Genomic DNA, 57,671 nt, shown 5'->3' on the forward strand with positions numbered 1-57,671 from the left:
TGCCCATCCGACGGTGGAAGGGCTCGCTTCCGTTATCCGTGAAGGAACGGACAGTCCCTATGAAGCAATGAAGCCGGTGGAACAGCGTGAGACCTATCCGGTTTCCTCCGCCCAAAAGCGGATTTATGTCCTTCAACAGCTGGAGGACGGGGGGACAGGCTACAATATGCCGGCTGTGTTAGAGCTGGAAGGGAAGCTGGACCCGGAAAGGCTGGACAGGGCTTTCCAAGAGCTGATCAAGCGCCACGAGTCGCTTCGGACATCCTTCGAACAGGACGAAGGCGGCGAGCCGGTGCAGCGCATCCATGACGAGGTGCCGTTTACATTACAGACCGCAGTCCTCGGCGAACAAACCGAACAGGAAGCCGCAGCCGCGTTTATCCAGCCGTTTGACCTCACCCAAGCGCCGCTGTTCCGTGCCCAAATCGTACAGGTATCAGATGAGCGGCACCTGTTGCTGGTTGATATGCATCACATTATATCAGACGGCGTTTCCGTCAACATTCTGATTCGGGAATTCGGGGCGCTTTACAACAACCGAACCCTTCCGATGCTTCACATTCAATATAAGGACTACGCCGTATGGCAGGAAGGATATAAAAAAGGAGACGCGTACCAGACGCAGGAGGCGTACTGGCTGAAGCAGTTCGAGGGCGAGCTGCCGGTGCTGGATCTCCCGGCTGATCATACCCGCCCGCCGGTGCGGAGCTTCGCCGGTGACAAGGTCTCATTTACGCTTGATCAAGAGGCCGCATCAGGCCTTCATAAGCTGGCACGGGAGAATGGAAGCACACTGTACATGGTGCTTCTGGCGGCTTACACAGCGTTATTATCACGCTTAAGCGGACAAGAAGAGATCATCGTCGGATCGCCAATTGCCGGCCGGCCGCACAAGGACCTTGAGCCGATACTCGGCATGTTTGTGAACACGCTGGCGCTTCGGACACGCCCGGAGGGCGGGAAGCCGTTTGTGCAGTATTTGCAGGAAGTGCGTGACACAGCATTGGAAGCCTATGAACATCAGGATTATCCGTTTGAAGAGCTCGTCGATAAGCTTGGAGTGACGCGGGATATGAGCCGGAATCCGCTGTTTGACGTGATGTTTGTTCTTCAAAATATGGATCAGGAATCGATTCATTTGGATGAACTGCATCTAAAACCTGCAGCAAACAATGGGCATCAAACATCAAAATTTGATTTAACCCTGTATGCTCACGAACAGCCCCGAGGTTTGCTGACGTTCCAAATGGAATTTAGTACGGACTTATATAAGAAAAAAACGATAGAAAAGTGGCTTCATTATTTCATCAATATGTTACTCTCCATCATCCAAGACAACAAAGCCGCTCTCGGATCAATAAATATACTGAATGAGGATGAGACCCATTACCTTATCCATGAGCTGAATCGTACAAAAATAGAATATCCAAGAAATGAAACCATCAGCAGACTCTTTGAAATGCAGGCGGAACAAACGCCTAATGCCATAGCAATTGTCAGCGATACACAAGAGTTAACTTACGCGGATCTGAACAGCTGGGCAAATCAAATTGCTTCACTTCTACAGAGAAAGGGAGTCGGGCCTGATCGAGTCGTAGCCTTGTTGGCAGGACGAACGCCAGAACTCATAGCCGGAATGCTGGGTATTCTGAAAGCGGGGGGAGCCTATTTGCCTATCGCTTATGATCTGCCTGTGGAGCGAATAGCTTACATCCTGTCAGACAGCGGAGCGACATTCCTTCTTCAATCTGAAAAAGTCGACAAACGGCTATTAGACATTGAATGTGAACAAATCATAATCGAAGACATTCAAAAGCAAGGAGAAACGATAAATATTGAATCGTCTGCAGGGCCGCATTCGCTCGCTTATATCATTTATACCTCTGGATCAACCGGTAAACCAAAGGGTGTCATGATTGAGCAGCGAAGTGTCATTCGCCTTGTTAAAAACAGCAATTATATTGCATTTACACCTACAGACCGTCTTCTCATGACATCATCTATCGGTTTTGATGGTGTGACATTTGAAATATTTGGACCGCTGCTAAATGGGGCAGCTTTGCACCTGTCCGAGAAACAGGCATTTCTCGATCCCCATCAGCTTAAGAGATACATAGAACATCACGGGATCACAACGATGTGGCTGACATCTTCTCTATTCAATCATTTGACAGAGCAAAATGAGACAACATTTTCACAGCTGAACCATCTGATTATAGGCGGAGAAGCTTTGTCGGTGAGCCACATCAATCGAATTAAAAATGTCTGCCCGGAAGTATCGATATGGAACGGATATGGGCCAACTGAAAATACAACTTTTTCGACGTGCTTTCACATTCAAAAAACATATGAACTTTCCATTCCGATCGGGCGGCCGATTGGTAATTCCACCGCTTATATCTTAAATAAATGGGGAATGCTGCAGCCGATCGGAGCTGTTGGCGAACTTTGTGTCGGCGGAGATGGCGTCGCCAGAGGATATTTGGGCCGTCCTGATTTAACGAGAGAGAAATTTATCCCAAATCCATTTGCGTCTGGCGATCGACTGTACCGCACAGGTGATCTGGCGCGCTGGCTTCCCGATGGCACAATTGAGTACGTTGGCCGTATTGATGATCAAGTAAAAGTCAGAGGCTACCGGGTGGAGCTGGGTGAGATCGAATCAGCACTTCGCCAAATAGAGGGGGTCAAAGAAGCAGCTGTATTGGCACGTACAGGACAGACAGGGAGCAAAGAGCTGTTTAGCTACATCAGTGTGAAAGCAGACACGAATGCTGAACAAGTGCGTTCTCTTCTCGCGCGTTCACTGCCAAATTATATGATTCCGGCGTACATCATTGAAATGGATACACTTCCGCTCACATCAAACGGCAAATTGAACCGGAAAGCACTGCCTGAACCAGATTTTGCATCTAAACAAACGTACGTCCCGCCACGCAACGAACTTGAAGAGCAGCTGGCATTGATCTGGCAGGAGGTTCTAGGCATCCAGAGGATCGGAATACAGGATTCGTTCTTTGAATTGGGCGGAGATTCAATCAAGGCACTTCAAGTTTCTGCACGCCTCGGACGCCACGGGTTAAGCCTGCAGGTAAGTGATTTATTCCGTCATCCAAAGATAGAAGACGTATCATCATTTATCCGTAAGACAGAAAGAATCATAGAGCAAGGACCCGTTGAAGGAGATGTTCCATGGACGCCTGTTCAGCAATGGTTTCTTTCACAAGATATTGAAGAACGACACCATTTCAATCAGTCTGTCATGCTTTTCCATTCTGACCGTTTGTCTGAAGACGCTCTTAGAGCATCCTTAAAAAAACTGGCGGAGCATCATGATGCGCTTCGGATGGTTTATCGCAACGATGACGGGCGGTGGTCTCAAATCAACCAAAGCATACATGAATCACAGCTATATAGTTTAAGAATATCTGATCTTTCACAGACAGAAGGCGGTTGGGAAACACAAATCAAACAAGAAGTTGCAGATCTTCAGCAAAGCATCAATTTGCAGGAAGGACCATTGTTACATGCCGTGTGGTTTAAAACATTGACCGGAGATTACTTGTTCCTTGCAATCCATCATCTTGTTGTTGATGGTGTGGCATGGCGGATTTTGCTGGAGGATTTGTCAGCAGGATACCAACAAGCGGCTGCAGGCGAGGCGATTCAGCTTCCGCCTAAAACTGATTCCTATCAAGAATACGCCAGACGGATTCAGGAATATGCCCAAAGCAGCAAGCTGATTCGCGAAGAGGCGTATTGGCGAAGTGCAGAAGAACAGCAAGCTGCGGAACTGCCATATGAAATGTCGCATCATGAGAACACCGACTGCAGCAAAAGGGACTCGGTGAGCTTTTCACTCACTGAAGCAGATACCTCCGTCTTGCTGCAAAACGTCAATCACGCCTATGGTACAGATACACAAGATATACTGCTAACTGCGGCATCTTTGGCAATTCGTGAATGGACAGGCGGAAGCAAGCTCCGGATTGCAATGGAAGGACACGGGAGAGAACACATTCTGCCGGAGTTGGATATCAGCCGAACGGTCGGCTGGTTTACATCTATTTACCCCGCCCTCATAGACTTTGAAAATCATGGGGATGAACTCGGAACCGCAGTAAAAACCGTTAAAGATACACTGGGCCGGATACCAAACAAGGGGATGGGATACGGTATGCTGAAATACCTCACACACCCTAAAAACAAAAGTATTGAGTTTTCAAAAATACCGGAAATCAGCTTTAACTATTTGGGACAGTTCAATGACATAGAAAGACAGGATAACTTCCGCCCATCGAGCCTTGGAAGCGGAAAGGACATCACTCATACATGGAGGCGTAAACAGATCATCGAGATGAGTGCAATGGCAGCAGACAAAAAGCTTCATTTCAATCTCAGTTATCCGCCAGCCCGCTTTCATCGAAACACAATGGAGCAGCTTATCAACAGGATCGAACACTTTTTGCTGGACATTATGAAACACTGCGTCGGTAAACAGAAAGCAGAAAAGACACTGAGCGATTTTAGCAGTCAATCATTAACGACAGAGGATTTGGACAGTATATCCAGCTTGGTGGAAGAATTGTAGAAAATTATGACAGGGAGACATGAACATGACAAAAGCGAATTCAATTCAGGATATTTATCCGCTGTCTTACATGCAGGAAGGGATGCTTTTCCATTCCCTCCTGCAAAAAGATTCACAAGCATATGTCGAGCAAGCTTCTTTTACAATAGAAGGGACAGTCAACCCGCAGTGTTTTCAAAACAGCATCAACGCTCTTGTAGCAAGACACGATATTTTCAGAACGATTTTTATCAGTCAAAATGTTTCATCTCCCCAGCAGGTTGTCCTGAGAGAACGGAATGTCATCGTACAGGAAAAAGACATCACGCATTTAAACGAAGAGAAGCAGTCACAGTTTATCGAGCAATTGAAAGAAGAGGACCGGGCTCAAGGGTTTCAGTTGCAAAAAGATATGCTCATGCGCATCACTCTGATTCAAACAGGAGAGGGCAAATACACTTGTATTTGGACCTTTCATCACATCATGATGGACGGCTGGTGCCTCAGCATTGTGTTAAAGGAGTTTCTCCACATTTACGCATCTTATGTACACGGCTCCCCTATATCATTGGAGCCGGTCCAGCCATACGGAACGTATATCAAATGGCTGATGGAGCAAGACAAAGAGCAGGCAATTTCTTATTGGGAACATTATCTATCTGGCCATGACCAGCAAACCATACTCCCGAAGCAGAAAAAAACAAAGGGGAGAAGCAGGCAGGAACACGTTACGTTTTCATTCTCTAAGGAAGAAAGCATCAGGCTTTCAGAGCTTGCCGCAAGAGAAGAAGTAACACTCAGTACGATTTTTCATACCATTTGGGGCATTCTGCTTCAAAAATATAATAATAAAGATGATGCCGTATTCGGTTCTGTCATGTCAGGAAGGCCCGCCGAAATCGAAGGTATTGAACAGATGGTAGGCCTTTTCATTAACACGATACCGGTTCGGGTTCAGGGAGAAAAAACGCCATTTCTACAGCTCATAAAAGATATGCAAAAAGACCGTCTTGCCGCTGAAGCATACAGCTACCACCCTTTATATGAAATTCAAGCCCGTTCAGCGGTTAAGCAAGGGTTAATTGATCATATTCTCGTATTTGAAAACTACCCGGTTCAGCAAGAGATTCAGATGCTGAATAAACAGGAACATGCTTCTGATCTTTTTCAGATTCATAACTTCACTGTGGCAGATGAAACCAACTACAGCTTTTATCTTATGGTGGCGCCAGGGGAAAAAATCCATATCAAAATGAGCTATGATGCGGAGCAGCATGATCGGCCTTTTGTGCTTTCTGTCAAAGAGCATCTTTTGAATGCTGTATCGCAAATCTTAACTAATCCGAATCTTCCGCCTGAAGAAATCGATATCACGACTGACACTGAAAAGCAGCAGCTGATTGGTGAAATGGCAGATCTATCACCTGTTTACGAAACCATCCACGGTATGTTTGAAGAACAAGCGGAAAAGACACCGGATGCTCGCGCTGTAATCGATCAAGCCTGCTCGTTAACGTACAGAGAATTGGACAAATCGGCTAACAGATTGGCGCGGCATTTGCGAATGAAAGGTGTTGTGAGGCAGGAGCCTGTTGCGCTCATGATGGAACGCTCTGCGGCGTTTATCACCGGTGTTCTTGGTATCTTGAAGGCAGGCGGCGCCATTGTTCCGATTGATCCGCATTATCCGGCTGACAGAATCCGTTATATTCTAAATGACTGCGGCTGTTCGCATATTGTTTCACAAACGCATCTTTCTGCATCGCTTGAAGACAATTACCTGATCACTCATACAGAAGATATCAAAAGCAATGAAGATGGCAGTAACATGAAGTCAGTCAACACTGCGGATGATCTGCTGTATTTGATTTATACATCAGGCACAACAGGTAAACCAAAGGGTGTTCAATTTGAACATCGAAACATGGCTAACTTGCTGAAGTTCGAATATACTCACTCCGGCATTGACTTTGAAGCAGATGTTCTGCAATTTGCGACACCAGCCTTTGACGTCTGTTATCAAGAAATTTTTTCAGCGCTTCTTAAAGGCGGCACACTGCACATCGTGCCAGAAGCCATAAAAAGAGATGTGCCTCAGCTGTTTGCATTTATAAACAAGCATCAGACGAATATTGTGTTCCTCCCAACGGCTTTTATCAAAATGATTTTCAGCGAGCAACAATTTGCGAACTCGTTTCCTTACGGCGTCAAACACCTGATTGCAGCTGGAGAACAATTAATCATTTCAAGCCTTTTTCAAGATGCATTACGCAAACGCGGCATGCACCTGCACAATCATTACGGACCTGCAGAAACTCATGTGGTATCTACGTATACCATACATCCGGGAGACCCTATTCCTGAGTTTCCTCCAATCGGTAAACCGATAGGCTGTACTGATCTATATATTTTGAATCATCAAAAACAGCTGCAGCCCTGCGGCGTATCAGGTGAACTCTATATTACCGGCGCAAGTGTTGCCAGAGGATATGTCAATCACGATAGCCTGACACGTGACAAATTTTCACCTGACCCTTTCAGGCCCGGAGCGATCATGTACCGTACGGGTGACTTGGCCAGACGACTTGAAGACGGCAGCATCGAATATATCGGACGGGCAGACAATCAAGTGAAAATCAGAGGTTATCGAATTGAACCGCAAGAAATCGAAATTACGTTAATGAATCATCCGGATATTAAAGCAGCTGCCATTCTCATCAGGCAAGACCAAAACGGTGAACATGAATTGTACGCTTACTATGGCAGTGTACAAAGGCTGAATACAGCAGATTTACGCAGCTATATGGCTAGTGAGCTCCCAGAATACATGATCCCGGTGAAATGGGTATGGGTTGACAACATACCTCTTACCCCAAACGGAAAAGTAGATCAATCAGCACTTCCTGAATCAGATGATTCAATTAGCGGGATTCCATATACTGCCCCTCGTAATCTGTTAGAGGCAAAGCTTTCGCAAATATTTGAAGATGTGCTGAAAAATGGTCATATAGGCATCCAAGACAACTTTTTTGACCATGGCGGCCACTCGTTAAAAGCAACAGTGCTTATGTCACGGATCGCAAAGGAATTTCATGTGCAAGTTCCGCTTAAGGACATCTTTGGCCACCCTACGGTAGAAGGATTGGCTTCAATCATTCGAGAAGCTGAGCAAAATCCGTATGCGGCAATTGAACCAGCAGAAGAAAGGAAGACATATCCTGTATCTTCGGCACAAAAACGGACATATATGCTTCAGCAGCTTGATGAGGGTGTCGCCTACAACATGCCAGCGGTCTTAGAACTGGAAGGGGCACTGGATGTCGCTAAACTGTCTGCTGTATTTAAAGAATTGATCAGTCGGCATGAGCCGCTTCGAACTTCCTTTGTATCTGGGGCTGATGGCGAGCCGGTTCAGCGTATCCATACTGAAGTGCCGTTCACATTAAGTAAAGAGGCCGCTATTGAGGGTTTTGTCCGTCCCTTTGATCTGAGCCAGGCGCCGTTATTTAGAGCGGGTCTTATTAAAGTGGCGAACGAGAAGCATGTATTGCTGGTGGACATGCATCATATCATTTCAGATGGCGTATCCGTTCAGCTCTTAATCCGAGAATTCACCGATCTTTATGCAAACCGGCAGCTTAAGCCATTGCGGATCCAGTATAAAGATTACGCCGTTTGGCAGCAGCAATTTAAAAAGGGGGACTCGTACCAAAAGCAGGAGATTTACTGGCAGCAGCAGTTTAGACGGGATCTTCCTGTACTAGAGCTTCCGACCGATAAACGCCGGCCGGCAGAACGACAATTCACAGGCGGAAAAGTAACCTTTCAAATGGATAAAGAGATTACGGCCAGCATAAAACGGCTCGCCCGTCAAAACAGAAGCACGCTTTACATGACACTGCTCGCTTTGTATTCAGCTTTTTTATCACGGTTAAGCGGTCAGGATGATATCGTGATTGGTTCACCTATCGCCGGACGGCCCCACGCCGACCTTGAAGCAGTTCTCGGGATGTTCGTCAATACATTGGCTCTCCGGACACGACCGGCAGGCAATAAGACATTTGAAGAATTTCTGAAGGAAGTCAGGCAGACGGCACTAGAAGCGTATGAACATCAGGATTATCCGTTTGAAGAGCTTGTGGATAAACTCGGTGTGCAGCGGGAAATGAGCCGGAATCCATTGTTTGACACAACGCTTGTCCTGCAGAATATGGAACAGCATAAGCTGAAAATGAAAGAGGTACAGCTTCAATGGCACGATTTGGAGCATCCAATATCGAAATTTGATATTTCCCTGTATGTGACAGAACACGATTCCGAGCTATTCTGTCAGTTTGAATACAGTACAGCTTTGTTTGAGAAAGAAACCATCCAAAGGTGGGCCGGTCTTTTCACCACGCTTGTGGAACATACAGCTGTCAGCCCTGAAACAGAATTGGACAACATTCCACTCTTAACAAAAGAAGAAGAGAGGGCTTTCATTGAATCATGCCATCCGTTTCAGGAGACAGGCTATCCGATGAATCAAACGCTCCACTATGCACTCGAAGAGCAGGCAGCAAAAACGCCTGATCAGCCGGCCGTTATCTTTGAACATGGAGCGATAACCTATAAAGAATTGAACGAACAGGCTAACCGTATCGCCTGGGAACTGATCGGACGAGGAGTAAAACCTGAAACGACTGTTGCCATTATAGGAAAGCGTTCACCTGAAATGCTGATTGGCATTTATGGCATTCTTAAAGCTGGCTGTGCTTATCTGCCTATCGACCCGGATTATCCGGAAGAACGAATCAGCTTTCTGCTGGAAGACAGCGGTACAAATATTCTCCTGCTTCAGTCTGCTGACCTGCCTGTTCCGGCATTTGCAGGAGAGCTTGTTTATCTCAATCAGACAAATAACGGGCTGGAACATCGTTTGTCCAATCCGAATGTGGACGTTCTCCCGCAATCTTTAGCATATGTCATCTATACATCCGGTTCTACCGGCAGGCCTAAGGGTGTTGAAGTTGAACATCGATCTGCGGTGAATTTTTTGAATTCCCTTCAGTCCCGCTATCGGCTGAAGCACTCAGATGTGATTATGCATAAAACATCTTATTCATTTGACGCTTCAATATGGGAGCTGTTTTGGTGGCCTTATGCCGGTGCTTCTGTTTATCTGCTTCCTCAGGGAGGCGAAAAAGAACCTGAAGTGATCGCGAAGGCTATAGAGAAACAGAAGATCACAGCTATGCATTTTGTGCCTTCAATGCTTCATGCATTTTTAGAACATATAAAATATCGCCCTGTACCGATTAAGACAAACGGACTCAATCGGGTGTTTTCCGGGGGAGAGCAGCTGGGAACCCATCTCGTCTCCCGATTTTGCGAGTTGCTTCCAAATGTTGCATTAACCAATTCCTACGGACCAACGGAGGCAACCGTAGAAGCTGCTTTCTTTGATTGTCCGCTGCATGAAAAGCTTGAACGGATTCCAATTGGAAAACCTGTTCATTATGTCAGATTGTATATCCTCAATCAAAAGCAGCGGATGCTGCCTGCCGGATGTATCGGCGAACTGTACATTGCAGGAGCCGGTGTTGCCAGGGGCTATTTGAATCGGCCGGCATTAACGGAAGAGCGTTTTCTTGAGGATCCGTTTTACCCGGGTGAACGCATGTACAAAACAGGGGATGTGGCGCGCTGGCTCACTGATGGACATGTTGAATTCCTCGGCCGGTTGGATGATCAAGTCAAAATCCGCGGCTACCGGATTGAGCCCGGAGAAATTGAAGCGGCGCTTAGAAGCATAGAAGGCATAAGGGAGGCAGCCGTGACCGTACGGACAGACAGCGGCGAGCCGGAATTATGCGCTTATATAGAAGGGCTTCGGAGAAACGAAGTGAGGGCGCAGCTTGAGAGACTGCTGCCGGGCTACATGATCCCAGCTCATATGATAGAGATGGAACAATGGCCGGTTACGCCAAGCGGAAAGCTTGACCGAAACGCCCTGCCAGCTCCTGACGGAGCGGCAGATGAAGAGACATACACGGCGCCGAGAAATGTGACAGAGATGAAGCTTGCCCATCTGTGGGAGGACGTGCTGAAAAACGGACCTGTCGGGATTCACGACAACTTTTTTGACCGTGGAGGACATTCCTTAAAAGCCACCGCGCTTGTGTCCCGGATCGCCAAAGAATTCGATGTGCAGGTGCCGCTGAAAGATGTATTTGCCCATCCGACGGTGGAAGGGCTCGCTTCCGTTATCCGTGAAGGAACGGACAGTCCCTATGAAGCGATGAAGCCGGCGGAACAGCGGGAGACCTATCCGGTTTCCTCCGCCCAAAAGCGGATTTATGTCCTTCAGCAGCTGGAGGACGGAGGCACAGGCTACAATATGCCGGCTGTGTTAGAACTGGAAGGGAAGCTGGACCCGGAAAGGCTGGACAGGGCTTTCCAAGAGCTGATCAAGCGCCACGATTCGCTTCGGACATCCTTAGAACAGGACGAAGGCGGCGAGCCGGTGCAGCGCATCCATGACGAAGTGCCGTTTGCATTACAAACAGCAGTCCTCGGCGAACAAACCGAACAGGAAGCGGCAGCCGCGTTTATCAAACCGTTTGATCTCAGCCGAGCACCGCTGTTTCGTGCCCAAGTCGTAAAGGTATCAGATGAACGGCACCTGTTGCTGGTTGATATGCATCACATGATTTCAGACGGTGTTTCCGTCAACATTCTGATTCGGGAATTCGGGGCGCTTTACAACAACCGGAACCTTCCGGCGCTTCACATTCAATACAAAGACTACGCCGTATGGCAAGAAGGGTTTAAAAAAGGGGACGCGTACCAGACGCAGGAGGCGTACTGGCTGAAGCAGCTCGAGGGCGAGCTGCCGGTGCTGGATCTCCCGGCTGATCATACCCGCCCGCCGGTGCGAAGCTTCGCGGGTGACAAGGTCTCCTTTACGCTTGATCAAGAAACTGCATCAGGCCTTTATAAGCTGGCACAGGAGAATGGAAGCACACTGTACATGGTGCTTCTGGCGGCTTACACAGCGTTATTATCACGCTTAAGCGGACAGGAAGATATCATCGTCGGCTCGCCAATTGCCGGCCGTCCGCACAAGGATCTTGAGCCGATACTCGGCATGTTTGTGAACACGCTGGCGCTTCGGACACGCCCGGAGGGCGGGAAGCCTTTTGGACAGTATTTGCAGGAAGTGCGCGCCACTGCATTGGAAGCCTATGAGCATCAGGATTATCCGTTCGAAGAGCTTGTCGATAAACTTGGAGTGACGCGGGATATGAGCAGAAACCCGCTATTTGATACCATGTTAGTTGTCCAAAATAATGATTACGAGCCATTGCATATGCATGATTTGCAAATGAAGCCGGCAGAAGTTTCTCATCTCGTTTCTAAATTCGATTTGACACTACAAGCATCTGAGGGTGACGGGAACATACATTTTCTTTTTGAATATTCAACCGCACTGTTTGAGAAAACCACTATGGAACGCTGGGCATCTCATTTGACAAATGTACTTCGCATCATCGGAAAAAATCCAGAGGTGACACTCAACCGTATCGACATCCTGACCCAAGAAGAGCGAAACAAGCTGCTCAATGAGTTTAACATCAGGAAAGCAAATCAATACGAAGAACAAACAATCAGTCAATTGTTTGAGCAGCAAGCTGCACGAACACCAAAAGCCTCTGCACTTGTCATCGGAGACAAAACACTCACATATCAGGAGCTTGACGAGTGGTCCAATGGAATCGCACACACATTGCGCAGCAGAGGTGTTAAACCGGACACACCAGTAGGCATCATGATGCCTCGTTCGTTCAGCATGGTAGCAGCCATACTTGGTGTGTGGAAAGCAGGCGGCTGTTACGTTCCCATTGATCCTGAATACCCATCGGAACGGAAACGCTATATTCTCAGCGATAGCGGAACGAAACTGCTGATGACAGTAAATGAAGCGGATTGGAGAGCTGATGATGATTTTGAAGGAGAGATCTTGACCGTCGAAAACGCGGAGACATACGACAAATCACCGCTGCCGCAAGTATCGTCTGCTCATCATTTAGCCTATATCATTTATACATCAGGAACGACGGGCCGCCCAAAAGGGGTAATGGTCGAGCACCGCAATGTAATCAGTCTTTTAAAGCATCAAAACCTGCCTTTTGAATTTGGCCATGAAGACGTCTGGACGTTCTTTCATTCATATTGCTTTGATTTCTCTGTATGGGAAATGTTTGGTGCGTTATTGAACGGAAGTACACTAGTTGTGGTCTCTAAAGAAACAGCCCGTGACCCTCAGGCATTCCGTTTATTGTTAAAGAAAGAACGCGTCACTGTACTCAATCAGACCCCGACAGCTTTTTACGGCCTGATGCATGAAGATCAAAACCATTCGGATCGATTAAACATCCGATACGTCATTTTTGGCGGCGAAGCTTTACAGCCCGGCATGCTTCAAAGCTGGAATGATAAATATCCTCATACTGAACTAATCAATATGTACGGTATTACAGAAACAACAGTGCATGTAACAGTCAAAAAATTGTCCGCAGATGATATTGCCGCAAATAGAAGCAATATCGGACGGCCTCTTTCAACTCTGCAGGCTTATGTGATGGATGCTCATATGAACCTGCAGCCGATCGGAGTTCCAGGGGAGCTTTATATAGGCGGTGAAGGCGTGGCACGGGGATATCTTAACAGAGTTGAGCTGACCGCTGACCGTTTTGTACCCAATCCGTATCTCCCGGGGGACAGATTATACCGAACAGGAGACCTTGCGAAACGCCTGTCAAATGGCGAGCTGGAATATGTAGGCCGTATTGATGATCAGGTTAAAGTCAGAGGGCACCGTATTGAGTTAGGCGAAATCCAAGCGGCTCTTCTTCAGCATCCGATTATTAAAGAGGCAGCTGTCATTACAAGACCAGATGAGCAAGGACAAACAGCTGTTTATGCATACATGGTGACAACAGATCAACAGGCCGCGAATACATCAAGTATTCGTGCTTCTCTAAAAAACATGCTGCCTGACTTTATGCTGCCCGCCCGTTTGATACAGATTGGCAGCATCCCGCTAACTGTTAATGGAAAGCTTGATCAGAAAGCCCTGCCTGAACCCGAAAAACACGCTTATCCTGCTGATGATATCAGCCCAAGAAATGAGATTGAAAAGGTGGTGGCTGACATTTGGGAGGAGCTTCTTAGTGTGGATGAGCTGGGCGTAAACGCTAATTTCTTTGAGCTGGGCGGAGATTCTATTAAAGCGCTGCAAGTTTGTGCCAGACTGAAGCAGCGCGGATTCGAAACGACAGTACGTGAGATGTTTGAACATCAGACTCTTGGTGAATTGTCCGCTCGGGTTCGAAAAGCTGTGCGCGTCATTGACCAAGGCCCGGTCGAGGGCGAGATCACTTGGTCGCCTGTTCAGAAATGGTTTCTTGCTCAAGATATAAAAGAAAAACACCATTTTAATCAGTCCGTAATGCTGCATCGAAGCACCTCTATACAAGAAGACGCACTGCGCAAAACGTTAAAAGCAATAACAAGTCATCATGATGCGCTGCGGATGGTATTTTCACAGAATGAACAAGGATATTGGAATCAATATAATCGGCCGATCAGTCATTCGGACGATGCACTGTATGGCCTTCAGATGATTGATTTATCAGCTCCAGAAGACACTAACGGAAATAGAGCGTATGAGCCTATTATCAAACACCATGTACGTGATATTCAGCAGAAAATGGATTTGAAGAATGGTCCGCTGCTGCAAGCTGGTCTGTTCCGCACAACTGACGGTGATTTCTTATTTTTATCGGCTCATCACTTCGTCGTTGACGGCATCTCATGGCGGGTTCTGCTTGAAGATTTGTCTTTAGGGTATCGCCAAGCTGCTGGCGGGGAGGATATCAAACTGCCGCCTAAAACAAGCTCGTTTAAAGCGTACGCGAAAAAGCTTTCTGGCTATGCAGAAAGCCAGCAGCTTATAAAACAGCTCAAGTATTGGCGCGAAACCGAAGAATATCAAACAGAAGCACTGCCTTTTGATCAAATCGACGGACCCATAGCAAACGAGAGAAAACGATCCACCATTTCGTTTACATTAAACGATACAGAGACAGCTGCGCTTTTAAAAGATGCCAACAGCGCATACAACACAGATACTCAGGATTTGCTTCTCGCTTCTGTCATTCTCGCGCTGCGCCATTGGACCAATCAATCCGCTTTCAAACTATCATTAGAAAGCCACGGGCGAGAGGATGTATTAGACGGGGTTGATGTGAGTCGTACGGTTGGATGGTTTACCGCCATTTATCCGTTATTGATTAAACTGAACGCAGACTTGCCAGATTCGGAAGAAGGCATGGTTCATGTGCTAAAAACAACAAAAGATACACTGAGACGTGTACCCGACAAAGGATTCGGCTACGGTGTCATCAAATATTTGACGCCGCCTGACAAAAAAGACATCGATTTCACAGGTGCGCCAGAAATCAGCTTCAATTATTTGGGGCAATTTGAAAGCGGCAGCCCAGCTGAAGCACCTGAGGAGGACGCCTTCTCATTCTCTCCGCTTGGTGCCGGGGATGATATCAGCACAACATGGAACCGTGAACAGTCGCTGGATATCAGCGCAATCGCTGCAGAAGGTAAAATGACTGTCAACATGACGTATGACAATGCCCGCTTTGAGCGCAAAACCATCGAACAGCTTAGCGAAACATGCCGTCAATTTTTATTACAGCTGATCGAACACTGCCAGAACAAAAGCGAAACAGAAAAGACGGTCAGTGATTTTGATGATCAAGAACTGACCGAGGACGCGCTGCAAGAGATTGCTGATATGCTCAGTTTTCACTAATGAATCCGTGAAGAAAGGTGCAGATACTATGGATAACATCAAAAAAATCAAGAACATTTATCCTCTGAGTCATATGCAAGAGGGAATGCTGTTTCATTCCTTCCTCCGTAAAGAGGAGGGGGCATACGTTGAGCAGTCGCTCTTCACCATTAAAGGGAGCCTCAGTTATGAATGGTTTCAGCACAGCATTCAAACCATCATCGACCGCCATGACATTTTCAGAACCGTGTTTTTGCCGCACGTCCCGCATTTGTCGGGACCTCGGCAAGTCGTGATGACAGAACGCGAATTCCATTTGTACAGCGAAGACATTTCCCATCTGCCCACAAACGGGCAGAATGAGTATATTGAATGCTTTAAGGAGAAGGACAAGCAAAAAGGCTTTGATTTGCAAAAAGACATGTTGATGCGGATTTATCTATTCAAAACAGCTGAAGAGGAGCATGTTTGCATCTGGAGCCACCATCACATTTTAATGGACGGCTGGTGCCTTGGCATCGTTCTTCAGGAATTTATGCGGATTTATCAATCGATTCATGCAGGAAAACCGCTTTCTTTAGACCCTGTCCGTCCGTACAGCACCTATATTTCCTGGCTGACAAACCGTGACAAAGAAACAGCGGCGGAGTACTGGGATTCCTATTTAAAAAACTACAGCACCCCATCACCGCTGCCTCGTGTGTCTGATGAAGAAACAAAAGAGGGTTATCAACGTGAAGATTTGATATTTTCATTAAATAAACCACTGACAGACAAGCTCAAAGAGACTGCCAAACAACATGGCGTCACGCTTGCCACCTTTATTCAGGCAGTTTGGGGTTTGATGCTGCAGCAATATAACCGCACTGACGACGTTGTATTTGGCGCGGTTGTCTCAGGCAGACCGTCAGAAATTCCGGGTGTGGAACAAATGATAGGATTGTTTATCAATACCATTCCGGTTCGGATCAAAACGCATCAAGACGAAACGTTTCAAGAGCTGCTCAGACGCAGCCAGAAAGAAATGCTGGAAGCCGATCCATTTACCTGCCAGCCTTTATTTGATATCCAGGCAAACACCGCATTAAAACAGGAACTGATTGATCACATTATAGTATTTGAAAACTATCCGTTACAGCAGAAAATCGCCGATTCAGCTGATCGCACCAGTTCACCGCTGCAAATTGATCAAGTGAAGGTATCTGAGCAATCAGGGTATAACTTTAATCTTGTCGTTGCTCCCGGTGAAGAGCTTGTCGTCAAGTTCAGCTATAACGCGTTCGTTTACGATACTGCCTGGATCAGCTGTATCAAGAGGCAATTTACGCAAGCGCTAAGCACAGCAGCACAGCACCCTGACATACCCATTGCTGATTTTTCTTTTCTAGATGTAACAGAAAAAGAGCAGATTGTCACACAGTTTAACCATACAAAAACAGAGTATCCAAAGAATCATACAATTATCAATTTATTTCGTAAACAAGCAGAAAAGACGCCAGATCATACCGCACTTGTGTATGGCACTATGTCCTTTTCGTATAAAGAGCTTGATAAACGCTCTGATGCACTTGCCAGAGAATTATATGAAAATGGGTTTCAGCAAAACGAGACAGCCGGAGTATTAGCTGCTCATTCTCCTGAATTCATTATCAGTGTGCTTGCCGTTTTAAAAGCAGGAGGAGCATACCTCCCGCTTGACGCCGAGCTCCCACCTGAACGTGTCAGCTTTATGCTCGAGGAAACACAAGCGAAAATACTAATTATTCAAAAAGGGTTAGAGGCAAACGCTTCGTTCTCAGGAACATGTATGACTTCAGATGCACAGGCCTGGATGGAAGAGAATGATACCCCTATCAACGTCGGCTCCAGTCCGGATGATCTTGCATACATCATGTATACCTCAGGCTCAACAGGCCAGCCGAAAGGCGTCATGATCACCAATCGAAATGTCGTGTCCCTTGTCAGCAACAGCAATTACACATCTGCGTCCGTTGATGACCGGTTTATTCTGACTGGATCTATCAGCTTTGACGCCGTCACCTTTGAAATGTTCGGGGCGCTTTTAAACGGCGCAAGCCTTCATATCATTGATAAATCGACACTGCTGTCACCTGATCGGTTTGGGGCGTATTTGCTTGAAAATGACATCTCAGTGCTATTTTTAACAACAGCTCTTTTTAATCAGCTGGCTCAAGCTCAAGCAGACATGTTCCGCGGACTCCATACGTTATATGTCGGCGGAGAAGCACTCTCGCCTGCCCTTATGAATGCTGTCAGACACGCCTGTCCAGATCTGGCGCTTCATAATATTTACGGGCCTACGGAAAACACGACATTTTCAACCTTTTTTAAGATGAAAAGAGACTATGCAGGGCCGATTCCGATCGGAAAACCAATCAGCAATAGCACCGCTTTCATCTTAGATGCAAAAGGCTGTCTTTTGCCAATAGGCGTTCCCGGAGAGCTTTGTGTCGGCGGTGATGGGGTCGCAAAAGGCTATTTGAACAGAGATGACCTGACAAATGATGTTTTTTCTCCTCATCCTTTCTTGTCTGGAGAAAGAATATATCGTACCGGTGATTTAGCTCGCTGGCTGCCCGATGGAAACTTAGAATACATCAGCAGGATTGACAGGCAGATGAAAATCAGGGGAAAACGAATTGAGCCCGCCGAAATTGAAGCGCGCCTGTTAGAAATGGAAGGCGTGCAGGAAGCGGCAGTGACAATGAAAGAAAAAGACGGAGAGGCGCAGCTGCACACTCATTACGTCAGCGATGGCAAAAGAACAGAAAAGGAGATCCGCGCCGATTTGGCGCGTGTGCTCCCGGACTATATGATCCCGCAGCACTGGGTGCGTGTGGACCGGATGCCGCTTACCGGAAACGGAAAAATAGACCGCAGCGCTCTTCCTATTCCAGAAAACAAGCCTGATAAACGGCAGGACATCACACTGCCCAGAAACTTGATTGAGGAAGAGTTGGCGAACATTTGGAAACATGTTCTCGGTGTCAAAACCATTAGTATTGATGATGACTTCTTTGCTCTTGGCGGACATTCGCTAAAAGCACTGCAAGTCATACACACATTGAAGCATCAGCAGCACATAGACATACCCATCGATTTCTTGTTCGAAAATCCGACCATCGCTCAGCTTGCCGAAAAACTTTATTCGAAACAGCTGACAGCGGCAGATGAACAGCATGTGATCAAACTGAACCAGCACGGCGCGCGAAACCTATTCTGCTTCCCGCCGATATCAGGATTTGGCATTTATTTCAAAGATCTTGCTTTATTGCTGAATGACAAGGCATCTGTCTATGGATTTCACTTTATTGAACATGACACCCGCATTGAACAATATGTCAATAGCATCACAGACATACAGCCTGAAGGCCCTTACGTTTTATTAGGCTACTCCGCGGGCGGAAATCTGGCTTTTGAAGTGGTACAGGCTATGGAGCGAAAAGGATTGGAAGTCAGTGACTTCATGATCGTGGACGCTTATCTAAAAGAACAGCCTATCCCTATCGATGCTGGAAATGACGAATCGGCAACTTACCTGCCTGAAGCAGTCAGAGAAAAGGTGATGAAGAAAAAAAGAAACTATCAGGAATATTGGGCGCAGTTGCTGAATGAAGGGCATATCAAAGCAAACATTCATTTCATTGAAGCTGGAATTCAAAACGAAACTGGCGAGCATACAGGCTTAACGAAATGGAAAGGCGCCGCCTTGGGAAACTACAGCGAATACACCGGTTTTGGCGCTCACAAAGACATGCTGGAAGGCACATATGCTGAAAAAAACGCTGACATCATCCTCGACATTTTAGACAAGATCACTTCAAATAAAGCACTACTGCACAAACGATAAGCGATTTAGCGGACAGAGGCATTCTCTGTCCGTCTTTCTTTTTATATCAAGAATGGATAAAGAACACGAGGGAATGATAACATCATCCTTTTTCTTGGAGGCTTGTCATGGATGATCTTTCTTGGCTTACTTTTATCATGCTGATTCTTGCCAGCTACAGGCTGACACATTTGATTGTATTCGACAAAATCACAGAATTTATCCGAAAACCTTTTATGAAAAAGAAAAGGATCGTTGATCAAAACGGGCATGTAGATGTAAAAAACGTTCCGGCTTCTAACTTTGGGTATATGCTCAATTGCTACTGGTGTGCCGGCGTTTGGTGTGCGATCTTGATCGGATTGGGCTATCTCTTTTTGCCTCGTATTGCAGTTCCAGTCATCTTTATTTTAGCCATCGCAGGAGCACAAGCGATTCTTGAAACAGCTGTCGGTGTCGGCGTAAAACTCGTTGATGTGTTAAAGAGCCTGCAAACCATGATAAATGATAAAAAGTCCTAAAGCAGCACAAATATGCTTCAGGACTTTTTTCGTTTATCTGGTGATATAGACGTAAATCCTGATTTCTTCAAACCGATTAAGCACCCTTTTACAGCCCGGGAATACCGTAATAGCGAAAAGTGAAAGTGATGTAATGGGGGAGAAGAAACAGAATGAAGGTTCGCCAAAAGCCGATTGTCCGTTTCCTTGTCAGCTTGATCATCGGAACGTTTGTTATATCCGTTCCGTTTATGGCCAATGCGCATCCTGACAGGGAACTAAGAGCCGTATGGATTGCTTCCGTCTTAAACCTTGATTGGCCGTCAAAGAAAGGTTTAACAACGGAAGAACAAAAACAAGAGTATATCAAACTGCTTGACGATGTACAGACAATGGGAATGAATGCCGTTATTGTCCAGATTAAGCCGACGGCAGATGCCTTTTATCCGTCCGCTTACGGACCTTGGTCTGAGTACTTAACCGGTGTCCAAGGTAAAGACCCGGGCTATGATCCGCTAGCATTTTTGATTGAAGAAACCCATAAACGAAATTTGGAATTTCACGCATGGTTTAATCCTTACCGTATTACGATGAATCATACAGATCTCGATAAATTGTCTGAGGATCATCCGGCACGAAAGCATCCAGAATGGGTTGCCGCTTATGGAAACCAGCTTTATTACCATCCGGGCATTCCTGAAGCGAGAGATTTTATCGTGAAAAGCATTGAGGAAGTCGTAAAACATTATGATATCGATGCTGTTCATATGGATGATTATTTTTACCCCTATAAAATAGCGGGACAGGAATTTCCTGATCAAGGACAATATGAACAATATGGAAAAGGCACGTTTTCCAATATTGATGACTGGCGGCGTGATAATGTGAACCAGCTAGTCAAACAAATCAACCAAACGATCAAGGCCGCAAAACCCTACGTCAAATTCGGCATCAGTCCATTTGGTGTATGGAGAAACGCGGCAGATGACCCAACCGGATCAAATACCAAAGCAGGCGTCAGGAACTATGACGACCTATACGCCGACACAAGACATTGGATTCAAGAAGGAGACATCGATTATATTGCGCCGCAAATCTATTGGAGCATCGGCTTTAACGCAGCGGCTTACGACGTGCTGGCTGATTGGTGGAGCAATGAAGTCAACAATAGGCCTGTTCATTTATATATTGGGCAGGCAGCTTATAAAATCAACAACAACTTTGATAAGCCATGGTCCGACCCAGAGGAGTATGTAAGACAAATCACCTTAAACCGTCAGCTTGAGCTTGTAAAAGGAAGCATGCACTTCAGCCTCAAAGACCTCAACAAAAATCCGCTTGGCATTAAAGACAGGCTCATCACCGAGCTTTACAGCAAACCGGCATTGGTTCCGCAAATGCCTTGGCTTGACAGTGCCGCACCAAAAAAACCAAAGCTTACGAAGGTCATCAAAGACAAAAACGGCAATCTGCTGCTCATTCAAGATCACCCGTCAAATCAAAAAACAAAAGAAACTACCTATTATGCGATATACAGAGCCGAAGGGGAATCGACCAAAACATTGCTGGGAACCGTGAGAAAAACAAATGGGCAGCAAACCTTCTTAGATGAAACAGCAGACCCAAATAAGAAGTATACGTATTATGTCACTTCAGCAGACCGGCTCCATAACGAAAGCAAGGCTTCCAAACGAAAGACAAAATAAGAAGTGAGAAGGACGGCTTTCAAAGTCGTCTTTTTTTAAAAAAAGTGATGTTGGAGACAGGATGCTTATGATAAGCCGCTGAATTTGTTAAAGAAAAGAAAAAGCAAGGGAGAGACTCACATGAATATGGAAGCGGTTTTTGGACATTTCCCAGTATTGGAATCTGAGAATCTAGTTTTAAGTAAAATTGAAGAGGTGCACGTACAGGACGTATTTTCGATTTATGATAATGTCAGAGTATTTGAATACTGCGGCATCATCCCGAAACATAACATAAAAACAGTACATAAAATGATCGGCCATTTTGATAGGGATTACAACAAAAAAAGCAGAATTAAGTGGGGGATTTTTCCGAAGAATCAAGAGAATACACTGGTTGGGATTATTGAAGCGATGGATTTTAATCAAAAAGTAAACATGGTAACAATTGGATACTACTTAGGTGAAGAATACTGGGGGAAAGGCTTTGCTACAGAATCCGTCCGCATGCTTGCAGTATTTTTATTTAAACATGTCAATGTAAACAGGATTCAAGCTGAAGTCATGCCTGAAAATGAAGCTTCAAAAAACGTCCTCTTAAAAAACAATTTTATAAAAGAAGGATTGCTCAGGCAGGAGTCCTATTGGTCAGGTAAAGGAGTTGTTGATGTAGAGATATACGGCCTTCTTAAAAACGAATACATATAAGTCTTTCTTTTTTCAAATACAATCCGAATATCAATGTCTGACAGAAGAGCTCACTTAATTGCGGGGCGAATTTCCAATCTAGTCTGGACAGATGCCATGCTATTTTTTGTCCTATTCGGAGACCGTTTTAACTGATCCGGCTGAAGAACCCTTTTTGCTGCACTTTCTTTTCTTGAACCGGACACCGCTCTTGTTTTATGCCTATGTTCTTTCTCTATCAAAAACTGGATCGATCACAGTTCCCGACACTATCAAATAGGCCCGCCATTGCGTTTGCGATATGGATGTATGCTATGTATGCTCATCCCGTAGATGTTTTTACATAAAAAATGACCCCGTTTTAATTTTCAGACTTCTTTTGTCAGGGAATGATTACAGAACTCGCCTAATAGGATGTTACAAAGATGTGAAGGAGGAAACCACGTGAATTTTGAGCTGACAAAAGAACAGCAAATGGTGCGTGAAATGGTAAAGGATTTTGCGAAAAAAGAAATTGCTCCTCACGCTGAACATGTAGATCAAACAGGCGAGTTCCCGATTCAAACATTTAAAAAAATGGGTGAACTCGGGCTGATGGGCATTCCATTTCCAGAAGAATACGGCGGATCGGGAGGAGATACAATTTCATATGCCTTAGCGGTTGAAGAAATCGGCAAAGCCTGCGGCAGTACTGGATTAAGCTATGCAGCGGCGGTCTCCCTCGGCGCAAGCCCGCTTTATTACTTCGGAACAGAAGAACAAAAAAAAGCGCATTTGACTCCGCTGGCGTCGGGCAAAGCACTCGGATCATTCGGCCTAACGGAACCAAATGCCGGATCAGATGCAGGAGGCACTCAAACGAAAGCGGTAACAAACGGTGACGAGTACGTGATTAACGGCGAAAAATGCTGGATCACAAATGCAAGCTACGCACGCACAGTGATTGTGACCGCAGTAACAGGCAAAAACAAAGACGGAAAAAACATCATTTCCGCATTGATTGTGCCGGCTGACACACCCGGACTTACGATTACGAGCCCGTACGATAAAATGGGCGTCCGAGGTTCAAACACAGCGGAAATTTTGCTTGAGGATGTCAGAGTGCCTGCGGGCAACTTACTCGGTGATCCAACAAAAGGGTTTAAGCAGTTTCTATACACGCTGGACGGCGGACGAATCTCTATCGCCGCTCTTGCAGTCGGCATTGCCCAAGCCGCACTTGAAGCATCATTGGCATATGCGAAAGAACGGAAGCAGTTCGGACAGCCGATTTCTTCCTTTCAGGCGATACAATTTAAGCTTGCTGACATGGCGATGGAAATTGATCTGGCGCGGCAAATGGTGTTAAAAGCCGCATGGCTGAAAGACCATAACCGATCGTTCACAAAAGAAGCGGCGTATGCCAAGCTCTTTGCATCTGAAATGGCGACAAGAGCTTGCAATCAAGCCATTCAAATCCATGGAGGTTCAGGCTATATGAGGGAATATGGGGTAGAGCGGATGCTGCGGGACGCAAAATTAATGGAAATCGGTGAAGGCACATCTGAAATTCAGCGTATCGTGATCGCCAGACAGCTTTTAACGTAAAATGTAAACGCTTTCCCGTCTCTTAGAAAGGAGGAACAATGCATGGCTGAACTCATCCATTCCACAATCGGCAGACTGCTGGAACAAACCGCTGTAACCTATCCCGATCAAGAAGCGGTTGTTTATCCAGACAGACATATCCGCTATACGTACGCCCAATTTGACAGCCTGTGCCGTCAAACCGCTAAAGCGCTCATGCGGATGGGGATTGGGAAAGGAGACCACGTAGCCATATGGGCTTCAAATATCCCCGAATGGCTGGCCGTTCAGTTCGCCACCGCAAAAATCGGAGCCGTGCTCGTGACCGTCAATACCAATTACCAAGCACACGAGCTCGATTACTTGTTAAAGCAATCGGATGCCGCGGCGCTTATTGTCATGGATTCATACCGGGGCACTTCTTACACAGACATCCTGAACAGCCTCATTCCAGAGCTGCAAATCGCCGAGCCCGGGCAGCTGACATCAGAACGCTATCCCTTTTTAAAAACGCTGATCTATATTGGCGATAAACCTTTGCCGGGCATGTATCATTGGGGGGATACAGAGAGATTTGCAAAAACAGTGACAGATGCTGAACTGGAAGCAAGAATGAACAGCCTTGAAAAAGACGATGTGATCAACATGCAATACACATCAGGAACGACAGGGTTTCCTAAAGGTGTGATGCTGACCCATTTTAATGTCATCAATAACGCTGCCAATATAGCTGAATGTATGGCATTAACCTCTCAAGACCGCATGTGCATCCCTGTCCCGTTTTTTCACTGTTTCGGATGCGTGCTCGGGGTTTTGGCGTGTGTGTCCGTCGGGGCAGCCATGATACCTGTACAGGAATTTGATCCCGTTTCCGTTCTTAAAACGGTCGAAAAAGAGAAATGCACAGCGCTCCACGGCGTGCCGAACATGTTTATCGCCGAGCTGCATCATCCGGATTTTGAAGCATATGATTTATCGACGCTCCGAACAGGCATCATGGCCGGCTCTCCCTGTCCAAGTGAAGTGATGAAAGCTGTCATTGAAAAGATGGGCATGAAAGATATTACGATCGCCTATGGACAAACCGAAGCCTCACCGGTCATTACGCAAACGAGAGCCAATGATTCCTTCATAAGGAGAGTCGATACAACCGGCCGCGCCCTGCCTCATGCAGAAGTGAAAATTGTAGAGCCCGGAACATGTCAAGAAGTTCAAAGAGGCGTGCAGGGAGAGCTATGCACCCGCGGCTACCACGTCATGAAAGGCTATTATAAAGACAAAGAAGCGACTAGAAAAGCAATCAATTACGACGGATGGCTGTTTACCGGAGATCTTGCTGTCATGGATGAAGACGGGTACTGCCGCATCACCGGAAGATTAAAAGACATGCTCATTAGAGGCGGTGAAAACATTTACCCGCGGGAAACCGAAGAATTTTTATATCGGCATCCTGATATTTTAGATGTACAGGTCGTTGGTGTGCCTGACGCCAAATTCGGGGAGGAGGCCGCAGCCTGGATTAAACTGAAAGACGGGAAAACTGCTTCACCTGAAGAAATTAAGGACTATTGCAAAGGGAATATCGCCCGCCACAAAATTCCGCGTTATGTGATTTTTACAGACGAGTACCCGATGACGGCTTCAGGCAAAATTCAAAAATATAAACTGCGTGAAAAAACGATTGAAATGTTCAACTTATCATGTCAATGAGGTGAAGCCATGTTTACAAAAGTACTAATCGCCAACCGCGGAGAAATCGCAATGAGAATTATCCGAACGTGCAGCCGCCTCGGCATCAAAACGGCTGCGGTTTATTCTGAAGCAGACAGAGACGCGCCCCATACAAAAGCGGCCACAGAGGCTTATTTGATCGGGGGATCAAGAGTCAGTGAAAGTTATTTAAATATAGAGAGAATTATAGAGACGGCGAAAAAAGCAAACGCCGACGCGATCCACCCGGGATACGGGTTATTATCAGAAAACAGCCGATTCGCTGAACGCTGCAAGCAAGAAAACATCGTGTTTATCGGCCCTGCACCCGATATCATCGCAAAGATGGGCAGCAAAATTGAAGCGCGAAAAGCAATGGAGGCAGCAGGAGTCCCTGTCGTTCCCGGCATTTCTGAATCCCTCGGAGACATTCAGGCAGCCTGCCGTACCGCACGTCAAATCGGCTACCCCGTCATGCTGAAAGCTTCAGCGGGCGGAGGAGGCATCGGAATGCAGCTTGTTCAGAACGAAGAAGCATTAAGAAAGGCGTACGAGGGGAACAAAAAGCGCGCCGCAGATTTTTTCGGCGACGGATCGATGTATATAGAGAAAGTCATTGAACATGCCCGCCACATCGAAGTTCAGCTTTTGGCCGATCAGCATGGCCATACAGTACACCTGTTTGAACGCGATTGCTCAGTTCAAAGGCGCCATCAAAAGGTCATTGAAGAAGCGCCGTCTCCATTTTTAGACGATCAACTGAGAATGAAGATCGGGCAAACGGCAGTAAAAGCAGCCAAAGCGATCGGCTATACGAACGCAGGAACCATTGAATTTTTAGTTGATCCGAATCAAAACTTTTATTTCCTCGAAATGAATACGAGATTGCAAGTTGAACACCCCGTGACTGAAGAAATAACAGGCCTGGACTTAGTAGAGCAGCAGTTACGTATTGCTGCGGGCCAAACTCTCACATTCTCTCAAAAAGACATCAAACGAAACGGGCATGCGATAGAGGTCAGAATATACGCGGAAGATCCGAAGACCTTCTATCCGTCACCGGGAACGATCTCTGCGTTTTCACTCCCTGGCCAAACAGGCGTCAGACACGAATGTGCGGTAGCGAAAGACAGTACTGTCACCCCTTTTTATGACCCGATGATCGCCAAAATGATTGTCAAAGGCCAAAACAGAGAGGAGGCAATTGAAAAACTGGAGACAGCGCTCCGCGACTATCGGATAGAGGGAATCAAAACAAATCTTCCGCTTCTCATACAGGCTGCGGCATCAAAAGCATTTAAAGAAGGGGATGTTACGACTGACTTTTTGAAACAACACCTATAAAGGAGGCAGTTGTCATGACAGTTAAGATACAAATGGCGGGAAACCTGTGGAAAGTGCACGTCAAAGCCGGCGACCAAATTGAAAAAGGCCAGGAAGTTGCCATTCTGGAATCAATGAAAATGGAAATCCCGATCGTTTCAGACAGAAGCGGAACCGTAAAAGAAGTCAAAAAACATGAGGGCGATTTCGCAAATGAAGGAGACGTGCTGCTCGTACTGAGCGATTCCACTCAATAATCTGGAGGAAGAACATGCCATATCCTAAAAAAGTGAACATCAAAGAAGTCGGTCCGCGTGACGGCTTACAAAACGAGCCAGTATGGATCGCAACAGAAGATAAAATCACTTGGGTCAACCAGCTTTCCCGAACAGGGCTTTCCTACATCGAAATCACATCCTTCGTTCACCCGAAATGGATTCCGGCGCTTCGAGATGCGATAGACGTCGCAAAAGGCATCGACCGTGTAAAGGAGGTAACGTACGCGGCACTTGTTCCGAATCAAAAGGGACTGGAGAACGCGCTTGAAGGAGGCATTGACGAAGCTTGCATCTTTATGTCCGCCAGCGAGACGCACAATAGAAAAAACATCAACAAATCGACTTCTGAAACTCTTCGTATGCTCAAAAAAGTAAACGATGATGCTATAAAAGCAAACCTCACAACAAGAGCCTACCTCTCAACCGTTTTCGGCTGTCCATACGAAAAAGACGTCCCCATTGAACAAGTGATTCGCCTTTGTGAAGCCCTATTTGAATTTGGAATTTCTGAACTGTCGCTTGGAGATACAATCGGAGCGGCAAATCCCGCCCAAGTTGAAACCGTGCTTGAAGCTCTTTTGCCACGATTCCCCGCCAATCAATTGGCCCTGCATTTTCATGATACGAGAGGAACGGCGCTGGCCAACATGGTCACAGCGCTCCAAATGGGCATCACTGTGTTCGACGGCTCGGCAGGCGGGCTTGGGGGCTGCCCATATGCTCCAGGTTCGTCAGGAAACGCCGCAACTGAGGACATCGTGTATATGCTTGAACAGATGGGCATCAAAACAAATGTAAAGCTCGATAAACTGCTTTCTGCGGCCAAATGGATAGAAGAGAAAATGGGCAAACAGCTGCCGAGCCGAAATTTACAGGTGTTTAAATCATCTTCATAAAAGAGAGGACAAATACAATGGAAGAATCTATTCTTTTTACCGTTCAAAACGATCACATTGCCGTGATCACTTTAAATAGGCCTCAGGCGGCAAATGCTCTTTCAGCGGATATGCTCAAAAACCTGCATGTGATTCTTCAGGAAATTGAATTCAATGCAAACATCCGCTGCGTCATCCTCACAGGTACCGGCGAAAAAGCGTTTTGCGCGGGGGCAGACTTAAAAGAACGGCTAAAGCTGAAAGAAGATCAGGTTCTTGAAAGTGTATCTCTCATTCAAAGAACCGCGGCTTTGCTTGAAGCCCTGCCGCAGCCGGTTATAGCTGCGATAAACGGAAGCGCATTGGGCGGCGGTCTTGAATTGTCATTGGCATGCGACCTTCGAATCGCAGCTGAATCTGCCGTGCTGGGCCTTCCGGAAACAGGGTTAGCCATTATCCCAGGCGCTGGAGGAACCCAAAGGCTCCCGCGGCTGATTGGCAGGGGAAAAGCAAAAGAATTAATTTATACAGGCAGACGCGTAACTGCACACGAAGCAAAGGAGATAAGCCTTGTAGAGCATGTCACGGTTCCCTGTAACCTCATGCCAAAAGCAGAGGAACTGGCCGCAGCCATTTCTGCCAACGGGCCAATCGCTGTCCGTCAGGCTAAATTCGCAATCAATAAAGGATTGGAGACAGATCTCGCTACAGGTCTGGCGATTGAACAAAAAGCATATGAACATACCATTCCGACAAAAGACAGAAGAGAAGGACTTCAGGCGTTTCAAGAAAAAAGACGGGCCGTATACAAGGGAATATAAAAGGGAGGCAATGCTCATGGATTATGAAAAGGAACGAACAGAACGGGCCGATCGGATACGACAAGGCGGGGCGGAAAAGTATCATCAGAGCAACCAAGAAAAAGGCAAGCTCTTTGTCAGAGAACGGCTTGCTCTTTTGTTTGACGATGACATCGAGCTTGAAGACGCTTTTTTTGCGGAATGCATGTCAGACGGGCTTCCCGCTGACGGAGTCATAACAGCCATCGGCAAAATCGGCGGCCAAACCGTTTGCGCCATGGCCAATGACTCAACGGTAAAAGCAGGCTCATGGGGAGCGAAAACCGTTGAAAAAATCATCAGAATTCAAGAAACAGCGCAAAAATTAAACTGTCCGCTCCTTTATTTAGTCGATTCGGCAGGTGCCAGAATTACCGACCAAATCAATGTATTTCCAGGGAGACGCGGCGCGGGAAGAATTTTTTACAATCAAGTCAAATTATCAGGACGCATTCCGCAAATCTGCCTGCTTTTCGGACCGTCTGCCGCAGGAGGCGCTTATATCCCGGCCTTTTGTGACATTGTCGTCATGGTAGACGGTAACGCCTCCATGTATTTAGGCTCACCAAGGATGGCGGAAATGGTCATTGGCGAAAAAGTGTCTCTCGAAGAAATGGGCGGCGCCCGTATGCATTGCTCAATCTCAGGGTGCGGAGATATTCTTGCAGACACTGAAGAAGAAGCCATACGTCTGGCACGGGCTTATTTATCGTACTTTCCGGCTAATTATCAAGCTAAAGCGCCCATTCAGGATAAACGCCCGCCAAAACACTTCGACAGCCCGCTTGCCGACGTCATTCCGCAGAACCAAAATGCGCCATTTGATATGCATGAGCTGATAGAGCGGGTCATTGATGAAGACTCATTTTTTGAAATCAAAACTTTATTCGCACCGGAAATAATAACGGCCCTCGCACGAATTCACGGACAGCCTGTCGGTATTGTTGCAAACCAGCCGAAGGTAAAAGGCGGCGTCTTATTCCATGATTCAGCAGACAAAGCGGCTAAATTTATTACCTTATGTGACGCGTTTCATATCCCATTGCTGTTCTTAGCAGATATTCCCGGCTTTATGATCGGCACAAAGGTAGAACAAGCGGGTATTATCAGGCACGGGGCAAAAATGATTTCAGCGATGTCAGAGGCAACTGTTCCCAAGCTCTCTGTCATTGTCCGAAAAGCGTACGGAGCGGGGTTGTACGCAATGGCAGGGCCGGCATTTGAACCGGATTGCTGCTTGGCGCTCCCAACCGCCCAAATCGCAGTCATGGGCCCAGAAGCAGCTGTAAACGCCGTCTACGCGAAAAAAATCGCCGAGCTGCCGAAAGAAGAGAGGGTGCCATTTATCAGCAGCAAACGGGAGGAATACAAAGAGGACATCAATATATACCGCCTGGCTTCAGAGATGATCATCGATGCCGTCATTCCAGCCAATTCGCTGCGTGATGAACTGGCCAAACGGCTCAAGGCATATATGACAAAGGAAATGACATTTACCAATCGAAAGCATCCGGTTTATCCTGTGTAAAAAAGCAAGGAATGAGGGTGGAGCGCAAAAAGCGCTCCTTTTATTTATTAACAATAATCACATTATGTTAACTAATCAACTTTGCATAAAACGCTATGTTTTTTAGAATAGTAAATAAAGGCTGCCTCACTAGCGGCAATTATCAGTTCATCATAAAAAGGGGCCTACATTATGTATCATTTATATTCACATAACGACTTGGACGGAGTAGGGTGCGGAATCGTAGCAAAATTGGCTTTCGGGAAAGATGTGGAGATCCGATATAACTCTGTCAACGGCTTAAACGCTCAGGTGCAGCTCTTTTTAGAAAAAGCGAAAGAGAACAACAGACAAGATGCGTTATTCATCACCGATCTCGCCGTTAACGAAGAAAACGAAGAGAGATTGAATGAGTATGTTCAAGCGGGCGGAAAAGTGAAGCTGATTGACCATCATAAAACAGCTCTTCATTTAAATGAGCATGAATGGGGATTTGTCCAAGTGGAATACGATGATGGACGGCTTTCATCGGCCACATCGCTGTTATATGACTATCTCGTTAAAAATGGCTTCATGAAACCGACAAATGCCTTAGATCAATTCACAGAACTCGTCCGCCAATATGATACATGGGAATGGGAACGGTACGATCAAAAACAGGCGAAGCGGCTTAATGACCTTTTCTTTTTGCTGTCAATCGATGAATTTGTAAAAAAAATGATTCAGCGTCTTTCTGCGCATGATGAATTTTTCTTTGATGAATTTGAAGAAAAGCTGCTTGATTTAGAAGACGAAAAAATCGAGCGCTACCTCCGCAGGAAGAAAAGGGAATTGGTGCAAACCTTTGTTCACGAACACTGTGCGGGCATCGTTCACGCAGAATCGTACCATTCAGAGCTTGGAAACAGGCTTGGAAAAGAAAATCCGCATCTTGATTACATTGCGATTTTAAGCATGGGGTCAAAACGAGTCAGCCTGCGCACCATTCACGATGACATCGATGTGTCAGAAATCGCCGGCCGATACGGAGGCGGAGGACATGCAAAGGCATCCGGCTGTTCTATAACCGACGAAGTATACGAATTGTTTGTTGCTGAAGCATTTCGAATTGATCCTGTCAGGCCGGATGCTTTCCGTAACTTCTATAACCTAAAGGGGTCTGCCAACGGATCATTATATGAAAATCGCGCACAAATGAGATTTTTTCTGTTTCCTTTAGACAACGAGTGGAATATTCAAATTAACGGGGAAACACAGGATGAAACATTCACATCTTTTGAAGAAGCAGAATGGTTTATGAAAAGAAATTATGCCGCATCGCTCGTGCGTGATGAAGTATTTGTTGCATTTTTAGCGGAGCACTTGAAGCTGGCAAACCAACAGCGCAGATAAAAAAATATGCATAGGGGTGCATCAATCATCCCTATGCATATCCGCCAGCTATCGTTTAAAAATGGCTGTGCGTTTTTTAATCACAAAATAAAGGGCAATCACGACAATAGCCAGTATCATAATCGGTGTTGTATAAGTGCCCGCAATGTTCTCAACATCATCCCACTGGCTTCCGAGCTGAATGCCTAAATAAACAAACAGGATAGACCACGGAATGATCGCGAGTACAGTCAGGACCACAAATTTGGAAAACGGCATTTTGGCAATGCCTGCGGGGATGGATATCGCATGTCTGACAACCGGTATAAAACGTGCCGAGAAGACAACCCCCGTGCCGTACTTTTGAAACCAGTTTTCTGACATATCAATATGATGCTTTTTAATCAATAAGTACTTCCCGTATTTGTCCAAAAACGGTCTGCCGCCATAGCGACCGATCCAATAAATAAAGATCTGGGCAATGGTGCCTCCGATAACACCCGCAATAATGGCGCCAATAAATCCAATCGTGCCTTCCGATACCATATAGCCGCCGTAGGCCAATACAATTTCACTCGGTATGATTTCGATCATCAAACCAATTGCAATGCCCGCATATCCCATATTCGTCAGCCAAGTTAAAATTTCGCTTATCAAACTGCCCACATTCTTCACAACCTGTCCTTATCTTTTTCACTATTATATGACTGATTGACGAGCAAGATGGTTACAAATTTTTTTATCGCAGCACTTCTTTTGTTTCCCGTTTGAGCACTTCTTCTAAATAAGCTAAAAGCTGAGATCTCATTTCAGGACGCATTAAGCCGATTTCGGTGCTTGCTTTAAAACAGCCCAATTTATCACCAATGTCATATCGTTTTCCTTCCAGCAGCCGGGCATGGATCGGCTGCTGACGGCAAACCTCACGAAGCGCATCTGTAAGCTGAATTTCGTTGCCCGCGCCTCTGCCAATGGACTTTAAAACGGGGAAGATCGAAGAATTCAGCACATAACGTCCCATCACGGCGATTTCCGAAGGCGCTTCCTCAGGAGAAGGCTTTTCCACTAAATCTTTTACCTCATACACATGCCCTTGAGATCCTGATGTATTGATAATACCATATTTGCTGACATCCTCAGGGAGAACTGACTGTACACCGACAACCTCTGTGCCATAAGCATCGTATACATCCATTAATTGCCGAAGAGCCGGTGTTTCAGACACCATAATATCATCGCCTAATAGGACGGCAAAAGACTCATCTCCGATAAAATGCTCCGCACACAGCACCGCATGACCTAATCCGAGCGGTTCTTTCTGGCGGATGTAATGAATGTTGGCCAAATCGGCAATCTGCTGCATTTCCTTAAGCGTCTCCGTCTTGCCTTTTTCCCGCAGATTGAATTCCAATTCCGCCGATCGGTCAAAATGGTCTTCAATTGAGCGTTTGTTTCTCCCTGTAATAATCAGTATATCTTCAATTCCTGACTCTACGGCTTCTTCTACAATGTATTGAATTGCTGGTTTGTCGACAATCGGGAGCATTTCTTTCGGCTGCGCCTTTGTCGCCGGCAGAAATCTCGTTCCTAAACCCGCAGCGGGAATGACCGCTTTTCTCACTTTTTTTCTCATTCATCTTCACTCCTGATCCTGTATGTTTTTCAGCGAATCTCCAAATACCCAGATTCGGTTTCCGATAAAATTCATCATCATTCCGCCGATAGTGGCGGCGAGCTTACTCACCAAAAGCGAACAGCCGACTTTTTGAAACAAATAAAGCAGCAAAAAGGTAATCCCCGACGCGGCAATATTAATCATGAGAAAGCGCACGATCTCTTTCCCCCCAGCCTTACGTTTTACACGAAACGTCCAACTCCGGTTCCACACATAGCTGTTGATGATGCCTGCCGAATAGGAGCAGATCTGCGCCGGCAGATAAGGGACATGACAAGCGGTGAGAAGAAAGAAGACACCAAAATCTATCAGCGTATTGCCTACGCCCACAGTGCAAAAACGGCCTAATGTTTTTATTTTTTCTTTCAGCATAACGGCACCCGGTTTTGACCTCCCTTCATAGAAAGATGCGGATGGCTGTCATATTTGTTGATATGAATTACTTTAGCGGACAGTGTTGAATAAACAATTACTAAAATATGAACAAAACATGAAAAAGTAATGAGGCCTAGCAGATTCATTAAGTTAACATTTTGCTAGGAACTTTAATATTCTGTATAAGTGTTAATAAACATTTTAGTTAGCATCATTTTTCAAGATGAGAAAGGAGGGGAATGTGATGCAGGAAGAAACATACGAGAGCTTCCCAGGACGCCCCCACAAAGAGGAAAACACATTTCCGGCGGAGAACGGCTCATCACTTACAGCGGTTTACAGGAAGGGGTGAATGGCTTATTACATAGTGGCTTCTCGCATTCAAGAGGGCAGTTTCAGCTTAAAAGCGCTAATGAACCGATCAAAACGATCCGCACTTTACCCGATTGCCGTACATCAAACAGCTATGGCAGAGAAAGGACACGCAACCGCCCGGAAGCTTCTGCAAAATGGGATCCACAATCAGCTGAAGGACATTCGCGCCGTATGAACGCGTTCTTGAGGACGTCATCTTCCTGGTCGTTCCCCAAAAACGGCTGCTGTCAGGGAAGGAGAAAGAGATCGCTGCTTGACCAGCGACAAAGCAAAAGGCGCCAAAGGTCAGGCCGTAGTCATGGACGGCGGGAATACCGCTCAATAGTTCTTATGCTCTTGAAAACTTTGTTCACAAAGGATGACAAAATATGACGGGTTTCGAAAGGAGGAGTGCTGAATGATAACGAAATGTCTTACAAAGAAGAGAACAATGGAAACAGGAATCAGCAGAAGAAGCAGCCAAAATTCAATAGACTGAGAAGTTCCGCACGCAACATCTATAATCAAGCGCGATCAATTTACAATCCTTCACAGATATACAAATTAACTTTTACAATAAAAAGAATATATGTAATTTCTGACACAATTATGTCAATAGCCCTAAAACAATGAACAGCGAGGGCGCGGTCTAAGTGAAGAAGAGTCGGTAACAGACTTCCATCCCGGCTCTTATCATCTCTCTTTAAGACTGATTTTTCAGTGTCAGCTCTATCTTTATATTTCATGAATAAATGTATCCAGGACCTTTGTAAAATCGAACAATAACTCCTCCAAAAGTATTCTATACACATTTATTATAATCATGCTAGGATGTTAGATATAGGGATATTTTGTATAATATTGTATCTCTATTCAATGTGATCGGAGGGAGCTCATGAACAGTCTTGTCTTTTTATTTCCTGGACAAGGTTCCCAATTTATAGGGATGGGTAAACGTTTTTGGAATGATTTTGCGCTTGCGAAAAGATTATTTGAAGAGGCAAGCGATGCCATCTCCATGGATGTCAAAAAACTGTGCTTTGACGCAGATATGAACGAATTGACAAGGACAATGAATGCACAGCCTGCCATTTTAACGGTTAGTGTCATTGCCTATCAAGTGTATATGCAGGAAATAGGGGTTAAACCGCACTTTCTGGCAGGTCATAGCTTGGGAGAATATTCAGCGCTTGTCTGTGCAGGCGCCCTTTCTTTTCAGGATGCCGTTAAGCTTGTCAGGCAACGAGGGGTTCTCATGCAAGATGCGGATCCTCAGCAGCTGGGAACGATGGCCGCCATCACTCAGATCCATATCCAACCATTGCAAGAGCTGTGTGCGGGAATTTCGACGGCAGACCGCCCGGTAGGCGTGGCTTGCATGAATTCGGATCAACAGAATGTCATCTCCGGACATCGGCAAGCTGTGGAATTTGTCATTAAGAAAGCGGAGGAAATGGGGGCTAAGCACACTTATTTGAACGTCAGCGCTCCTTTTCATAGTTCGATGATGCGATCAGCGGCCGAACAATTCCAGGCTGCATTAAACCAGTATACCTTCCAGGATGCTGCATGGCCGATCATTTCGAATGTCACAGCGGTTCCGTACCATAATGGACATTTGGTCAGGGAACATTTGCGTCAGCACATGACGATGCCGGTAAGATGGGCAGAATCGATGCATTACTTACTTTTGCACGGAGTCACGGAAGTCATCGAAATGGGTCCCAAGAACGTCTTGGTCAGTCTATTGAAAAAAACAACGAGTCATATTGCAGCTTACTCTTTAGGTCAAACAACTGACCTTCATTTACTGTCCAATTCGGTGGAAAGGAATAAACATGTTGTCCATTTACGCAAGAAACAACTGCATAAGATGATGATTCAATCCATCATTGCGCGAAATTATAACAAAGATGCATCAGCTTATTCCAATCTGGCGCCACCATTATTTGCGCAATTACAACCGCTCAAAGAAAAAATGGAAAGAAATGAAAATGAACTTTCAGAAGAAGAACTCGAGCATTCGCTCCATTTATGTCAATTAATTTTCGAGGCTAAACAGCTTCCGACTTGGGAACAATTGCGGATCTTAAAATAAAGCTGCCCTGGAGGGGATCTGACCTATGTTTACCAATCAATTTAAAACTTTAGTCGATGTCATTCGGGAAAGAAGCAATCAAACGGATCACGGGATCCGTTTTATCGAATCCGATAAAACCGAGAAGTTTATATCTTATCGCCAATTGTTTGAAGAGGCACAAGGATTTCTCGGTTACTTACAACATATCGGCATTCAACCGAGACAAGAAATTGTGTTTCAAATCCAAGACAACAAATCATTTGTCGTCGCTTTTTGGGCTTGTTTATTAGGAGGAATGATCCCGGTACCGGTCAGTATCGGAGAAGATGATGACCATAAGCTAAAGGTATGGCGCATTTGGAATATATTAAACAATCCGTTTCTGATTGCCTCTGAAAAGGCATTGGAAAAAATAAAAAAGTACGCTGCAGAACACGATATTCAGGATTTCCATCATCAATTAAGCGAGAAATCCGACATCATTCAAGACCGAATCTACAATCAGCCCGCTTCATTATATGAACCTGATGCGGATGAACTGGCCTTTATTCAATTTTCTTCCGGATCGACAGGGGACCCGAAAGGGGTCATGTTAACCCATCATAACTTAATCCATAATACGTGCGCCATTCAGAGTGTTCTGGCTCTTGACTCGAAAGATGTTTTTTTATCTTGGATGCCTTTAACCCATGATATGGGGCTTATTGCTTTCCATCTTACTCCCGTCTTGGTCGGAATCAATCAACATTTAATGCCGACAGAATTATTTATCCGCAGACCCATTCTTTGGATGAAAAAGGCCCATGAACATAAAGCCAGCATTCTATCCTCTCCTAATTTTGGATATAATTACTTCCTTAAATTTCTGAAAGACAAAAGTTTCGACTGGGATTTATCCCATATAAGGGTTATCGCAAACGGAGCAGAACCTATATTGCCAGAACTATGTGACGAATTTTTGAGTAGATGTGCAGTGTTCAATATGAATAGATCTGCCATTTTGAATGTTTACGGTTTAGCGGAAGCTTCCGTTGGCGCAGCGTGCTCTAAAATTGGAGAAGAATTTGTCCCTGTCTATTTGCATCGCGATCATTTAAATCTGGGTGAAAGAGCAGTTGAAGTAAGCAAAGAGGATCAAAATTGCGCTTCTTTTGTCGAGGTGGGACAGCCTATTGATTACTGTCAAATTCGAATCTGCGATGAAGCAAACGAGAGATTGGAAGACGGATTTATCGGGCATATCCAGATCAAGGGGGAAAATGTGACCCAAGGGTATTATAACAACCCCGAAAGTACGAACAGAACGCTGACCCCCGATGGATGGGTGAAAACGGGAGACCTCGGATTCATTAGTGAAAATGGTAACTTAGTTGTAACCGGAAGGGAAAAAGACATTATTTTTGTGAACGGAAAAAATGTGTATCCTCATGATATTGAACGAGTCGCCATGGAAATGGAGGGGGTTGATTTAGGAAGAGTTGCAGCCTGCGGTATATATGATCAAGAGACACGAAGCTGTGAAATCGTGCTGTTTGTCGTTTTCAAAAAATCTCCAGACCAGTTTGCACCACTTGTCAAAGACATTAAAAAGCATTTGTACCAACGAGGTGGATGGAGTATTAAAGAAGTCCTTCCGATCCGAAAGCTGCCAAAAACGACAAGCGGAAAGGTTAAACGATATGAATTGGCTGAGCAGTATGAGTCAGGGACATTTTCGATAGAGTCAGCCAAAATCAAGGAATGTCTGGAGAGTAATCCGAAGGAACCGGTTCAGACTCCCATTCATGAGATAGAAACGGAATTGCTGTCTATCTTTTCCGAAGTGCTGGCCGGGAAAAAGATTCACCTAAACGATCGTTATTTTGACATAGGCGCAACTTCAATACAGTTATCACAAATTGCCGAACGCATAGAACAAATGTTTGGTCGCGAGCTTGCAGTTGACGATCTCTTTACATATCCTTCTATCGCAGATTTAGCGGCATTTCTTGCTGAAAGCCATGCTGAAATCAAGCAAGCCGATGCAGAGAAACCAAGCCATTTTTCGTCGAAAGACATCGCCATTATCGGGATGTCGCTCAATGTTCCAGGCGCAGCGGATAAGAGTGATTTTTGGCATCTGCTTGAAAGAGGAGAGCATGGCATTCGACAATTTCCTGCACCAAGAGTCAAAGATGCGATGGATTATTTACGGTCCATTCGAAGCGATTTCAATGAAAGTCAGTTTATTAAGGGCGGCTATTTAGATGAAATCGACCGATTTGATTATTCGTTCTTTGGTCTAGCTCCCAAAACCGCGCAGTTCATGGACCCCAATCAAAGGCTGTTTTTGCAATCCGCATGGCATGCGATTGAAGATGCAGGCTATGCCGGCGACACCATTAGCGGGCGTCAGGTCGGGGTTTATGCAGGATACTCGAAGGTGGGCTACGATTACGAACGTCTCCTCTCTGCGAATTATCCGGAGGAACTTCATCATTATATTGCGGGCAATCTTCCTTCCGTGTTAGCAAGTCGAATCGCTTACTTTTTAAATTTAAAAGGACCGGCGGTTACCGTGGATACGGCTTGCTCTTCATCACTTGTTGCTGTTCATATGGCATGCAAATCTTTGCTTACAGGCGATTGTGAAATGGCGCTCGCCGGAGGTATTCGAACATCGCTATTGCCGCTGCGTATCGGACTCGATATGGAATCTTCAGACGGGTTCACCAAAACGTTCAGCGAAGATTCGGACGGCACAGGCGCTGGCGAAGGCGTGGCGGCAGTCCTGTTGAAACCTTTGCAGGCTGCGATTCGCGACGGAGACCATATTTATGGCGTGATCAAGGGAAGCGCGATGAATCAAGACGGGACAACCGTTGGAATCACCGCACCGAATCCGGTAGCTCAGACCGAGGTCATTGAGACAGCCTGGAAAGACGCGGGCATTGCTCCTGAATCGCTGTCTTTCATCGAAGCGCATGGCACCGGTACCAAGCTAGGTGATCCGGTTGAATTTAACGGGCTTTGTAAAGCGTTTGAGAAGTATACGGAAAAGAAACAATTTTGTGCGATTGGCTCCGTTAAAGCGAACATCGGACATTTGTTTGAAGCGGCAGGCATCGTTGGACTGATAAAATCTGTCCTCATGTTGAATCACAAAAAAATCCCGCCATTAGCGCACTTTAATAAACCGAATCCGTTAATGCATTTTCAATCTTCCCCATTTTATGTGAATCAAGAAGTTATGGATTTCACAGCTGATGACCGACCGATGCGATGTGGAATCAGCTCGTTCGGTTTTAGCGGAACGAATGCGCATATGGTTCTGGAGGAATATACTCCTGAAGGTGAGTATGCACCGGCGGCAGGGAATGAGCCGTACCTATTTGTTTTATCCGCCCATACTGAAACCGCACTTTACGAACTGGCTCATCGGTATCAGCAATATATCTCTGATGACAGTCAAGCTTCACTGAAGTCCATTTGCTATACGGCCAGTACAGGAAGGGCTCATTTAGATCATTGTATAGCCATGATTGTATCCAGTAAGCAAGAATTAATGGATAAGCTGACCTGCTTGATTCAAGGTGAAAAAGATCTTCACCAAGTATACTTTGGTGACAAGAACATGAAGGAAATGCTGCCTGCCGACAAAGCCCATCTGAATAAACAAGTCTCTCATCTGATGCAGCATCGTCCCTACACAAAGGATGAACGAATCAAATGGTTGAATCGTGTGGCTGAATTATTTGTGCAAAGAGCAGTGATTGATTGGCGTGCGTTATATTCCAATGAAGTTGTACAAAAAACGCCATTGCCATTGTATCCGTTTGAACGGAATCGATGTTGGGTTAAAGCTGACCATTTGCACGCTAAGGAAAGCAAAGAGGGAGGGGAAGCAGCATTGGATATGAATCATACGAAGGCGCACATTGAATCTTTCTTGAAGACTGTGATTAGCAATGTTTCGGGAATCAAAGCAAATGAGATCGATTTGAATGCCCATTTTATTGGGTTCGGAATGGATTCCATCATGCTGACCCAGGTCAAAAAAGCCATCGCAGATGAATTTGATGTGGACATCCCCATGGAACGATTTTTTGATACGATGAACAACATTCAAAGTGTCGTAGATTACTTGGCAGACGCTGCTCCATCGTCTGCATCAACTCCGCCTCATGAAAATGTTACGACGCAAGAAGAGCTTGTTACATCAGAAACACAGTCCGAATCGGAAAATCATCAAGAGCATATGTTGGAGAAAATTATTGCTTCTCAAAATCAATTAATCAAGCACACCTTACAAGCTCAATTGAATAGCTTTAATTCGTTGAAAAACAACCGTCATCATTCTGCAGTGGAAGAATACGCTATGCAGCAAGAAAAATCGATCCCTTCTTCCAAACAAGGGCCTCCGGCTGTCTCAGCAGAAAAGAAATTGACTCAAGAAGCGAAGCCTTATATTCCTTTTCAGTCTCAACGCTTGCATGAGCAGGGCAACTATACTGCACAGCAAAAACAATATTTAGAAGCTTTTATCGAGAAATACGTAGACAAAACGAAAGGTTCCAAGCAATACACGGACGAAACCCGATTTGCTCATGCAAATAACCGCAACTTGTCCAGTTTCCGTTCATATTGGAAAGAAATGGTTTATCCGATCGTCGCCGAACGTTCGAATGGTTCCAGGATGTGGGATGTTGATGGAAACGAATATATCGATATCACTATGGGCTTCGGGGTCAACCTTTTTGGACATCATCCGTCCTTTATTACGCAAGTCCTCCTTGATTCAACGCATTCGGCATTGCCGCCGCTTGGTCCGATGTCGAATGTCGCCGGAGAAGTTGCAGAGCGAATCCGCTCATCTACAGGGGTAGAAAGGGTCGCTTTCTATAATTCCGGAACAGAGGCGGTCATGGTTGCCCTCCGTTTGGCGAGGGCGGCAACAGGCAGAAAGAAAGTTGTGGTGTTCTCGGGGTCTTATCACGGTACGTTTGACGGCGTATTAGGGGCAGCCAATACGAAAGGCGGGGCTGCGCCTGCCAATCCGCTGGCTCCGGGCATACTGCAAAACTTTATGAATGATTTGATTATTTTGCATTACAATCATCCGGATTCATTGGACGTTATTCGCAGCCTTGGAAATGAATTGGCAGCCGTATTGGTGGAACCGGTGCAAAGCCGCAGGCCGGATTTGCAACCGGAATTATTTTTGAAAGAACTGCGGGCGATCACGCAACAATCCGGGACAGCCCTGATTATGGATGAAATTATTACGGGCTTTCGGATCGGACTCGGCGGCGCGCAGGAATGGTTCGGCATTCAAGCCGATTTGGTAACCTACGGGAAAATCATCGGCGGCGGGCAACCGTTAGGTATTGTGGCCGGAAAAGCTGAGTTCATGAATGCGATCGATGGCGGAGTCTGGCAGTATGGAGACGACTCCTATCCAACGGACGAGGCGAAACGCACGTTTGTAGCCGGCACTTTCAATACTCATCCGCTTACCATGAGAATGTCATTAGCCGTGCTTCGGCACCTTCAATCCGAAGGAGAACATTTGTATGAGCCGTTAAATCAAAAGACAACCTACTTGGTCGATCAATTGAATCGCTATTTTGAGCAATCGCAAGTGCCGATTCGGATGGTTCAATTCGGCTCCTTATTCCGATTTGTCTCATCGGTTGATAATGATTTGTTCTTTTATCATCTCAATTATAAAGGGGTCTATGTTTGGGAAGGACGCAACTGCTTCCTGTCTACGGCTCATACCTCGGATGATATTGCTTATATCATTCAAGCCGTTCAAGAAACGGTGAAAGATCTTCGCCGAGGCGGATTTATTCCGGAAGGTCCGGATTCCCCTGATGACGGGGGACATAAAGAACCCGAAACGTATGAGCTTTCTCCTGAACAAAAACAATTGGTTATGGTATCCCATTATGGGAATGAAGCTTCTGCGGCTTTGAACCAATCCATTATGCTAAAAGTGAAGGGAGCAGTGCAGCATACGCTGTTAAAACAAGCGGTGCAGCATATTGTCAACCGTCATGACGCTTTACGTACGGTCATACATGTTGATGACGAAGTTCAGCAAGTGCAGGCACTAATGAATGTGGACATTCCTTTCATCGATTTTACCGGTCACCCGGATGAGCATCGAGAAGCGGAAATTCAGAAATGGCTGACAGAAGACGCCAAGCGGCCGTTTCATTTTCACGAACAGAAGCCCTTGTTTAGAGTTCATGTGCTTAAATCGAACCAAGACGAACATCTGATTGTGCTTACATTCCATCATATCATCACCGATGGTTGGTCGATCGCTGTTTTTGTACAAGAGCTGGAGAGCACTTACACCGCAGTTGCACAAGGAAAACCGCTTCCGTCGGATGAGGTTACTCCGTTTCGCCAATATTTAGACTGGCAGCAAGCGCAGATAAAGAACGGTCATTATTCAGAAAGCGTTCGTTATTGGCTGCAGCACCTCTCTGAACCAGTACCGCAGGCATTCTTGCCCAGCATGGCTTCTTCCAGTTATCCGCATGGTTATGAGGGGGACCGGTATACAGTTACACTGGGCCGGCCATTAAGCGAGGCTTTAAAGTCATTAAGCATTCGGATGAAAAACAGCGTATTTGTAACGATGCTGGGCGCATTTCATCTCTTTCTGCATCAGCTTACCAAGCAGTCCGGTCTTGTAGTCGGGATTCCAACCGCAGGTCAATCGCATATGAAACACGATGTGCTGATTGGAAATTGCGTCAATATGGTTCCGGTGAAGAACACAGCTTCTTCAGAAAGCACCTTATCCGGTTACCTGGGCCGTATGAAGGAAACCATGAATCAAGTCATGCGGCATCAAGCCGTTCCGATGACACTGGTGGCCAGACAGCTTCCGCACGATCAAGTGCCGGATATGCGAATTATTTTTAATTTGGACAGACCTTTTCGAAAACTGCATTTCGGAAAGGTCGAGGCTGACCTGATGGCGTACCCTATAAAATGCACTTCATACGATTTATTTCTTAACGTAACGGACTCGGGTCAAGAATATGTTCTTGTTTTCGATTTTAATACGAACGTCATCAGTCCGGAGATCATGGAAAAGTGGGGAGCGGGCTTTGCGAAATTGCTGCAAAAAATGGTTGAGGGGGACTCTGTCCCTCTCGATTCTTTGACGATGTTTTCCGATGAAGATCAACAAGCTTTGTGTGAGCTGTATGCCGATCATCAGCTGCGAGTCTCTTCAACATTAAGCAATGCGGCGGATCGTGCTGCCGTCTACGAAGAGCCGGAAAATGAAACGGAACGACAGCTGGCACAGATCTGGGAGGAACATTTAGGCCTTGAGCGGGTGGGCAGATCGGATCACTTCCTGGCTCTGGGAGGAAACTCGCTAAAAGCGACGCTTATGCTTTCCAAAGTTCAGAAAACATTTAATCAAAAAGTTTCCATAGGACAATTTTTCAACCATCAGACGGTTAAGGAGTTGGCGAGTTTCATCCGGAGTGAAAAGAAAGTCTTATCGCCCCCGATGAAGGCTGTTGAGCAGAAAGCCTTTTACCGGACATCGCCAGCGCAACAAAGAGTATATTTCCTGCATCAAATGGAACCGAATCAAGTGTCGCAAAATATGTTTGGCCAAATATCGATTAGGGGGCAGTACGATGAGCAAGCCTTGATCGCATCCCTACAACAAGTCATGCAGCGCCATGAAGCTTTTCGCACTTCTTTTCAAATCATAGATGGCGAAATTGTGCAGCAGATTGCAAGCGGGCTTGATTTTAACGTTCGTGTCCGTTCGATGGATCGGAACGAATTTGAAGCCTATGCAGATCAGTTTGTAAAACCTTTCCGCCTTGAACGAGCTCCTTTGGTTCGCGCGGAGCTGATCAAGATCGATAGCGAGCAGGCGGAGCTGCTCATCGATATGCATCATATCATTTCGGACGGTTATTCCACCACCATACTTACAAATGAATTATTCGCTTTATATCATGGTAAGCCATTGCCGGAAATTGAATTTGAATATAAAGATTTCGTAGAATGGCAAAACGAGTGGTTGAATGGAGGGACCATGGAGCAGCAGGAGAAATACTGGCTGGAGCAATTCAAGGAAGAAGTCCCCCTCACCCAACTGCCGACAGACGGTTCAAGCGTGATGGAATGGTCTTTTGAAGGGCAGCGTGTGACATGCTCCTTGCAGTCAAGTTTAATCCGTTCGCTTCAAGAAATGTCGCAAAAGGCGGGCACGACTCTGTATATGCTGCTTTTGGCTGCATACAAAGTGCTGCTTCACAAATATACGGGCCAAGAAGATATCGTCGTAGGCACGCCTGTTTCCGGAAGAAATCATCCGAATATTGAAAGCATGATCGGTCTTTTCATTCAAACCATTGGGATTCGTACCAAACCACACGCTAATAAAAGGTTTACGGATTACTTGGAAGAAGTCAAGCGGCAGACGCTTGAGGCTTTCGAAAACCAGGACTATCCATTTGACTGGTTGGTGGAGAAATTAAATGTACACCGGGAAACAACAGGAAAGTCGCTGTTTAACACGATGTTTGTGTTTCAAAATATTGAATTTCATGAAATCCAGCAAAACGGATGTACGTTCAGGGTGAAAGAACGAAATCCCGGAGTCTCTTTATATGATTTGATGCTAACGATCGAAGATGCCGGGCAACAGTTGGAGATGCATTTCGATTATAATCCAAAGCTGTTTGAACAAGAAACCATTGAACAGATAGCAGGGCACTATACCCGCATTTTGGATAGCCTTGTCAAGGAGCCGGAGAAATCCTTGTCTTCCGTTCCTATGCTATCTGACACCGAACGGCATCAACTGCTGATGGAGTTTAATGACACGAAGACGCCGTTTCCGCACGATGAAACAGTCTGTCAATGGTTTGAAAAGCAAGCCAAACAGCGGCCTGATCATGAAGCCGTTATATTTGGCAATGAGCGGTACACGTACAGGCAGCTCAATGAACGGGCAAACCAATTGGCGCGAACATTAAGAACCAAGGGCGTACAAGCGGATCAGTTCGTTGCCATCATCTGCCCGCATCGAATCGAGCTGATTGTTGGAATTTTGGCTGTTCTAAAAGCCGGCGGCGCATACGTGCCCATTGATCCGGAATATCCGGAGGATCGGATACAATATATGCTGAAAGATTCAGAGGCGGAGATTGTTTTGACACAGCTCCATCTACATAAACAATTAACGCCTAACGGTGACATTGTGCTTTTGGATGAGGAAAGCTCTTATCATGAGGATCGCTCGAATCTTGAATCGATCAGCGATGCGCATGATTTGGCCTATATGATCTATACGTCGGGTTCCACGGGGAATCCGAAAGGCGTACTCATTGAGCACCGAGGATTAGCCAATTATATTTGGTGGGCGAAAGAGGTTTATGTAAAGGGCGAGAAAACCAACTTCCCCTTGTATTCGTCCGTCTCTTTCGATTTAACGGTGACTTCGATTTTCACACCGTTGGTCACGGGAAATACCGTCATTGTCTATGATGGAGAAGACAAAAGCGCGGTGCTTTCAACGATTATGCAGGACCCAAGAATAGATATGATCAAACTGACCCCGGCTCATTTGCATGTACTCAAAGAAATGAATATAGCCGATGGAACGACAATTCGGAAAATGATCGTAGGCGGAGAAAATTTAAGCACCCAGCTAGCGCAAAGTGTCAGCGAGCAGTTTAAAGGCCAACTGGACATATTCAATGAATACGGACCGACGGAAGCGGTCGTCGGTTGTATGATTTATCGATACGACGCTAAACGGGATAGCCGAGAATTCGTACCAATAGGCACTGCGGCCGCCAATACGAATATTTATGTGGCGGATGCCAGCAGGAACCTGGTGCCGATCGGGGTACCTGGTGAAATGTATATCAGTGGAGCCGGTGTTGCCAGAGGATATTGGAAGCGTCCGGATTTAACAGCAGAGAAGTTCGTTGATAACCCGTTTGCCCCGGGAACGAAGATGTACAAGACAGGCGACTTGGCTAAACGCTTGCGGGATGGAAATCTTGTCTATTTGAGCCGAATCGATGAGCAAGTCAAAATCAGAGGACATCGAATCGAACTTGGTGAAATCGAAGCTGCGATGCATAAAGTGGAAGCAGTGCAAAAGGCCGCAGTTGTCGCCAGAGAAGAAGAGGACGGCTTAACACAATTGTGTGCGTATTATGTGAGCGATCAACCTATAACAATTGCGCAGCTTAGAGAACAATTGTCACTGGAGCTGCCAGACTACATGGTTCCATCCTATTTTGTCCAACTGGAGCATATGCCGTTAACGTCCAACGGGAAAATAAATCGTAAAGCACTGCCTGCGCTAGAGACAAGTTTGCAACAGATAGCCGAGTATGTCCCGCCAGGCAATGAGGTTGAATCAAGGCTAACAGCCATATGGCAAGAGTTGCTCGGCATAAGCCATGTGGGGATCAAACATCATTTCTTTGACCTTGGAGGAAATTCCATTCGAGCGACGGCCTTAGCTGCCAGAATCCACAAAGAGCTGGATGTGAATCTGTCTCTCAAAGAAATATTTAAGTTTCCTACCATTGAACAGTTAGCAAACATGGTGTTACGCATGGAAAAACATCGATATGCACCGATTCCGGTTGCAAAGGAAATGCCCTATTATCCAGTTTCTTCGGCTCAGAGACGGATGTATCTGTTAAGCCATGCAGAAGGCGGCGAGCTGACTTACAATATGACGGGTGCCATGATTGTAGAAGGGGCCGTTGATCTGGTCCGATTAAACGCTGCTTTCCAAAAATTAATTGAGCGTCATGAAGCTTTGCGGACCAGCTTTGAACTATACGGCGGCGAACCGGCACAACGTATTCATCCGAGCATCGAATTTTCAATAGAACGGATTCAAGCGAGTGAAGAAGAAGTGGAAGATCGTGTGCTTGATTTTATCAAAGCGTTTGATTTAACCAAGCCGCCGTTGATGCGAGTCGAACTGATTGAAATTGAACCTGTAAAACATGTGCTGCTGGTCGATATGCATCACATCATTTCCGATGGCGTGTCTATGAACATTCTGATGAAAGATTTAAGTCGATTCTATGAGGGGAATGAACCGGAGCCGCTTTCCATTCAATATAAAGATTATGCGGTTTGGCAGCAAACGGAAGTTCAGAGGCGGAACATCAAGAACCAGGAAGCGTATTGGCTGAATCAGTTTCATGATGACATTCCTGCACTTGATATGCCTACGGATTACGAAAGACCTGCCATACGCAATTACGAAGGCGAATCGTTTGAATTTCTTATACCGACACAATTGAAACAGCGCTTAAGTCAGATGGAAGAAAGTACAGGAGCAACACTGTATATGATTTTATTGGCAGCCTATACGATTCTTCTATCTAAGTACAGCGGACAAGAGGATATTGTCGTAGGGACGCCAACCGCCGGCAGAACTCATATGGATGTAGAGCCTGTTGTAGGAATGTTCGTTAATACTTTAGTCATTCGCAATCACCCGGCAGGCCGTAAAACATTCGATGCTTACTTAAACGAAGTAAAGGAAAACATGCTAAATGCTTATCAAAATCAAGACTATCCATTGGAAGAATTGATCCAACATTTACATCTTCCAAAAGATTCAAGCCGCAATCCTTTGTTCGATACGATGTTTGTGCTGCAAAATCTCGATCAAGCTGAATTGAAACTGGATTCCCTTCGATTCACACCATATAAGCTTCATCATCCGGTTGCCAAATTCGATCTGACCTTGTCGATCCAGGCGGATCAAGACAAACATCACGGTCTGTTCGAATACTCGAAGAAACTATTTAAGAAAAGCAGAATCGAGGCTTTATCAAACGATTATTTACACATTTTATCCGTGATTAGTCAACATCCAACCATTCAAATCGAACATATCGAATTGAGCGGCAGCAATCCGGAAGAAGACAACACGATCCATTCTATTGAATTGAACTTTTAGGAAGCAAGGGGAAAGCATACATTATTTTCTTTAAACTATACAAAATGAGGTGCTCCAATGTCGGTGTTTAAAAATCAAGAAACGTACTGGGATAACCTGTTTGATGAAGAGGATGGTCTAAGCGTATTCCCTTACTTTAAAACAGCGGAAAAAGCGTCATTCACCCGTGCCGGCTATCAGGAAAAATGCATCTGTCGTTCCTTATCTCCGGAAGTATCTCAAAGAATGATGACAATGGCTAATCATTCCGAAATGGCCATCTATTTGATTTTATTGTCAGGCATTGAATGCTTGTTGTATAAATATACGGATCGGACGAACCTCATTCTGGGCATTCCAACGGAATCCAAGCAAAAAAGCAGCCCTTCGGCTGTCAATACCATTGTCCCGTTGAAAAATACGCTTAGCTGCCATAGTACGTTTAAAACCGTGTTCGAACAACTAAAAGAAGCGGTTAATGATTCACTGAAAAATCAAAACCTTCCGTTTCGAAAAATCGTCCAGCATTTAAATGTGCAATACGACGATGAGCGCATTCCGTTGATCCACACCGTCGTTTCGTTCAATGAAATTCATTCGTTGCAATTTAAGGAAGACGTTGCAACCGATACGTTGTTTCACTTTAATTTGGAGAACAATGGGATTGATTTGCAGCTTTTTTACAACGGCAATCTATATGATGAGCGCTATATGGACCAAATCGTGTCCCATCTCGATCATCTGTTGTCGGTGATCTTGTTCAAACCCCAAGCTGCAATCGATACGGTAGACATCATACCCGAAGCGGAAAAACAGCACATTTTGTTTGATTTTAATGACACCGCCGTCAATTACCCTGGAAGCAGAACTGCATTTCAATTGTTTGAAGAGCAAGCGGAAAGAACGCCTGATCATATAGCCGTCAAGTTCGAAAACAACCAGCTGACGTACAGCGAATTAAACGAGAAATCCAATCGTTTGGCAAGAACATTACGAAACTGCGGGGTGCAAGCCGATACAGTCGTCGCCATTATGGCTGAGCGTTCGTTGGAAATGATTGTGTCCATCATTGCGATTTGGAAAGCGGGGGGCGCTTATGTGCCCCTGGACCCTGAATATCCGGCAGAGCGGCTTCAATATTTGCTGAATGATGCGAATGTAGCCGTACTCGTTGTTCAGCAGCAGTTCAAAAACAGCCTCGTCTTTGACGGCCCGACGATCGATCTGAATGATGAAACATCTTACCATGCCGATCATTCATTGTTACCGCCAGTGGCAGAACACAACCATTTGGCCTATGTCATCTATACCTCGGGGACAACGGGGAAACCGAAAGGGGTTATGGTGGAACACAGCGGGATTGTGAACTCGCTTCAGTGGAAGAAAGCATTTTTCAAGTATTCCGCAGAGGACCGCGTACTTGTTTTGTTTCCCTATGCGTTCGATGCGTTTATTTTAAATGTCTTCGGTCCGCTGATCTCGGGGGCAACACTGTATCTGTTGCCTAATCAAGACAACAAAGATCTTTTCGTGATTCAAAACGTTGTGAAACAGGAAAAGATTACCCAATTCACGACTGCTCCCCGTCTGTTACAAGCTATGATCGAACAGATGAACGCAGAGGACTTTCTTCACGTTCAACATGTCGTTGTAGGCGGAGAACAACTCGAACCCGATACGGTGGAGAGACTGTTTTCCCTGCAACCCCAGATTCGCCTCAACAATGAATACGGTCCGACGGAAAATAGCGTGATATCTACGTTTCAACCTGTTTATTCTGCTGATGAACAGATTACGATCGGCAAGCCTGTGGCCAATCACCAAGCCTATATTTTAGGAGCGCACCAGCAAATCCAGCCGATCGGCATACCGGGAGAGCTGTATGTCGGAGGAGCGGGAGTGGCCCGCGGCTACCGCAATCAACCTGAATTAACGGAAGAAAAGTTTGTCCAACATTTGCTTCTCCCCGGCCAAAAGATGTATAAAACGGGAGATCTCGCTAGATGGCTGCCTGATGGAAGGATCGAATATTTAGGAAGAATCGACCATCAAGTGAAAATTCGCGGATACCGTATCGAGCTTGGCGAGGTGGAGGCGGCCCTGTCCAACCTGGAAGCGGTGCACGAGGCGGCGGTCGTTGCGCGAGAGGGCGAAAACGGAGCCAAGCAATTGTATGCCTATTATGTCGGAGAGCCTTCTTTGACCGCCGGGCAGTTCAGAGCCATATTGGCCCGTGAACTGCCGGATTATATGATTCCCTCTTACTTTTTCCATTTGGAACGCATACCGCTCACTCCCAATGGAAAAATTGATCTGAAGGCTTTGCCTGTTACCGAAGAAAAAACGCGGAAGGAAAACGAATACATAGCTCCGCGAAACGCTATAGAAGAACTGCTGGCGTCGATTTGGCAAGAGGTATTAGGCGCTGAGCATATCGGAATTCTGGATCATTTCTTTAATTTTGGCGGAGATTCGATCAAATCAATTCAGGTTTCTTCCAGGTTGTATCAAGCCGGATACAAGATTGACATGAAGCATTTGTTTAAATATCCCACGATTGCTGAGCTAAGTCCATTTGTAGAACCGGTAAGCAGAATGGCCGATCAAGGGGAAGTGCAGGGAAGGACAAGTCTGACTCCGATTCAACATTGGTTTTTCGAACAAAAGATGCCGCATATACACCATTATAATCAGGCCGTGATGTTATATTCGGCGCAAGGATTTAAAGAGGCTCCGCTTCGCCAGGCGATGGAACGCGTCGCTGTGCATCACGATGCGTTGCGGATGTTTTTTGAAGAAACGCCGAACGGTTATGATGCTAGAATTGCCGGAACAGACGAAAGTGAATTGTACCATCTGGAAGTGATGAATTGTAAAGGGGATGCCGATCCAGCCCAATCTGTTGCCAATAAAGCGAGTCAGATTCAAAGCAGCATGGAATTAAGCCAAGGGCCTTTGATGAAGCTTGGTTTGTTCCAATGTCCGGACGGAGATCATTTGCTTATTGCGATTCATCACTTGGTTATCGACGGGGTATCGTGGCGAATCTTACTTGAGGATATTGCCAGCGGCTATGAGCAAGCGGAGCGCGGACAAACGGTCCGGCTTCCGCAAAAAACAGACTCGTTTCCATTCTGGGCGGAGCAGTTGGCCAAGTATGCGCAGGAAACCGATATGGAGCAGGAGCTTGCTTATTGGACCGAGCTTTCAAGGTTGGAGCTGGAACCATTGCCTAAGGATCACATTTGCGAAGGATCATTTTTGAAAGACAGCGATGTCATCACGATCCAATGGACAGAAGAAGAAACGCGGCAATTATTAAAACAAGCAAATCGCGCCTACAACACGGAAATCAATGACCTGCTGCTGACTTCGTTAGGACTGGCTGTTCACAAGTGGACAGGCATGGAAGAAGTTTCCGTGAACTTGGAGGGTCATGGAAGGGAACCGGTTATTCCGGATGTGGATATCACTCGCACGGTAGGATGGTTTACAAGCCAATATCCCGTCATCCTGAAGATGGAAGCAGGAAAAGAGCTGTCACAGCGCATCAAGACCGTGAAAGAAGGGCTGCGCCAGATCCCCAATAAAGGAATGAATTATAGTGTTATCCAATATTTATCCGGCCGTGCAGAAGCTGACCGCCTGCAGCTCCATCCCGAAATTCGGTTTAATTACTTAGGCCAGTTTGACCAAGATCTGCAGCAGCATGCTTTACAGGCATCGCCTTATTCCACAGGGTTATCGATGAATGAAAACCAAGCGAGAACAGCCGTACTTGATTTGAACGGCATGATTGCTGAGGGGAAATTATCGCTGACACTCAGCTACAGCAATAAACAATACGAAAGATCGACCATGGAGCAATTTGCCCGAAGTTTGAAAGAAAGTCTAAATGAAATCATTGTGCATTGCGTCAGTCAGCAGCAGACGTCATTGACGCCAAGCGACATTTTTTTAAAGGATATCAAGATAGAAGAATTGGAACAGCTTCTCGAGCAAACGAGTGAATTCGGCGAAGTGGAAAATATATATCCGTTAACACCGATGCAGAAAGGCATGCTGTTTCACAGCTTGTTTGATCCAAGTTCAGGAGCTTATTTTCAGCAAACGACGTTTGATTTGCATGGAGATTTGGATATCGATTCATTTTCAAAAAGCTTGGATGGTTTATCGCAACGATATGATATATTCCGCACGAATTTTTACAAGGGAAAAGACCAGCCCCTGCAAATCATATTTAAAACCAAAAAGATCGGTTTTGAGTTCATCGATTTGCGTCAGATGAATAAAACGCTGCAAGAAGAGCGGATTTGTGCATATGCCAGGGAAGATAAGGTACGGGGATTCGACTTAGCAAAAGACGTGTTAATGCGGTTATTTGTCTTTCGTACGGATGAAAAGACATATCGTTTTATCTGGAGTTTTCACCATATTTTGATGGACGGTTGGTGCTTGCCGCTTATTACGAAAGAAATATTCGAACATTACTTTGCTTCGCTTCAGCAAAAGCAGCCCGAACGAGCGACGATTACTCCGTATAGCCAATATATTGAATGGCTTGATCGGCAAGATGTGGAAGAGGCTAAGCGTTATTGGGATCAGTATTTGGAAGGTTATGAAGAGCAAACCGTCCTCCCCAAAGACAATCACCAAGCGGAAGCTGAACATTACCTTCCGGAGAAAGTGACATGTGCCATAGATGCCGATCTCACATTGAAAATGAAGCAGATGGCCAGCAAGCACCATGTCACACTGAACACGCTGTTGCAAACGGCATGGGGGATTTTGCTGCAGACGTACAATCGCAGCCGGGACGTTGTTTTTGGAAGTGTCGTGTCCGGAAGACCGGCGGAGATTCCCAACGTGGAAACCATGATCGGCTTATTCATCAACACGATTCCTGTGCGAATTCAATGTGAAGATGGGACGACTTTTGCTGAGCAAATGAAACAGACACAGGAAAGAGCCGTAGCCTCGCAAATGTATGAGACGTATCCGTTGTACGATATTCAAGCCCATACGACCCAAAGGCAAAATTTAATTACGCATTTAATGATATTTGAAAATTACCCTGCCGATCAGTATATGGAAAGCATAGGTCAACATAACGAATCGTCTATCGCAATCTCCAATGTTCAAATGGAAGAACAAACCAACTACGATTTTAATTTAACTGTTATACCGGGTGAAGTCATCAATATCCATTTTGAATATAACGCTAAGGTGTATGATCGAGCAAGCGTGGAGCGGATTCGCGGACACCTCTTACAAATCTTGCATCAAGTCGTTAAAGATGCGGATATCCAGGTGGAAGAATTGGAATTGTTGACGGAAGGCGAAAAAAGGCAGCTTCTTCAGACGCTTAATGATACAGCTTCGCCATACCCACAGACAACGGTTTATCAACAGTTTGAAGCGCAGTCGCAGCAAACGCCCGATCAAGCAGCCGTTATCGATAAGGACGAACAGCTCACATACCGGCAGCTCAACGAGCGGGCAAACCAGCTGGCGCGAACGTTAAGAGCGAAGGGCGTGCAAGCGGACCAACCCGTGGCCATCATCAGCAGGAACAGTGTCGAATTGGTGGTTGGGATACTTGCCATTCAAAAAGCCGGAGGCGCCTACGTCCCCATAGATCCGGAATATCCGCAAGATCGCATCCAGTACATGCTGGAAGATTCCAAAGCCGGGATTGTCTTAATGCAGCATGATGTCCGGCAGCAGCTTACTTATGAAGGCGTCGCGGTTTTATTGGATGAGGAAAGCTCTTATCACGAAGATGCCTCTAACCTTGAACCGCTCAGCAATGTGAACCATTTGGCGTATGTAATCTACACGTCAGGTTCTACGGGCAAGCCTAAAGGCGTATTAATCGAGCACCGGGGCTTGACCAATTATATTTGGTGGGCGAAAGAGGTCTATGTGAAGGGCGAGAAAACCAACTTTCCGTTATACTCGTCGATCTCTTTTGATTTAACAGTGACTTCCATTTTCACACCATTGGTCACAGGCAATACGATCATCGTCTATGACGGAGACGACAAAACCGCTTTGCTTTCATCGATTGTGCAGGACCCAAGGATAGATATCATTAAATTGACCCCGGCCCATTTGCATGTATTGAAAGCCATGAACATCGCCAATAAAACAGCTATTCGAAAAATGATCGTAGGGGGAGAAAATCTAAGCACCCAGTTAGCCCAAAGTATTCATGAGCAATTCGAAGGCCAAATTGAAATATATAACGAATACGGACCGACGGAAACCGTTGTCGGATGCATGCTTTATCGTTACGATCCCGTCAAAGACAGACGAGAAGCGGTGCCGATCGGTACGGCGGCGGCAAACATGAGCATTTATGTGCTTGATGCGGGGATGAAACCGGTGCCGATCGGTGTCCCCGGAGAAATGTATATAAGTGGAGCCGGTGTAGCCAGAGGATATTTGAACCGACCGGAATTAACAGCAGAGAAATTCGTTGAAAACCCGTTTGTAAACGGAGCCAGGATGTATAAGACCGGGGATTTGGCGAAGTGGCTGCCGGATGGGAACATCGAATACTCGGGCCGAATCGATGAACAAGTCAAAATCAGAGGCTATCGCATCGAATTAGGCGAAATCGAGACGGCAATGCAGCGAGTAGAAGCGATCAAAGAAGCCGTCGTCATAGCTAGAGAAGATGTACATGGATTTAAGCAATTGTGTGCGTATTACGTGAGCGGCCAACCAGTAACGGTATCACGGATCAGGGAACAATTGTCTCATGCCCTGCCTGGCTATATGGTTCCGACCTATTTCATCCAGCTGGAGAAAATGCCCTTGACTTCCAATGGGAAAATCAATCGGAAAGGGCTGCCGGTCCCGGATTCACGGCTGCAGGACAGAGCAGCGTACAAGCCGCCCCGAACAAGAGTGGAAGAAGTATTGGTTTCCACTTGGGAATCGGTATTAGGCGCTGAAAAGGTTGGCATTCTGGATCATTTCTTTGATCTTGGCGGAGATTCTATTAAATCGATTCAAGTGTCTTCCAGATTAAATCAACTGGGATACAAAATGGAAATCAAACACTTGTTTCAATATCCGACGATTGCCGAATTGAGTCCGCATATCGAGCAGAACCTGCATTTACCCGATCAAGGAGAAGTCAAAGGGGAGGTAAGCCTTACTCCCATTCAGCATTGGTTCTTTGACCAAACAACGATAGATCCGCATTATTATAACCAAGCTGTCATGCTGTATGCGCCGCAAGGATTTCAGGAATCATCACTTCGCAAAACACTGCAAAAGCTTGGGGAGCATCACGATGCGCTCCGCATGACGTTCCGGGCGACGGAAATTGGATACGAAGCTTGGAATGCAGAGATCGTCCAAAGCGAACTGTACCATCTTGAAGTCATGAATCTGAAAACGGAAGCCGACCCGGGTCCGGCGATTGAAGCCAAAGCTAACCAAATACAGGGCAGTATGTGTTTAAGTGAGGGGCCATTACTGAAAGCTGGCTTATTTCAATGTGCTGACGGCGATCATTTGCTCATTGCTATCCATCATTTAATTGTTGACGGGGTTTCATGGCGCATTTTACTGGAAGATATCGTGAGCGGCTACAAGCAAGCCGAGAATGGGCAAGTGATCCAATTGCCGCAAAAAACAGACTCTTTCCGGCTATGGGGCGAGAGGCTGTCGGAGTACGCGCAGAGTGCGACCATAAAGGAAGAACAGGACTATTGGACAGAGATTGAACAAACCGACGTGAAACCGTTGCCTAAAGATTTTCATGAAACACATACGTTCTCAAAAGACAGTGAAACAGTAACCGTGGAATGGACCAAAGAAGAGACGGAGCAGTTATTAAAAAAAGCCAATCGCGCTTATAACACTGAAATAAACGATCTGCTGTTAACCTCCTTTGGAATTTCTATATCACATTGGTCAGGACTTGAACAGATTGCGTTTCATTTAGAGGGACACGGAAGAGAACAAGTAGTCCCTGATATAGATATCTCTCGCACGGTAGGCTGGTTTACAAGTCTGTTTCCAGTCGTGCTTCACATGCAGCCGGGCAAAAATATATCTCATTACATCAAGACGACTAAAGAAGGGTTGCGCCAAATTCCGCATAAAGGGATCGGGTATGGAATAGCAAGGTATTTAAGCGGTGCAACAGCGTTACCGCCAGCGAAAATGTGTCCAGAAATTAGTTTTAATTACCTGGGGCAGTTTGATCAAGATTTGCAGCATCATGAGATTCAATTATCTTCTTACTCCTGCGGTTCAGACTCGAGCGAAAATCAAGTCAGCCCGTATGTATTGAATATGAACGGGATGATTGCCAAGGATCGATTGGTGCTGACGATTAGCTATAGCAATAAACAGTACGCAAGAGAAACGATCAATCGATTATCGGCATTTATTCAAAGCGATCTTCGGACAATCATTGAGCATTGCGTTCATAAAGAACAATCGGAACTGACACCAAGCGATATTTTGTTAAAAGGCATGACCATTAACGAATTGGACCAGCTCCTTATTCAACTGCCGCAAGCAGGTGAGATCGAAAACGTATATCCGCTAACTCCGATGCAGAAGGGAATGCTGTTTCACAGCTTGCTGGATGAGGACTCAAGTTCTTATTTCGAACAAGCATCGTTTGATTTGCAGGGAGAGTTAAAGATCGACAGGTTTGCAGCATGCTTGGAACGCTTATTTGAAAAATACGCCGTGCTGCGGACCCGTTTTTATAGCGGTTGGAACAATGTACCCTTACAAATTGTCTATAAAACGGAAAGACCGAAAGTTCATTTTGCAGATTTGCGTGACATGGATAAGAACCGGTGTGAGGACGAAATCCGATCCTACCGAAGAGAGGACCAAGCGAAAGGATTTGACTTGGCCCAAGATCAGTTGATGCGCATAGCGATTTTCCGTATGGAAGATCGCAAATATCATTTGATTTGGAGCTTCCATCATATTGTCATGGATGGCTGGTGCTTGCATCTTTTGACGAATGAAGTGTTTGAACATTATATCGCCTTGCAAGAAGGCAGGGAAGCAGAACCCGTATATACAGCTCCTTATAGCAACTATATCGAATGGCTTGATCAACAAGATCATGAAGAGGCCAAACGGTATTGGAGCGAGTATCTTGAAGGCTACAAAGGTGAAACCCGGATTCTTCATAAAAGACCGCAGCATGAACCAAAAGCATATGCATATGCCAATGTGACCTGCCAATTAGATCAAGACGAGACAAAACAATTACAGCAGATCGCAAACCATCATCAAGTCACGTTAAACACGTTGATCCAAACGTTGTGGGGAATCTTATTACAGAAATATAGCGGGACCGGGGATGTTGTCTTTGGCAGTGTCGTGTCCGGAAGACCGGCGGAAATCCCCGGTGTGGAACAGATGATCGGTCTGTTCATCAATACCATTCCGGTTCGAATCCGTTGCGATGAGGATAGCTCTTTCGCCGAAGCGATGCAAATGGTTCAAGAAAAGGCATTGACTTCCCAAGAGTACGATACCTATCCTTTATACGAAATCCAGGCACAAACGGAACAAAAACATAACTTAATTGATCATATTATGATCTTTGAAAACTATCCGATA

The 57,671-nt window shown here is 45.7% G+C and carries 19 protein-coding genes and 4 pseudogenes (1 of these 23 running past the window's edge); 20 read left to right on the forward strand and 3 right to left on the reverse strand.

Features of this window, described 5'->3' with window-relative positions:
• The 15 genes and pseudogenes from ACY3LV_RS17040 to nrnB all read left to right on the forward strand — a co-directional run.
• Positions 1-4,591 (forward strand): amino acid adenylation domain-containing protein (locus tag ACY3LV_RS17040; protein WP_464864205.1); only part of this gene is annotated, 4,591 nt, incomplete at its 5' end.
• Between the two features lie 25 nt (positions 4,592-4,616).
• Positions 4,617-15,443 (forward strand): amino acid adenylation domain-containing protein, encoded by a 10,827-nt coding sequence (locus tag ACY3LV_RS17045; RefSeq protein ID WP_464864206.1) that lies wholly within the window; start codon positions 4,617-4,619, stop codon positions 15,441-15,443.
• Positions 15,444-15,450: 7 nt separating this feature from the next.
• Positions 15,451-19,293, forward strand: coding sequence for a non-ribosomal peptide synthetase (locus ACY3LV_RS17050; protein WP_464864228.1), 3,843 nt, complete (start codon positions 15,451-15,453; stop codon positions 19,291-19,293).
• Between the two features lie 107 nt (positions 19,294-19,400).
• The gene (locus tag ACY3LV_RS17055; protein WP_148961682.1) at positions 19,401-19,793 is read left to right on the forward strand and encodes a DUF1360 domain-containing protein; all 393 of its coding nucleotides are present in this window, start codon (positions 19,401-19,403) and stop codon (positions 19,791-19,793) included.
• 152 nt (positions 19,794-19,945) lie between these two features.
• Positions 19,946-21,478, forward strand: a complete 1,533-nt coding sequence (locus tag ACY3LV_RS17060; RefSeq protein WP_464864207.1) for a glycoside hydrolase family 10-like protein — start codon at positions 19,946-19,948, stop codon at positions 21,476-21,478.
• Between the two features lie 120 nt (positions 21,479-21,598).
• Positions 21,599-21,703 (forward strand): annotated as a pseudogene (locus ACY3LV_RS17065) (GNAT family N-acetyltransferase); the annotation flags it as partial.
• The gene (locus ACY3LV_RS17070; protein ID WP_464864229.1) at positions 21,698-22,165 is read left to right on the forward strand and encodes a GNAT family N-acetyltransferase; all 468 of its coding nucleotides are present in this window, start codon (positions 21,698-21,700) and stop codon (positions 22,163-22,165) included. The pseudogene ACY3LV_RS17065 and the gene ACY3LV_RS17070, both read left to right, overlap by 6 nt.
• Before the next feature lie 423 nt (positions 22,166-22,588).
• Positions 22,589-23,731: an acyl-CoA dehydrogenase family protein gene (locus ACY3LV_RS17075; protein WP_148961685.1), complete on the forward strand. Its 1,143-nt coding sequence runs from the start codon at positions 22,589-22,591 to the stop codon at positions 23,729-23,731.
• A 42-nt stretch (positions 23,732-23,773) separates the two neighbouring features.
• On the forward strand, positions 23,774-25,420 hold the full coding sequence (locus ACY3LV_RS17080; RefSeq protein ID WP_464864208.1) for an AMP-binding protein: 1,647 nt from the start codon (positions 23,774-23,776) through the stop codon (positions 25,418-25,420).
• A 9-nt stretch (positions 25,421-25,429) separates the two neighbouring features.
• Positions 25,430-26,764, forward strand: a complete 1,335-nt coding sequence (locus ACY3LV_RS17085; protein ID WP_464864209.1) for an acetyl-CoA carboxylase biotin carboxylase subunit — start codon at positions 25,430-25,432, stop codon at positions 26,762-26,764.
• A gap of 14 nt (positions 26,765-26,778) precedes the next feature.
• Positions 26,779-27,000, forward strand: coding sequence for an acetyl-CoA carboxylase biotin carboxyl carrier protein subunit (locus ACY3LV_RS17090; RefSeq protein WP_148961688.1), 222 nt, complete (start codon positions 26,779-26,781; stop codon positions 26,998-27,000).
• A 14-nt stretch (positions 27,001-27,014) separates the two neighbouring features.
• Positions 27,015-27,917: a hydroxymethylglutaryl-CoA lyase gene (gene ldeG / locus ACY3LV_RS17095; protein ID WP_464864210.1), complete on the forward strand. Its 903-nt coding sequence runs from the start codon at positions 27,015-27,017 to the stop codon at positions 27,915-27,917.
• 17 nt (positions 27,918-27,934) lie between these two features.
• Positions 27,935-28,717, forward strand: coding sequence for an enoyl-CoA hydratase (locus ACY3LV_RS17100; protein ID WP_333517439.1), 783 nt, complete (start codon positions 27,935-27,937; stop codon positions 28,715-28,717).
• Between the two features lie 10 nt (positions 28,718-28,727).
• The gene (locus tag ACY3LV_RS17105) at positions 28,728-30,263 is read left to right on the forward strand and encodes an acyl-CoA carboxylase subunit beta (RefSeq protein ID WP_464864211.1); all 1,536 of its coding nucleotides are present in this window, start codon (positions 28,728-28,730) and stop codon (positions 30,261-30,263) included.
• Positions 30,264-30,434: 171 nt separating this feature from the next.
• Positions 30,435-31,634, forward strand: a complete 1,200-nt coding sequence (nrnB, locus tag ACY3LV_RS17110) for an oligoribonuclease NrnB (protein ID WP_464864212.1) — start codon at positions 30,435-30,437, stop codon at positions 31,632-31,634.
• A 48-nt stretch (positions 31,635-31,682) separates the two neighbouring features.
• Here the strand turns inward: nrnB and uptA are convergent, their stop codons facing one another.
• The 3 genes and pseudogenes from uptA to ACY3LV_RS17125 all read right to left on the reverse strand — a co-directional run bounded on the left by uptA (position 31,683) and on the right by ACY3LV_RS17125 (position 33,712).
• Positions 31,683-32,279 (reverse strand): undecaprenyl phosphate transporter UptA, encoded by a 597-nt coding sequence (gene uptA, locus ACY3LV_RS17115; RefSeq protein WP_148961693.1) that lies wholly within the window; start codon positions 32,277-32,279, stop codon positions 31,683-31,685.
• A 73-nt stretch (positions 32,280-32,352) separates the two neighbouring features.
• Positions 32,353-33,246: a UTP--glucose-1-phosphate uridylyltransferase GalU gene (galU, locus tag ACY3LV_RS17120; protein WP_333560349.1), complete on the reverse strand. Its 894-nt coding sequence runs from the start codon at positions 33,244-33,246 to the stop codon at positions 32,353-32,355.
• Positions 33,247-33,252: 6 nt separating this feature from the next.
• Positions 33,253-33,712 (reverse strand): annotated as a pseudogene (locus ACY3LV_RS17125) (GtrA family protein).
• A 209-nt stretch (positions 33,713-33,921) separates the two neighbouring features.
• Here ACY3LV_RS17125 and ACY3LV_RS17130 point away from each other — a divergent pair.
• From ACY3LV_RS17130 to ACY3LV_RS17150, 5 genes and pseudogenes are all read left to right on the forward strand, one after another.
• Positions 33,922-34,171 (forward strand): annotated as a pseudogene (locus ACY3LV_RS17130) (6-carboxyhexanoate--CoA ligase); the annotation flags it as partial.
• 34 nt (positions 34,172-34,205) lie between these two features.
• Positions 34,206-34,363 (forward strand): annotated as a pseudogene (locus ACY3LV_RS17135) (3-hydroxybutyrate dehydrogenase); the annotation flags it as partial.
• A 549-nt stretch (positions 34,364-34,912) separates the two neighbouring features.
• Positions 34,913-36,115 carry an ACP S-malonyltransferase gene (fabD, locus tag ACY3LV_RS17140; RefSeq protein WP_464864213.1) on the forward strand — a complete coding sequence of 401 codons (1,203 nt, stop codon included), beginning with the start codon at positions 34,913-34,915 and terminating at the stop codon, positions 36,113-36,115.
• A gap of 25 nt (positions 36,116-36,140) precedes the next feature.
• Positions 36,141-48,077: a non-ribosomal peptide synthetase/type I polyketide synthase gene (locus ACY3LV_RS17145; protein ID WP_464864214.1), complete on the forward strand. Its 11,937-nt coding sequence runs from the start codon at positions 36,141-36,143 to the stop codon at positions 48,075-48,077.
• Positions 48,078-48,134: 57 nt separating this feature from the next.
• Positions 48,135-57,671, forward strand: partial view of a non-ribosomal peptide synthase/polyketide synthase gene (locus ACY3LV_RS17150; protein ID WP_464864215.1) — the 5' portion only. Its footprint extends 6,564 nt past the window's final position; 9,537 of the gene's 16,101 nt are visible here — the first part of the coding sequence; it begins with the start codon at positions 48,135-48,137; its stop codon lies off the right edge, out of view.

It is taken from the genome of Bacillus sp. 11C (assembly GCF_055486375.1).

Bases quoted from the DNA above. Each gene is read 5' to 3' on its own strand.
- galU (WP_333560349.1), bottom strand. From the start codon at position 33,246: ATGAGAAAAAAAGTGAGAAAAGCGGTCATTCCCGCTGCGGGTTTAGGA.
- nrnB (WP_464864212.1), top strand. From the start codon at position 30,435: ATGTATCATTTATATTCACATAACGACTTGGACGGAGTAGGGTGCGGA.
- ACY3LV_RS17105 (WP_464864211.1), top strand. From the start codon at position 28,728: ATGCTCATGGATTATGAAAAGGAACGAACAGAACGGGCCGATCGGATA.
- ldeG (WP_464864210.1), top strand. From the start codon at position 27,015: ATGCCATATCCTAAAAAAGTGAACATCAAAGAAGTCGGTCCGCGTGAC.
- ACY3LV_RS17085 (WP_464864209.1), top strand. From the start codon at position 25,430: ATGTTTACAAAAGTACTAATCGCCAACCGCGGAGAAATCGCAATGAGA.
- ACY3LV_RS17090 (WP_148961688.1), top strand. From the start codon at position 26,779: ATGACAGTTAAGATACAAATGGCGGGAAACCTGTGGAAAGTGCACGTC.
- ACY3LV_RS17145 (WP_464864214.1), top strand. From the start codon at position 36,141: ATGTTTACCAATCAATTTAAAACTTTAGTCGATGTCATTCGGGAAAGA.
- ACY3LV_RS17045 (WP_464864206.1), top strand. From the start codon at position 4,617: ATGACAAAAGCGAATTCAATTCAGGATATTTATCCGCTGTCTTACATG.
- ACY3LV_RS17080 (WP_464864208.1), top strand. From the start codon at position 23,774: ATGGCTGAACTCATCCATTCCACAATCGGCAGACTGCTGGAACAAACC.
- ACY3LV_RS17100 (WP_333517439.1), top strand. From the start codon at position 27,935: ATGGAAGAATCTATTCTTTTTACCGTTCAAAACGATCACATTGCCGTG.
- ACY3LV_RS17060 (WP_464864207.1), top strand. From the start codon at position 19,946: ATGAAGGTTCGCCAAAAGCCGATTGTCCGTTTCCTTGTCAGCTTGATC.
- fabD (WP_464864213.1), top strand. From the start codon at position 34,913: ATGAACAGTCTTGTCTTTTTATTTCCTGGACAAGGTTCCCAATTTATA.
- ACY3LV_RS17055 (WP_148961682.1), top strand. From the start codon at position 19,401: ATGGATGATCTTTCTTGGCTTACTTTTATCATGCTGATTCTTGCCAGC.